We start from the raw sequence: 57,671 nt of genomic DNA on the forward strand, positions 1-57,671 counted from the left end.
GGGAGCCATTGCGCGCCCACTCCACCGAAATAGTCACTAATGTCCACAAAATCAAACCATTAAATACTAAAACCAGTGCCACGGCTGGGATAGATTTCTCTCCCAACATGAGGGTAGCAATAGGCAACCCCAGCATCACGTTATTGGAAAAAATTCCGCCAAGGGCAAACACCGAGCCGGACACTCCATCCAGATGAAAAACCCGGCTAGCAACAATGCGCCCAATAATAAACACCACCAAACAACTGCCAAAAAAGGCGATGAGCAGGCGAGCATCGACCGCGGGGCGCTCAGAGAAATCACACATCATACGAAACAGCATGGCGGGTAGCGCGAGGGAGAACACAAAGCGAGTTAGACCATCAGTGATAGTCGAGGGCCACTTGCCAAAGCGCACCAAACAGTACCCCAAAGCAAGTAAAACAAAGAGCGGTGAAGACAATACAATCTGGTGCCAAAGCGAAATAACAAAGGCGGGCATGGTAACTTCCTGTCAAACCGGGCCAGGTCAGCCCGTCAATGTAAGAATGGCTGACCTGTTCTGTTTTCCGTTTTATTTATACCAACGTCATTGGAGTTACAGGTAGGCAGCAAATGGACGAATCCCGATGAACCCACTCAAGTAGGTCATTCGGGTGAGTGAATGCGGCTAACACCCCTGTGACTTCAAATACGAAGGTCGAAGTCCGTCCTTATTAAATCTATACGGTCAGTACAGATACAGTCAACGCCCCAATTTAACAATTGCTGCGCCCGATCCGGTTGGTTAACGGTATAGACCAGAATGCGTAGCCCAGCGGCTTTAAGTAGAGCCACACGCTCTGCCGTCAGTTGTTTGTGATTTATATGCAACGAAACGCAATCCAACTGGCGAGTCATCGCCAGCCAGTTGTCATCCCACTTATCCAACAACAACCCGCGCGGCAGTTCTGGTGCAGCCTGTTGTGCTGCGACTAATGCTTCAAACGAAAAAGAAGACAACAACGGCGGCATCGTTTGGCCTTGCCACAAAATACGCGCAGCCAATGCAATGGCTCGCCCTGTCGGTATTTCAGTGCCGATGGTCGGTTTAATTTCAATATTCGCCGCCATACCATGCTGGGCGCAGCGAGCGGCTACATCAGAGAGCAGCGGTAAACGCTCACCACGAAAGGCCGTGCTATACCAATCCCCGGCATCAAGCCGGATCAACTTTTCCCAAGGCAAATCACCGGCCACGCCCCAGCCATTACTGGTACGCTCGAGTGTATCGTCATGGAGGAGGAATATCTGACCGTCTTGCGATAGCTTGGCATCAAACTCGATCATTTTGTGGCCATACCGTGCCCCCACATCAATGGCTGCCAAGGTATTTTCTGGTGCCAATGAACCGCCACCACGGTGAGCGACAATAGCAGGATAAGGCCAGTTTTTACTCATGATTCCATCCGTAATCCACTTTGCGAATCAAAAAAGTGCAACGCTGCTGAGGGCAGATAGAGATAGAGCATACTGCCCACTTTTGGCATCTCTTCATGAGATAAACGAGCAATAACACTTTGCCCCCCCCACTGCCCATGAGCCAAATTATCAGCCCCCAGTAATTCTAAGGTTGATAAGGCCATCGGTACACCCAGCGCTGAAGTTGTTTGCTGAATATGCTCCGGGCGGATGCCTAGGGTCAAGCACCGAGAAGCCCATTGTGGCTGCGGAACATCCAGCGGCAAAGTCATGCCATCAGATAAAATAAAGGCATGCCCATCCGAGCTGATGGTTCCAGCGAATAGATTCATTGCCGGTGAGCCCATAAAGCTGGCGACAAACAGTGAAGCTGGCCGCTGGTAAACCTCGCTCGGCGTACCAATTTGCTCCGCTATACCTTTGTTCATCACAATCACCCGTTGCGCTAACGTCATCGCTTCAACTTGATCGTGAGTGACATACAAACTGGTGGTTTTCAGCCGATGATGCAGTTGTTGCAACTCAAGACGCATTTGTACACGTAATTTGGCATCCAGATTGGAAAGCGGTTCATCAAATAGAAACACCGCCGGTTCGCGCACAATGGCACGCCCCATGGCAACCCGCTGACGCTGTCCACCAGAAAGCTCGCGCGGTTTGCGTTTGAGCAGCGGTTGCAGCTCTAAAATACGTGCTGCTTCCTCAACACGCTGGCGAATCTGTTCTTTGCCGAAACCACGAATTTTCAGGCCATAGGCCATGTTGTCAAACACACTCATATGGGGATACAGCGCGTAATTCTGAAAGACCATGGCAATACCACGATCTTTAGGCTCCATCTCAGTCACGCGCTGATGATTAATATAAATATCGCCACTCGTGGTGCGCTCTAATCCTGCCACCATACGCAGCAGTGTCGATTTGCCACACCCCGACGGACCAACCATGACGATAAACTCGCCGTCAGCAACATCTAAATCAATCTGTTTAATCACCGGCGTGACGCCGTCATAAGATTTGGTTACTGCCTGAAGCTTTAAACATGCCATATCTGATTACTTCTCACTGTCTACCAGGCCGCGTACAAACCACCGCTGCATCAAAAGAACCACCGCAACCGGTGGAATTAACGTCAAGATCATCGCCGCCATCACCTGATTCCACTGTGTTGGCGCACCTGAGCTGGAAATCATGCTTCTTATCCCGGCCACCGCTGTCCCCATCGAAGCATCGCTGGTAATCAGGATTGGCCAGAGATACTGGTTCCAACCATAGATAAAAGTGATAACAAACAGCGCCGCCAAATTGGTTTTTGACAGTGGTAAAACGATGTCCCAGAAAAAGCGCATCGCGCCCGCGCCATCAATACGTGCCGCCTCCAACAACTCATCTGGCAACGTCATAAAGAACTGGCGAAATAAGAATGTGGCTGTCGCAGAGGCCATCAATGGCAACGTCAATCCGGTATAGCTATCGAGCATGTTCAGGTTCGCAATCACCTGAATAGTCGGGAAAATTCGCACTTCCACCGGCAACATTAAGGTGAGAAAAATTAGCCAGAAAAACAGGTTACGCAGCGGAAAACGGAAATAAACGATGGCATAGGCCGACAGCATCGATACCGTGATTTTGCCGACGGTAATCGCAAATGCCATGACAAAACTGTTAAATAGCATCAACCCAAAAGGGGCGCTGTTACTGCCCACACCCGCGTGCCAGATCTGGCTGATGTTCTGCCATAAGTGCGGCCCTGGCACTAGCGTCATTGGCACCTGAAAAACCTGTGTATCATCCAAAGAGGCCGCCACAAAAGCCACATACAACGGGAATAAGATCAGTAGCACGCCGATAATCAGCATGACATGACAGAAAATATCCAACCCACGACGATTCTCAATCATTGGTAACGCACCTTACGCTCAACAAAGCGGAACTGGATAACCGTCAGACCAATCACCAGCAACATCAAAATCACTGACTGAGCCGCGGAACTGGATAAATCCAACCCAGCAAAACCTTCGCGGTAAATCTTATAAATCAAGGTGGTGGTTGCCTGCATTGGGCCACCGCCAGTTGCTGCATCAATAACCGGGAAAGTATCAAAGAAGGCGTACACCAAATTCACGACTAATAGAAAGAAGCTCACCGGCGAAATTAAGGGCAGCGCCAAATTGAAGAAACGGCGTACTGGCCCGGCGCCATCAATGGCGGCAGCCTCAACCAATGAGCGCGGGATAGATTGCAGTGCAGCGAGGAAAAATAAGAAGTTATAACTGATTTGCTTCCACACGGAAGCCAGCACCACCAAGAACATCGCCTGCCCGCTATTCTGGGCGTGATTCCAAGTGTACCCCAGCGTAGCCAGAAAATGAGTTATCAACCCTAACCCCGGATTGAACAGAAAAATCCACAATACCGCCGCCACCGCAGGAGCCACGGCATAAGGCAAAATCATTAATGTTTGATAGAGACGACTACCGCGCAGAACGTAATCCACCATCGCCGCCAAAAAGAGCGACACAACCAAGCCGATCCCCGCCACCAACGAACTGAAAATCAGCGTGGTGTAAAACGACGCTAAATAATATTCGTCCTGAAATAGCTGAATAAAGTTGCTTAGCCCGACAAATTCGCTAGAAAGGCCAAACGGATCCAATGTTTGCACTGAATACCACAGTGCTTCGCCGGCAGGCCATAGGAAGAAAACCGCGGTGATGGCCAGTTGGGGTAATACCAACAAATAAGGCAACCAACTGCAGGAGAAACCGGGACGGGAAGATGACATAAATTTAACCGTTTATCGAACTGGTGCTAATGACTGCACAAAACTATTTGGCGTTACAGGCGTAACCAGTTTGGGCGCGCAGACCGCAATCCCAAACTGGTAAATAGAGTAGCCAAATAACGTTATTTATTTGCTTGTTCGAAACGACGTAGCAACACATCGCCCCGCTTCACTGATGCATCCAACGCTTCCTGAGGCGTTTTCTTACCCGTCCATACCCCTTCCAACTCTTCATCTACCACGGTACGAATCTGCGGCATATTGCCCAGACGCAATCCTTTGGTATAAGGCAAAGGTGGCTTGTTCAGCATTTGACGTGTCGCGACATCTGCACCCGGATTCTTATCATAGAAACCTTGCTGCTTGGTTAGCTCATAAGCCGCTGTCGTGATTGGCAGATAACCGGTTTTTTGGTGCCATTCCGCTGCAATTTCTGGTTGGGCCAGATATTGCAGGAATTCTGCCACACCCTTGTAGGTGTCTTTATCTTTACCATCCATCACCCACAGGCTAGCACCACCAATAATGGCGTTTTGTGGGGCATTTTTAGCATCAGCGTCATAAGGCATCATGCCGACGCCATAATTGAACTTGGCGTAATGGCGGATATCGGCCAGTGAACCGGAAGAGGCGGTGGTAATAGCACAATCACCATTATAGAACTTGGCGGTTGATTCATCTTTGCGACCAAAATAGGTGAAGTCACCTTTCTTGTTCATATCTGACAACAACTGAATATGCTTAACTTGCAATGGCTTATTGAATTCCAGTACAGCATCGGTGCCATCAAACCCATTATTGCGGCTAGCAATGGGTTGGCCATGCCAAGCACTGAAATTCTCAATTTGGATCCAACCTTGCCAACCACTGGCATAACCACAAGTTGAACCCGCCGCACGTAATTTGGCGGTATCCGCCGCCAGTTCCTGCCAGGTTTTCGGCGGTTGCTCTGGGTTCAATCCTGCTTTTTTGAAAGCATCTTTGTTGTAATACAACACAGGAGTGGAGCTATTAAAGGGCTGAGATAATAAGTGGCCCGTTTTGGCATCGGTGTAATAACCCGCGACCGTTGGCACAAAAACGGACTCATCAAAATTGATATTAGTGTCTTTAAAAACCTGAAAGACTGGCTTGATGGCTTTACTGGCCATCATTGTCGCCGTACCAACTTCATAAACCTGCAAAATGGCCGGAGCCTTCCCTGAGCGGAAAGCCGCGATACCCGCTGCCAGACTTTGTTCGTAGTTACCTTTATAGACGGGAACAATTTTATAATCGGTATGTGACTGATTAAAACGATCTGCTAATGAATCGACCTCTTTACCTAACTCCCCCTCCATTGAATGCCAGAATGGGATTTCGGTGACAGCCATTGCATTAGCACTGAATGCCAAGGTAAGTGCGATACAAATCGACGTTTTACGAATAATATTGTTAAACATATCTAGCCCCTGAATAAATCTATACAGCCCACATCGATGAATGACTGCCGGTGAGCGAAATAAATCAGTTTTTGTTCGAAAGCAAACATGACACTATTTCATGACAGAAATATAACCTTCAGATGACATAAAAATGACAGAGAATCAAAATAAAATCAGTCGTTAATATCATTACTGATAACGAATTAAATTAGTATTTCGTCTAAATTGTTTGACAGACAAAATAAGCATTATTCAACGAAGCAATAAAAGCTTAAACATCAATTAGGAACTTATTCCGCCATTTAATTTAAATTAATTTTCTTTCCTTAAATTGGTTGTATCATTATTGAACCACCTCTATCAGGCATGTTACTGTTTTCTCGCCTTGTGGATGACACTATATTAATACGATTATATTAATGCCCTCGTTATCGTCGTCAAATATAAACCACAAGGACCACCCAGAAGAATCCCCCCTATTCATTACTGAATGGGACTTTATGCAAAGGACGATTAGGTATCTACAATGAAAAAGACTCTATTATCTACTATGGCTATAGCTGCATTAATTGGTAGCACGACTGTTTATGCACAACCTCTAGAAAAAAACATTCAAGTTGAAGCCGAGGTTCACTCTATAGTCAGCATGAATAAAGCAGATGGCTCCCCACTCGATAAGATTAAGCTTAACTATGATGCAGCTAAGAATGACGGTACCTATACCCACAGTGAGAATATCGAAATAAAAGCAACTAATACCGATAAAGTCAAAGTCCGTCTATCTGATGTATTTATATTGAAGAATGGGAAGAATAAATTCTTTGACCATGTAATAACTCTCGGTGAGGAAGAAATATATTCAGGTTCAGTAGACGGGACGCGACAGTATTTCCTAGGCAAAGGTACTTCTTTTGATTTAAGTAATGGCAATGCAACTGTTCTTCCATTGGTAATAAGTGCCAAGCAACCTAAAAACTCTGCGGTGGGCATATACTCTGGCGTAGCCAAGCTTGTTATTGAAGAAGACATTTAATTAAAAAATAAAATATCCTTTTAATTGTACTAAGCCAAAATCAGTTACAGTTGGTTTATTGGTGCTAACCACCTAAGTTAGCACCAATACAAGTTAATGCCAGTTATAAAATACATCAATAAAGATTTCGATCAGACAAGGAGTGTCAGTAATGAAGAAAATACTATTATCAGTAATGACCATAGCAATATTAAGTACAAGTACAGTCACACACTCGCTACCGCTAGATAAATATATTGACGTCTTCGCAGAAATACCTTCCAGAATCGAAATAATACAAGCTAATGGGAGGGATTTAGAGTCTCTTCACTTAGAAAGGGGGGATGATGGTGTTCATTCTCTTAGTGAGAGTGTTCTGATATCAGTTAGCGGTGGTACCGGCGTTAATATCAAGCTCGGTTCTCCGCTGAACCTAGTGAAGGAGCCCAGATATACTAACGAAAATAATATAGGGTCTCCTGTAATTCGGGATATAGGGTCTCCTGTAATTCGGGATATAGGGCCTTCAAAGAGATTTATTGAACATCATGTGACCATCGCAGAGAAGGAATTAGGTACTCTTGATTATATTCAGCTGAAAGCAGCCGATATTGACACCGCTATCCCTCTAGTTATTACGGCGAAAGAACCAGCTAATGTAAGAGGAGGCGAAGTCTATGTTGGAAAACTTCACCTTGTTTTAGAGGACGCAGTGTAACTTTATTCTATCAGTAAATATAGAGAATATCTTTTATATATTATACAGCCAAGAGCTTAGGACCTTGGCTGCAACGCCTTTGACACTAATATATAAAGCAATAGCTTAATAATATTACTCATGGAATGAAAATATATTTATCAGAGGCGTCTATTTTTTAATTATATAACCAATGATGGAATGGAATCCAATGACAAAGGTCAAAGCAGTCAATCAGGTAATTATGTTAAGTTTATTTTTTTCCACATCTGGTTCCATCTGTGCAGAAGAAAGCATTACCATTGAGCATCTAGTACCAACTGGATTTTCATCTATTGAAGAACATAAATCACTGCAACTACTGGGTATATTAGATGGCAAAACATTACCTGCCCCGATTTTTTTCTCCGAAGAAAAACAGCAACTAAGCTTCGATCATCAGCAATACCGAAATAACCATGTTGATGAACAGTCAATTTTTTTATTAGAAAAAATCTTATCGCAGATACCTTATTTACAATGCCAAAATGGCTGTGACTATATTCTATCAGACCATCGCGTCATGTTAGATAAAATAAATCAAGTAGTCACTATCACGAATAATAACAACCAATACCTAATGCCAGTAACGACTTGGGGACTGGTACATAACCAATCTTTTGATCTGCGCATGACCGCAAAAAACTACAGTGCGATGTCTGCTCGTGGGCAAGGCTATCTAGGGCTACCACTACAATCCTATGGTTTTGTACAATGGTTTTATAATACCACTCGCTCAAAAAATAATTATCAACTTGCAAATCAATCGCAATATCAAAATAATAATCAGGCCGGAATCGGTAGCTGGTATTTACAAAAAAACTTTCAGGCACTCTATTTACGAGCTGGCAAGCAAGATAATCTGGATAATAATGCTGGCAGCATTCATACCTTGATAAATCCAGCATTAGACCAATTTATTACCTTAGGGAGTCAGAGCTATTTGGCCCTTGATAAACCCTCAGCAGGCAGTCTTGTGTTATATGCCACTGCCGATGGTGATTATGAAATCTATCGTGATAATCAACTTATTCGTCGTATTCCAGCACAACTTGGCCGTAATGAAATTGATTATAACCAACTCCCCGGTGGCTATTACAACATTGATATTCGATTAGTCGATCACACCGGCCGTGTCATCAACCAGGAAAGTCAAACCATCAGCAATATTGGTACTCAAACCAATAATGGTTGGTTCTTGACGATGGGAAAAGGAGCATCACAAAACAAAAATCGCACTCATCATCTGGCGCAATTTGGCCGCAGTATGTCAATAAAAAGCGCACAGGCTAATTTCACATTGCTAACTGATGATTCCCGTCATTGGGCTGTTGAAGGGAATATAGCGCACCCATTAGATTTCCTCAGCCTTAATATCACTCCTGTATTGGGCATGATGTCTGGGGAAAAACGTAGCGGGGGTTATCTGCGCTTAAATGGCGGAAATTCTGCTGTGGGGTATTTCGCGGTGGCGCGTTATCAAGTACCGAATGTATCAATATATGCCCCTAATACCGGCAGCACATCAGCGTCTTATAGCCGTCGGTTAGGTTCAACTCAACTCAGTTATCAATTCAATCAATATAAAAATAATCAGCAACACCGTATTCAAAGCAGTTGGGACTGGCGACAACCACAATTTGGCCTGAACCTATCCCTTGGCGTGCAGAAAGGTGGGCAATGGCATAGCCAGAATAACTACGGGGTATTTATGAATACCACACTCTCTTTCCGCCAAAGTAGCGCCAGCATCAACAGTGCCTATGTTCGCCGGCAGTTAAGTACCAGCGCTAATTACCAAAAAGAGTTCACCGATAACCATGGTACTAGCTCTTTGGGTATTAGTGGCAGTACCAGTGGAAAAAACAATGGGATCGGCGCTTTTGCGCAACGTAGCGGCAGTCGTGGTGATATTTCTGCCCGTGCGGGTCTTGATAACAAGATAGCTAACGGGGGTGTCAGCTATAGCGGCATGTTAGCTGTCAGCCCTCAAGGTTTAGCATTAGGCCGCAGCAGTTATAGCGGTTCAGCATTACTAATCAAAACACCGGAATTAGCAGGTACACCTTATAGCTTCCATGCGGAAGGCAATCCGATCACGGGGGGAGGAGTCTACGCCATTCCTGTTCCGCGCTATCAAGACCGCTTCTTTGTTCGTACACATAATGATCGCAGTGATCTGGATATGAATATCCAGTTACCGGTCAATATTGTCCGTGCACATCCTGGCCAAGTCTTTATGAGTAAAGCGGATATCACGCTCGATATGCTTTATAGCGGTTTTCTTAAAGACCCACAGGGGAAACCGGTTAGTGGGGTGGTTGAGGAAACCGGCGATGCTATCCATCCGAATGGATTATTTGCCATTAACTCTAACGTCATACTGAAAAATATTACGGTCCAAAATGGTTCGGTCCGTTATCACTGCGATATGCGCCAACAGCGTGACCATATTTACCTTTGCCACTCTAATTAATACTGACGGAAACACGATGAAATATAAAAAATTACTACCAATTATTGCTTTATTCCTAGCCCCTATCACTACAGCTTATGGGCAATTAATGGCGATCCCTACTCGCACGACAGTAGAAGCTATGAATCAACACCGGACAATACAGGTCTACAATAGTGGTGATAAGCCGCTTTATTTAAATATCTCTTTGCAACGGGTAGAAAATCCGGGAATGAATCCGGAGAAGAAAACACCGATTAGTGATATTACTCAACCTGAGATGATCTTTAATCCAGGCCGAATTACGTTAGGGCCAAAGCAAAAGCGGGATATAAAATTACTCCCACTAAAGTCTCCGGAGCAGGAGACTTTATACCGTCTATATATTGACCCAGTCGTTGATATCAAGGCAGTAGGTGATGGGGATAAAAGTAAAATCCATGCGCCTATGACCATCAGTATTGGCTATGGTGTTCTTATCCACCATATCCCACCCGCACCTGCGCAGACCCGCCAGTGGCAACATCAATGCACACCTGACGGCCTGATGCTCAGTTCCACAGGCAGTGTTCACAGCAAATTTGTACAGCTCAAATCACCCGATAACGCCACATTGGCAGATAGCCTAAATTTATACCGAGGTGCGCCCGTCACTTTATCAGTCAAACAACTCAGCGGGCAGGCTGATAATGAAACCTTTACTCTTCGTTGTAGCTAGTTTGCTGCCGCTCAGTGCTATCGCGACAATAGACATTCAACCACATGTGCTGGAAATGCAACAAGCCAACGCAGTGGTCAACGTTATCAATCACAGTTCAATGACGGAGTACATCAGGGTTCAGCTATATCAGATTAATAACCCAGGTGTTCCACCGGATCAGGAATCATTAATTTCTGTTGGTGAGCAGTCACAACCATCCTTGTTTGCTATGCCATCTAAACTGACTCTCGGTCCAAATCAGAGCGGGAGAATATTACTTAAGGCACTGCAATCGCCTGATAAAGAACAGGTATATCGGTTATCAGTCGTACCCGAAAAGAACTTGCGAGTTAGTGGTGGTCAAGGTGCTGTCGTGGGCGTTCAACTAAGTTATATGGGATTGGTCAGGCATCTACCCGATTCTCCACACCACTTATGGACGCATCACTGTATCGACGGGAAGCTGAAATTACAAAATACCGGTAATACTCACCTGCATTGGCACCAGTTGAAGACCCCACAGGGAGAAAGAATCGATGATTTTAATCTCTACCCAGAACAGCAGCGACAACTAACCGTCAGCAATCTACAGGGAATGGTTGAAGATAAATTATTCAACTTGCAATGTTCTACTGATTAAAAATTAAGGAGCGTTATGAATATGATAAAAATAGCGGCCATATCATTATTCTTTCCATGGCTGGCCATTTCTGCTGGTATTCCAGTTCCCCTTGGGGATATTGACGTCCAGCTAGAGGTAACTGCACTGCCCAGAATTGAGGTCGAAAAACCGCAAGGTGGATGGTATGACAATATAAAGCTGAATAATAGTCCAGAAGATCATAAAGTTTATCAATCTGAGTTTCCAATAACAATCAAGCTACGCCAACAAACTGGGTTCCGAATTTCAGTTAAAAATCCGCTGATACTCACTCGCCAATCGAATAATGCTGCCGTGCAGGAATTAGCATTTTCCCCCGCACAAGTATATTGGGGCAAAGAACGTACCCTGTTGCAGCCATTATCGGCTACTCCGGAAATTTTTACTGTAGATGAAGGCACATCCAGTTTAACCAGTACTGACTATATATTGCGCATTTCAGCGCTGGCGCCCAATCACCCAAATAGTGCAGGGAAGTATCACGGGCAGCTAACATTAATCTTTGAAACAAATAGCTGACAGTCATGGAGAGACACTAAGTGAACGTTAAATATAAAACAGTATTAATGGGATTAATGCTATTAATATTGCAACCCACAGCTATAGCTAGCCCTTATTTTTACGATGGAATAGTCGAAAGATATTCCGACTGCTCATTGCAGCTATTAGACGATAACAGTGTAAAGGTTTCTTTTAATGTCAATATGGTGAGTAAACTGTTTGGCCTAGAATCTCGCCATCGGGTTGCGTTGGCAAAATTAATAAATATTCCTAATGAAGAGGTAAAAAATGTTTCATTGCATTCACGTAAGGCCCTTCTTTCTCTCTACTTCTACAATGCCGATGGTTCACCCAATTTAAATATCAATATTAATCACCTTCATAACATTGTACTCAACAGTGCTCGATTTGATAATTCCAGTGATAATATTAGAGAAATTAAATTTTATAATCCTTGGGAATTTAGTAATGAGCATAGTAGCTATAACGTGTCATTCACAGTTAAAGCTAATACTCTAAAATATATCCGAATCGGTGCAACTGTTGGAGGTGAACTGGTTACAGGTGGAGTGGATAAGCCCAAATACCCGCTACTTTCATCAAAAGGCGTTTCTTTTGGCCCTTTAGGTAATCAATGTCTACCGTTTGATCCTCAACAGAATGCCGCGCCACAGGCGCTAAAAGTCGATCCCAAATTCCGTTTAGCTTCGACTGTATGGCAACTACAATCTATCGATCTGGATCACTTACTTGATAACACGACTGATACTAGCGGTTTATATGTTCCATTGAAAAATGGAACTGCTAATCGTTTTTGTATCAGTTATCGAGCCATGGGTGTACAAAGCACTCGTTATATGATTAGCGCCAGCAATCTAAATGGATTATCAAATAGTAACCAGCACTTTCAATTAAAAGAAAAAAATGGGAAAAGTTTTATTAATTATGGAGTAAGGCTCAAAAATGATGACAATACCCAAACAAGTTTCACATTACCAAAACATAAAAAATTTATTCAGTTAAAAACGAATGAATATACCGGTGAAGAACAAATGTGTTGGTCACCTAAAATACGCCTATACCGTACGGACACTACCGATAAAGGCAGCTACAGGGACACACTGAGTTTTACTATCACCCCAGAAGCATAAAACTATTAAATATTAAAATAAGGCCCGCAAGCGGGCCTAAAAAAATATAATCACCGAATACTTAACCGCCTAAATAAGCCGAACGCACAGCCTCATTTGCAAGCAGGGCTGCCCCCGTGTCCTCAAGAACAATACGGCCATTCTCCAGTACATAACCACGATCAGCCAGTTTCAGCGCCTGATTAGCATTCTGTTCAACTAAGAAGATGGTCATGCCCTCTTCCCTTAGCTGTTGAATAGTATCAAATATTTGCAAAATAATAATGGGTGCCAGCCCCAATGACGGCTCATCTAGCAGCAATAATTTAGGCTGACTCATCAATGCGCGGCCTATCGCCAGCATTTGTTGCTCACCCCCAGACATGGTGCCAGCCCGTTGAGCGCGCCGTTCAAATAGTCTTGGGAACAAATCGTAAACCCGCTCAATACGCTGCTGATATTGTTGACGATCAGCAAAAAAACCGCCCATTGCCAGGTTTTCTTCAACAGTCATACGAGAGAACACACGGCGCCCTTCAGGCACAATCGCAATCGCCTCACGCATAATGCGCGCAGTCTGCCAGTTTGTAATATCTTGCTCACCGAAAACAATACTGCCCTCGGTCGCTCGAGGTTCGCCGCACAGTGTCCCCAACAGCGTGGTTTTACCCGCCCCATTGGCACCAATCAGGGTCACAATTTCGCCTTGTTGAATATGCAGACTAACCTGATGCAGTGCCTGAATCTTGCCGTAATGGGCGGAAACTTTATTAAATGACAACATGTTATGTTTATGCCTCGCCCACGTTTTATTCGCCCAAATAGGCGCGGATCACATCAGGATTATTACGAATTTCTGCTGGAGTACCATGCGCCAACGGCGTTCCCTGATTCACCACATAAATACGATCAGAAATCCCCATCACCAGTTTCATGTCATGCTCAATGAGCAATACCGACACTTGATGTTGATCGCGTAATTCCATAATCAACTGATTCAGCTCGTCAGTTTCTTTCGGGTTCAGGCCAGCGGCAGGTTCATCAAGCATCAATAACTCAGGGCGCGTCACCATGCAACGAGCGATTTCTAAACGTCGTTGTTGACCGTAGGCCAAATTCCCTGCCTGACGATTGGCCAAATCCAATAACCCTACACGCTCTAACCAAGTTGCAGCACGTTCTAAGGCATCCGCCTCCGCTCGCCGAAAAGCGGGGGTTTTCAGCAGCCCAGCAAAAACACCACTTTTAAGATGCTGATGCTGTGCCACCAGCAGATTCTCCACTACGGTCATTTCGCGAAATAAACGCACGTGCTGAAAAGTACGAATGACCCCCATACGGGCAATGATCTGGCCGGGTAACCCCTCAAGATGGCGATCTCGTAACTTAATGGTGCCACCTGTCGGACGATAGAAACCGGTGAGGCAGTTAAAAATCGTCGTTTTACCCGCTCCATTAGGGCCAATCAGGGAGACAATCTCGCCCTGATTGAGGGTCAAACCGACGTTATTCACCGCCAGCAATCCGCCAAAACGCATTGACAGCCCTTCAACCGCTAACAAAGGTTGCGTACTCATGCTTGCTCCCCCTGCTTAGCTTTGATATCTGCCACTTTCAGCTTCAATTGTGGCCGCTTCATTGGCAACAGCCCTTGTGGACGCCAAATCATCATCAATACCATCAATGCACCCAACAGCAACATACTGTAAGCATTGAGATCCCGCATTAATTCACGCGAAACCACCAGCAGTACAGCAGCCAAAATAACCGCAAACTGCGACCCCATTCCGCCTAATACCACAATCGCCAGCACGAAAGCCGATTCAACAAAGGTAAAAGACTCAGGGCTGACAAACCCTTGTCGAGCAGCAAACAACGTACCCGCAAAACCAGCAAAAGCGGCACTGATAGTAAACGCAGTCAGCTTGATTTTAGTAGGGCTAAGACCCAATGAACGACAGGCTATTTCATCTTCGCGCAATGCTTCCCATGCCCGTCCCAGCGGCATACGCAATAATCGGTTAATCACAAATAGAGTCAGGATCACCAATAACAGCGCCACCATATACAGGAAAATGATGCGATCGCTTGGGTCATAATCTAGGCCAAAGAAATTGTGGAAGGTATCCCAACCACCATCTTTCGCTGTGCGACTGAATTCCAAACCAAACAGTGTAGGTTTAGGAATTTGGCTGATACCATTCGGCCCACCGGTAATTTCGGTATTGTTGAGCAGTAAAATTCGCACAATCTCGCCAAAACCCAATGTCACGATCGCCAAATAATCTCCGCGCAGTCGTAAAACCGGAAAACCCAGAAGGAAACCCGACAGCGCTGCAACAATGCCCGCTAGCGGTAAACTCTCCCAAAAACCTAAGCCGTAATAGTGATTCAGCAGAGCATAGGTATAGGCGCCAATGGCATAAAACCCGCCATAACCCAGTACCAGCAGGCCCGATAACCCAACCACAACGTTCAAGCCCAAGCCCAACATGACGTAAATCAGTGTCAGTGTCGCGATATCTACTGAGCCACGAGAAACCAGAAATGGCCAGGCGATTGCAGCAATAATAATGGCTGCGGCCAGTAACTTCTGCCGTGGGGTCGTCCCATCAAAGCTGGGTAATACCCAAGCCGGACCAGAGACTCTTTTAATGCCTTGCTGTATAAATGGGCGTACCAACTGGAAGAAAAAGACCACGATGCACGCTGCGCCAATCCACAACCAGCGCACTTCTGAGGCCCCTTGCACGATGAGTTTGGTGCCGTCTAACTGCAACTGCAATCCCATCACAAACGAGGCGAGGACCAGCAGAACACAGCTGGAGATAATGGCATTAAGGAAGTTGAGTTGTTTCATACTTTTTCAACCTCCGGACGGCCTAAGATCCCAGTTGGCATCACCAGCAGCACAACAATCAACAGCGCGAATGAGACGGCGTCTTTATATTCAGTGCTTAGATAAGCTGACGTTAATGCTTCGGCTACGCCCAGAATCAAGCCACCGATCATCGCCCCCGGAATACTGCCAATACCGCCTAAGACTGCTGCGGTAAAGGCTTTCATACCGGCCATAAAACCGATGTATGGGTTAATCACTCCATAAAACTGCCCCAGCAAGACCCCTGCGACGGCAGCCATCAGAGCACCGATAACGAAAGTCAGTGAGATAACCCGGTCAGTATTAATGCCCAGTAAACTGGCCATTTTTAAATCTTCAGCACAGGCGCGGCATGCTCGCCCCATGCGGGAATAGCGGATAAATAGCGTTAGCGCCAACATGGCCAGGAAAGTCACTATCCAAATAGTCAACTGCATGGTGCTGATGGTTGCAGCAAAGCCATTGACCTCGGCCAACGTCCACTGCCCCGTCACTAAACTGGGCAGTGCCAGATCGCGTGAACCTTGGGTCAAACTGACATAGTTTTGCAGGAAGATTGACATCCCGATCGCGGAGATCAATGCGATCAAACGCTTGGAACTGCGAACAGGTTTATAGGCGACCCGCTCAATACTCCAACCATAAGCACTGGCGATCACAATCGAGATGAGAAAAGCGGAGCCGATCAATAACCAACTGGCATCGATCCCCATCATCATCAATGCGGCGATGACAATAAACGAGACGTAGCTGCTTATCATATAGACTTCGCCGTGAGCGAAGTTGATCATGCCGATAATGCCGTACACCATGGTATAGCCGATGGCGATCAGCGCATAAGTGCTGCCCAACGTAACGCCGTTGAACATCTGCTGCAGAAAATAAAGAAACTGCTCTGACATACCCTAACCCTTTGATTCACTTGCCTGGCTGCCCTAGCCAACCGCGCCAAATCTACTGTGTGCAGAGAGGAAAAATCCCCCCGGAACGTGGGGGGATGCAGTTGGTAAAAGGGGCCGGATTGCTGCAAGAGCAACCCTACAACTTGATGATTCTAATATTATTGTTATTTGACTGCGGTAGAGGAGCCATCCGCATGCCATTCAAAAATACCGAATTCAAACCCTTTCAAATCACCCTTTTCATCCCAGTTCAATGGCCCCATCACTGTTTCTACCGGTTTACCGGTTTTCAGATCTTTGACCAAATCAGCCGGTTCCTGGCTGCCACTACGTTCCATCGCGGTAGTCAACGATTGCAACGCGGCATAAGTCGTCCAAACGAATGGGCCAGTCGGATCGAGTTTCTTCGCTTTCAGTGCATCAACGATAGGTTGGTTAGCAGGAACCTGATCATAGCGTTTTGGTAATGTCACCAGCATGCCTTCAGAAGCATCACCAGCGATGTTAGACAGTGAAGAGTTACCAACACCCTCTGGGCCCATGAAGCGGGCAGTCAGACCTGCTTGTTTAGCCTGACGCAGAATTTGGCCCATCTCTGGGTAGTAACCGCCAAAATAAACAAAATCGACGTTCTCTTTCTTCAAACGAGCAACCAGAGTCGAGAAATCTTTATCACCCGCAGTCACACCTTCAAACAACACGGCTTCTGTGCCTTGTTTTTTCAGGCTGTCACGCACGGAACGCGCCAAACCTTCACCGTATTGCTGCTTATCATGTACCACGGCAATACGTTTAGGTTTGATGGTCTCAAGAATATATTTCGCAGCGGTTGGGCCTTGGTCAGAATCCAGACCGGTGGTGCGCATAATCATTTTATAGCCACGAGTAGTCAAATCAGCATTGGTCGCAGCCGGAGTGATCATAATCACGCCTTCATCTTCATAAATATCTGAAGCTGGCTGAGTTGAAGAAGAGCACAGGTGGCCGATAACATAACGAATGCCATCGTTAATGACTTTGTTAGCGACAGCAACGGCTTGTTTAGGGTCGCAGGCATCATCGTATTCCACGCCGACCAGCATATCGCCTTTAATTCCGCCTTTGGCATTGATATCAGCAATAGCCTGGCGTGCACCGGTAAATTCCATGTCACCATATTGAGCAACTGGACCAGACATCGCACCCACAATGGCAACTTTAATGTCTTTCGCCAGCACGGAATGGCTCATCGCCATTGCGATACACCCAGCCAGCAACACTTTACCTTTTGTTAATTTCATCCGCGAATTCCCCATCTGTCATTGTGAACATGCTTGTTGTGTTGTGTGTTGGTCTTAACGTTTTTTATTGTGCCGTAACGTTTTTTTCATAAGTAATAATGATTTAGTCTCAAAAGACATGCTTTTTTCTAATAAGACTTTATTTTTCATGTCATTAAACAGGAGTTTTATGCTGTAAATCAACTGAGACAAGCAGAAACAAGCGGTGTAAACAGCAGAAAATTAGGATTAAATTGAATGGGTTTTGCACAAATGCTAGTGAGTTGTGCTGGATATGTGATCATTTACTCTGTTAAAACTCGGAAAATGCAGTATCGAAAAAACATTTTCCCCCGTGAACGTACAGAAAAACTTACACAACTCTCTGACTTGTGATCTAGTACAATAAACCATAGCCCCATAACCCTTACTTCCTTGTGGTCTAACGACGATGAAACTGACTATTGAACGATTAACAACCCTTACTCATCAGGACCTTATCGATTTAGCTAAAATTTGGCCTGAGCAGCAACCCACCGTCTGGCAGCAATGGATTAATGACGATAAACCGCTCTTTGCCGCACGTTTTAATGAGCGTCTGTTAGGTGCAGTTAAAGTCATGATAAAAGATGAACAAGCCGAGCTTGAGGATTTATGTATCAGGGAGGTGACGCGTCGCCGTGGAGTGGGGTTATATCTGATTGAAGAAACAGTGCGCCAGCTATCTGGCGTTAGACATTGGCACCTGCGTGATGAGCAAGTCACTGCTGTAAATCGAATCGTAATGGATAGTTTTATGCATGCCTGTGGCTTTACTCGCACTACACAAGGTTGGCAGCGATAGTAATGGCGGTTTTACTGAGTTAGTGCTCTGTCACCGGCGCCAAAAAAGCAAAAGGGCGATATTAAAATCGCCCTTTTGTCGTATGACTGCATCGATGTTGCCGTATTAGGCTTCAATCGCCATACGTAATTTCTTCATTGCGTTCTTTTCAAGCTGACGAACACGTTCAGCAGAGACACCGTACTGATCAGCAAGCTCCTGCAACGTAGACTTGTTGTCATCGTCTAGCCAACGGGCACGGATAATGTGCTGGCTACGTTCGTCCAACCCTTCCAACGCATAAGACAGTTTATCTGCCGCGTGGTTGTCCCAATTATCCTCTTCGATGCCATCAGCAAAGTCAGAGGTTTTGTCCTGCAAATACAGAACTGGGGCCATAGATTGACCATCACGAGCTTCATCATCTGGAGAAGGATCAAAAGTCATATCCTGAGCGGACATGCGTGATTCCATCTCGCGTACATCTTTGCTGGTCACACCCAGTTCTTTGGCAACCAACTCAACTTCATCCTGATTAAACCAGCCCAAACGCTGCTTGGTTTTACGCAGATTGAAGAACAATTTACGCTGAGCTTTTGTGGTCGCGACTTTCACAATCCGCCAGTTGCGCAGAACATACTCATGAATTTCTGCTTTGATCCAGTGTACTGCGAAAGACACCAGACGCACCCCAACCTCAGGGTTAAAACGACGAACTGCTTTCATCAAGCCAATATTACCTTCCTGAATAAGGTCAGCCTGTGGCAAACCATACCCAGAATAGTTGCGGGCAACATGAGCGACAAAGCGCAGGTGAGACAGGATAAGCTGTTTAGCCGCTCCCAGATCGCCCTGGTAATGCAGCCGTTCAGCCAGCTCCCGCTCTTCCTCTGCAGTCAGCATCGGATAGGCATTGGCAGCCCGAATATAGGCTTCCAAACTACCTTGGGGTACTAAGGCTAAAGTTTGCATTTCTTTGGTCATTCAAAACCCTCTCATTGCATGTTTAGTGCAGATTCATCTCAGCGCAAATATTTTAGCATCTGTTTAAACAGATTCAAGCGCTGGGCACCTTATCATTTCACTGTGTTCTTCGACTGGTTATTGCCAAAAAAGTTCAAACTGGATCACAGTTTCTAGCTGTTGATCGGGGTAGATAACCGACTGTGGCTATCAGGGAGAGCCAATAGAATAGACAGGTAAATAACCGCTCTTTCCCTGTCTTAAACTGAACACTACAGGGAAAGAGTATAACAAACATTTTTTATTGCGGTGTAAATCGGCGTAAATGTTGCACCGTCGCCAGCCAAGCGGCAATCCAGCCAATCATAGCCGAGATCAATACCAACAATAGGGACTCATCCCAACTTAAACCATGGAGTGTAAAGCTGGTGCCGAACACCGTCGCTACCTGCGTAACAACTGAACCTAGCTTCCATACCAGTGCTTCAGATAGGATTAGCGATAGCACCGCCCCGCCAAAACCCAGCATTGCCCCTCCATTCAAGAACGGCCGTAGGATAAAACCATCGGTTGCACCAATCAGTTTCATCACATTGATAGTGTCGCGGCGGCTAAAGATACTCAAACGTACGCTGTTACCAATCACCAGGAACACCGCGACCACCATCAAAACACCAATCATCGCCGCAACTTGCCCGACTAGCCCAGTGAGTGCTGCCAAACGAGCAAACCAGCTGTCATCCATACGAACTTCAGCCACTCCTTCAACTTTACTGACTCGGTCACGTAGAGTATCGAGCGAACCTGAGCTTTGAAAATCCAACTTAGGCGTGATGATAGCGACAGCTGGTAGTGGATTTTCTTCCAGCATATCCAGCGCACCACCAAAACCAGACCAATTACGGAACTCACCCATCGCCTCTTCCCGCGACAGATAGTTAACCTTCTCTACACCGGCTTGCGCTTTCAGCGTGGTCACGACATTTTCTGCCGCATTATCATCCAGAGCTTTATCCAAATAAACAGTCAGTTGCGGAGTTGGATACCATTGATCCGCCGCCTGACTGACGTTTTTCCAGACGATATAACACACACTTGGTAGTGTTAGGGAGATGGCGATAACCATCACCGTTAACAGCGTTGCCAGTGGTTGGCGCATCATATCGGCAATAGCATTAACCCATGAATAACGCCACTGCTCACGCCAGCCACCTTTCAGCGCCTTGGTTTTTGCTTTCTGTGCGTTATTCACCATGATGCGCTCCTAACATCCGCCCCTGACTCAGGGTCAGGATTGGGTAGCGCCGCCGGGCAATCAACGACGTATCGTGGGTTGCCATGAGGACGGTAACCCCCACACGATTAAACTCTTCAAACAGGCGCAAAATACCTTCGGATAAGGCATCGTCCAAGTTACCCGTTGGTTCATCAGCCAATAACACCGCAGGCTTGTTCACTACTGCTCGGGCAATACCAACACGCTGTTGTTCACCGCCGGAGAGTTGAATAGGGAAACTTTTCGCCTTATCCAATAGCCCCACTTTATCCAGTGCGGCAGAAACTCTGCGACGAATATCTTCGGTACTGGCACCAGCGATAATCAATGGCATAGCAACATTGTCATACACCGTTCTGTCCAGCAGCAGATGGTGATCTTGGAAGATCATCCCGATCTGACGGCGCAAGAATGGCACTTCGCGGTTTTTCAAGCGGCTGATATCGTGACCACCAAACCAGATATGGCCAGCGCTTGGTCGCTCGATACCACAAATCAGCTTCAGCAAGGTACTTTTCCCTGCACCAGAATGGCCGGTCAGAAACGCCATTTCCGCCGGGCGCAGATGAAAATCTACACCTTGCAGCGCCTGTCGTCCGCCCAGATAAGCTTTACTGACCTGTTCAAAGCGAATCATCCGTATTAATCCTCTCGGGCAAAAAGAGCCTCAATAAAATCGTCAGCCTTAAATGGCCGTAAATCTTCTATACCTTCCCCAACACCGATATAACGGATTGGGATACCAAATTGATCTGCAATGGCAAAAATAACTCCGCCCTTGGCAGTTCCATCAAGTTTAGTCAGAGTAATCCCCGTTAGCCCTACGGCCTCATTAAACAGTTTTGCCTGACTAACCGCATTTTGTCCGGTACTGGCATCCAACGTCAGCATAACCTCATGTGGGGCATCACCGTCCAGCTTTTTCATTACTCGGACAATCTTCTTCAGCTCTTCCATCAAGTGGGCTTTATTCTGCAAACGCCCCGCGGTATCTGCCAATAGCACATCAATACCCCGAGCTTTAGCTGCCTGAATCGCATCGAAAATGACTGAAGCGGAATCTGCACCAGTATGCTGTGCCACAACGGCAATCTTGTTGCGGTCGCCCCAAACTTGCAGTTGTTCTACTGCAGCCGCACGGAAAGTATCTCCTGCAGCCAGCATGACGGATTTACCTTCAGCCTGAAATTGACGTGCCAACTTACCGATGGTGGTGGTTTTCCCAACACCATTAACGCCAACCATTAAGATGACATAAGGATTTTTACCACTGACATCCAATGGTTTGTCTACTTTAGACAGAATTTCAGACATTTCCTCCTTGAGTTTGCCATACAACGCTTCCGCATCTTTTAGTTGTTTACGGCTGGCATGTTCTGTCAGAGAGGTAATAATCTTGCGAGTTGTTTCGACGCCAACGTCGGCGATCAGGAGTTGTTCTTCCAGCTCATCAAACAGATCGTCGTCGATTTTTTTACCACGGAATAGCCCCATAAAACCGGAGCCAAGATTCTGCTTGGTTTTGATTAAGCTGCGTTTTAACCGTGCAAAAAAACCTTCTTTGGTTGGTCGTTCTTGTTCTTGAGCCGCTATTGGTTCAATTTCTTCGTCAGTTTTATCGTCATCAACATCGACAATATCAAGATCTTCAATAACCTCAGTTAGAGGTTCTTCCACAACCGGCTGCGGTGCTGGGGTATCAATAGCCGTATTGTCTGGTGTCAACGGTAATTCTGGTGCACTAACCGTACCGTCATCCCATGCAGCAATACTCTTATCATCGCGCTGTTGCGGCGAAGGAGGCTGCGAGAAATGATGCTGTAAATACTGAGGATCTTCCGCGGAGTCTGCCGGTTTTTCACTGACGACTGGCTCTTCGATTGTGACAGGCTCTTCAACTGATTGTGCCGCAATTTCTGCCGCCACTTCGGGTAGAATTTCAGCGGCAGCTTCATTAATCGCGGCACCGTCCCATTCACCAGGGGTGAGTGTGGCGTGCTCTGCTACAGATTCGGTTTCCGCACTTTCGGGGGTTACCTCAGCAGGTTTCTCGCTGATCGCATGCTCTACGGCAACGTGCTCTGCGGTATCTTCTTTCTCAGTAGCCAATGGCTCTGCTGTATTTTCTTCGTTCTGCCGGCCAAGACCCAGCCAGGAAAAAAATCCACGTTTTTTATCTTTTGCCATTTTTGGACTCTAAATTACTTTGGGTTTGCATAAATAAGATAATAGTTCGCAAGTCTATCACTTTCCCCTGAACAGCAACACGCGCACGATGCTGCTTTCTATTGTGAATTCAATCAACAAAGGTTTAACGTTTCCCCCACACTGCACACACAGGTAGAATAGGAACCTACTTTTTTATTCAGTGCTGCAATATTGGCCAACTTTCAAACAAAGCGATTTATGGCAAAGCGACCTACAGCAAAAGCAAAACAAGCCTCATCACAGTCAGCAGGGCAAATTCGGATCATTGGCGGTAAATGGCGAGGGCGTAAATTACCTGTGCCTGATAGCCCTGGCCTGCGCCCGACCACTGACCGAGTTCGAGAAACACTGTTCAACTGGCTTGCTCCTATGATTCAAGGTGCCCGATGCCTAGACTGTTTTGCGGGTAGCGGTGCATTAGGGCTGGAAGCGCTGTCGCGCTACGCAGGTGAAGCCATATTGCTGGAAGCTGATCGGCATGTCGCTAAACAACTGAGCAGTAACCTGACACTATTAAGTGCCGAAAACGGGCAAGTCGTGAATACTAATTCGTTGCAATGGTTGGCCCAACCAGGGCAGCCTTTCGATTTGGTTTTCCTTGACCCCCCTTTTCGTCAAGGTTTATTGGCCGAAACCATCAATTTATTGGAGCAGTTTAACTGGCTGACAGCTGACGCCTGGATTTATGTTGAAGCTGAGGCTGAAAGTGCCGCCGCAGATGTTCCCGCCAGTTGGCAGTTACACCGCGAGAAAATTGCCGGCCAAGTTGCTTATCGTCTCTATATTCGTCATAAGCAAACTCATCAAGACATAGAACCCGTTGAAGGGCAGGAGTAACACCATGTGGATAAATCTCGGCCGATTACTGATGCTAGGAGTCTGGTTTTTCCTGCTCTTAAACCTATTTCAGCCGTTCCCAACACCGTTAAAATATTTTATTAATGTTGCGTTGATATTCATGGTGTTAATGCATGGATTGCAATTGGTGTTGCTCAAATCTACCCAACCGAAAGACCAGCCAATCAGTAGCTTACAACAAGTGAAAATTTTTGTGTTCGGGGTTTTTGAGTTACTGGCCTGGCAAAAGAAGCAGCCACCGGTTCCTAAAAAATAATGTTCTCTATCCGTCATCTTTCAAGCCATAGGTATGTTGACTACTTTCCCCCAGTTACTGATTCGTAGTGGCTGGGTTTGGCGTGAAGTCGATATAGCGGGTCCCCTGTAAACGTAACGTTCCTTGAGCACCTTGCTCAATACGATTATATTCCTGCCGTGAAACTATCATCTTGATTTCACTATTATTTTTTACAACCACATTACTGAAAAGTGGTCGAAAATACACTTCATAACGCTTGTCTTCAGCAACAATTTCTTCACGTTGACGTGAACGACGATTGGGTGCCAGAACTTCGCGTTTATCAATAACTTCAACTTGCAAACTGCGCACGGGCGAGCGGTCGTTTTCCGCATCCTGTCGTTTCTTTTGCCAATACTGACGTGTTGCCAGCACGACAATCAGTACGATCACAGCAATAAATAACAACGGGGGTTTATTCATAAAATATTACAAATCTCACTCAGGAGACGTCTCTAAGGTTTATTACCCGGCAGGTAAGGGAAACTCATCACGTTGCTGCCCAGTTCGGAGATTCGTGCACTGCCTTTTTCCGTTACCGCATCAATTCGAATCACAGAATGAAGTGGAATATAGCTACGATTAACACCGGAAAATTCTGTCTTCAATTTTTCTGTTGAAGGGTCAACCAGCAACGTTGATTGGCTATCGAAGACAAAATCAGCAATTTCAATAAACCCAAACAGGGTGCTTGGGATGACCTCACGGACATAGAGCTGATAATTCTTACCGTTATTTATGAATTGAATACGATAAAGCAATTGTTCATTGGCCATGGCGCTCTTGCCTCTATTATCCCTTGATTTAGCAAACGGAAATCGGCGTTAACATAACATGTGGTCCAAACAAGACCAAGACCTCAGCAGGTCGATTCTGCCGCTAACTCTGATTATGCGTACTGTTACGCATTAAGTGCCACAAATCATACAAATCACGTTAGCCCGTCTATCACTCTTTGCTTCCATCCCTTACACTTGATGGAGACATACCCAGAGCAACTGGCATTGCGGATTATCATTACAACACAGGTACTTTCATTGAAACCTGTACAGAAAAAAGGATAAATAATGAGCTGGCCATTCCTTGCCGTATTCTTTTCTGGTTGGTTGTTTGTTGATGCAACTTACCGAGGCCCACGTTGGCAACGTTGGGTATTCAAACCCGTCACTTTATTGCTGTTGCTGTTACTTGCATGGCAAGCACCTATTCTCGGCCCAGCAGGCTATCTGATTGTATTAGGTTTACTGGCAACGTTGGTTGCCGACGCGTTATTACTACTACCCAGTGAGCGCTTACTTTATGCTCTTGGCGCGTTCTTCCTATCGCATTTACTGTATACCATCAGCTTTGCCAGTCAGATGACATTCACCCTGTTCTGGCCACTGCCTTTGGTGTTGATTGTCATTGGCGCACTCTTGTTGGCAACAATCTGGACCAAATTAGAAGAGATGCGTTGGCCTGTTGTGGCTTTCGTCGGAATGACATTACTTATGGTATGGATGGCGGGTGAGCAGTACTTTGCCCGTAGCACGGATCTGAGCTTCTCATTACTGGCAGGCACAGTGCTGTTGTTGATATCACACAGTATTTGGTTGCTGAACCGCTATCGTTTTTCTTTCCGAGCGTCGGCGGCCATCGTCGCGGGGTGCTATTTTGTTGGGCACTTCCTGATTGTTAGGTCACTGTATTTGTAATTAACTCACTGTAATACAATGTGATTTAGCAAAAACGATAAGATAAAACAGAATGACACACAGTTCCATGGAGGGAGCTGAAATCTTTGACGGCCAATACATTGCCGAGCGTTATGTCCCTCCTTCCTGTCAAATCCCACTGTTTAGCAATTATTCTCATTTACCCTCTTGACTCTGGAGTTGACTCTAAGGTGTAGAGTGCAACTATACCGCTTAGAACCCGTATCTCTTTTACATTATGTCCAGGAGGCACCATGCATTCACATTCCGAACATCGACATTCAACCGATACCCACAGCCACTGTGGTTGTGGCCATACGCACGCTAAAAAACAGACAGGTTGCAGTAGCCAACAAGCAACCAATAACAATAATGACAGTACAAACCAAGTTAGTGAGCATTCACATCACGAAGGGGGTTGCTGTAGTCAGAATCATGCCGATGAGGGCGACGATGAAAGCGACATACTTGCGGCAATACCACCTGCTGGAAGCCAGCGTTTTAGCTGGCAGATCAAAGGGATGGATTGCCCTAGTTGCGCCCGTAAAGTTGAAAACGCCGTCAGTAGTCTGATCGGAATTGAAAATGTAAAAGTGTTCTTTGCAACAGAAAAACTGGTCGTCGATGCCAGTACAGATATTCGTCCCCAAGTTCATAATGCCGTAGTGAAAGCCGGATTCAATCTGGTGGATACCCAGTCAGCAGCAACGAATCAAACCACCTCACCAGAATCACCCTTTAGTGAATATTTGCCAATCGCATTATTAACCACGCTGATGCTTATCAGCTGGGGCATTTCGTTATTTAGCACTGAGCTGAGTGAATTTGCTTTTGCCGCAACAACCATTGTTGGGCTAATTCCGATAGTGACTAAAGCTTGGAAGCTCACCCGCTCCGGTACCCCTTTTGCCATCGAAACCTTGATGAGCGTTGCCGCTATCGGGGCAATGTTTATTGGCGCAACAGCCGAAGCCGCCATGGTATTGCTGCTATTTATGATTGGCGAGTTACTTGAATCCTATGCTGCAAACCGCGCTCGCCGTGGCGTCACTGCGTTGATGGCACTGGTTCCAGAAGATGCGCTGTTACTCAAGAATGGTGAGCGCAGGCAGGTTCCTGTCGCCAGTTTACGCCCCGGCGATGTCATTGAAGTTTCACCCGGTGGCCGCCTACCCGCAGATGCTGAATTAATCACCCCTTTTGCCAGCTTCGATGAAAGTGCCCTCACCGGAGAATCTATTCCCGTTGAGCGCCAGCAAGGTGAGAAAGTCGCGGCAGGGAGCTTATCGATTGACCGTGCTACCGAAATGCGCGTTATCTCAGAGCCGGGTAATAATGCTATCGACCGCATATTACAACTGATTGAATTAGCTGAAGAACGTCGCGCACCGATTGAACGCTTTATTGATAGATTCAGTCGAGTTTATACCCCCGCGATTATGCTTCTTTCCGCGTTGGTGATGTTGGTTCCACCTTTGGTTTTCGCCGAACCTTGGGAAACCTGGATTTACCGTGGCCTGACACTGCTGCTTATTGGTTGCCCGTGCGCATTGGTTATTTCCACACCAGCAGCGATTACCTCGGCATTGGCTGCGGCTACACGGCGTGGCGCGCTGATTAAAGGAGGCGCGGCACTTGAGCAGCTTGGCCGTATTCAGGCCGTCGCTTTTGACAAAACAGGGACTCTGACGGAGGGTAAGCCGAAAGTGACCGATATTCTCCCCGCGCCCAACGTGAGTGAATCTCGCCTGTTAGCACTGGCGGCAGCAGTCGAAGCTGGATCACACCATCCATTAGCTGTCGCAATTATACAATCAGCGCAAAAGAACATGTCCATACTGCCACTGGCTGAAGAGCGCCGTGCGTTAGCGGGGGTGGGAGTTGAAGGGGTAGTTAACGGTCTTGCAGTTCGTGTCAGCGCGCCTGGAAAAATATCACCGACGTTATTGACACCCGAGTGGCAGAACCTACTCGATCAGTTAGAAAGCAGCGGTAAAACCGCCGTCGCAGTGCTGGAAAATGAGAAACTTATTGGTTTATTGGCCCTGCGTGACACGTTACGCCCTGATGCCAAACAAGCCATTGATTCACTCAAAAAGTTAGGTATTCAAGGTGTGATGTTGACCGGTGATAATCCACGAGCAGCAGCTGCAATTGCTGGTGAGCTAGGAATTGATTACCGTGCTGGATTGCTCCCTGCCGATAAAGTACAGGCCGTTATGGCGCTCAATGAGAGCCAACCTACCGTGATGGTCGGCGACGGTATTAATGATGCCCCTGCGATGAAAGCCGCAAGTATTGGTATTGCCATGGGCAGTGGTACGGACGTTGCTTTGGAAACAGCCGATGCCGCATTGACCCATAATCGGCTTACCGGGTTGGCAGAAATTATTCTGCTATCACGGGCAGCTAACGCCAATATTCGCCAAAATATTACTATCGCATTGGGGCTAAAAGGGATTTTTCTGGTCACCACCTTGCTCGGTTTAACCGGTTTGTGGCTGGCGGTGTTAGCTGATTCTGGCGCAACCGCCTTAGTGACCGCCAATGCCCTAAGATTGTTGCGCAGAAGAGAGGTTTGAGAACTCGGGCAAAGCGGCAGACTACCCTGCTTTTGCCCCTTTTTTGACCAGATACCGGTAAGGTGTCTGTACGGTATCTTGCGCTAATAGCTGGTGATCCATAAAGCGGCAAAAACCGGGGATATCGCGGGTCGTGGCGGGATCATCAGCAATAATTAATAGCGTTTGACCGTCTTCCATATTCCGGACGGTTTTACGCACCATCATAACTGGCTCTGGGCAACGTAGCCCCAGTGCATCAAGTGTTTTATCCGGATTGGCAAAAATATCGGTCATTGCAATTCTCTTGTGGGTTAGCAGCAATATAAAAGAGGTTCGATAGTTTACTCTGCTGTTTTCCAGGTGCAAGTTGCGCTAACGTTTGCGTTAAAATTAACCATTGCATTCGTTGCGCAAACGCGTATTATGCCGCCGCGTCGCAGAAATTGCGGCATATTTTGTTTGGGTTCCCTCACCCCAATAACCAAAAAGGTCACATTTATGTTTTCGTTTACTGCCCAACAGCGGATGACCGCTTTGGTATGGCTGTCGCTATTCCATATTGTCATCATTACCTCCAGCAACTATCTGGTGCAATTACCGATCTCTATCTTCGGTTTTCACACCACGTGGGGGGCTTTTACCTTTCCGTTTATCTTCTTAGCCACTGACCTGACTGTGCGGATTTTTGGTGCCCCATTGGCGCGCCGAATTATTTTGTCTGTCATGGTGCCTGCACTGCTTATTTCGTACCTTATTTCAGCCCTGTTTTATCAGGGAAGCTGGCAAGGGTTCCCGGCATTAACCAGTTTTAATTGGGTGGTAGCGCGCATCGCCGTGGCTAGCTTTATGGCCTATGTGCTTGGACAAATTCTTGATGTTCAAGTGTTTAATCGCCTACGCCAGCGCAGTGCTTGGTGGGTTGCCCCTACTGCGGCCATGTTCTTTGGCAATATCAGTGACACGATGGCGTTCTTCTTTATTGCGTTCTATCGCAGTACTGACCCGTTTATGGCTGCAAACTGGGTCGAAATCGCCTTGGTAGATTATAGTTTCAAGCTACTGATCTGCATGCTTTTCTTCCTGCCAGCCTATGGCGTGATGCTCAATGTGTTATTGAAATACTTTGCTAAAAAAACCAGTCAGCAAGCACTAACTCAGATGAGTCCCGCTGAACAATAGATTGCTTTTGGCGTCTGAATAAGGTGCGATAAGACGATTAATCATCAATAAGGGATTCTCATGCATAAAATAACCAAATTTCTCGCCGTCGGCCTGTTGGTTGCAGGATTAAGTGCTTGTGATGGTAGCAGCGATAATAATGTTGGCCAGCCAATCAGCCTGTTAGAGGGTAAAGTCGCGTTTAGCTTACCAGCAGACTTATCAGACCAAAGCGGGAAAATGGGCAATCAAGCCAACAACATGCACGTTTATGCCAATAAAACGGGCGATAAAGCGGTTATCGTGATTTTAGGTGATAACACCAATGAGAGTTTGAATGTCCTGACTGACCGCTTGGCAGAACAGCAGCGCGCCCGTGATGCCAATCTACAAGTCGTGACGAATAAAGAAATCAAAGTTGATGGGCAGCCTTTCCAGCAACTGGACAGCATTATTACCAGTGGCGGCGACAAAGCTTATTCATCTGTCTTGATGGGGAAAGTGGATAATCACTTGATAACAATGCAGATTACGCTGCCTGCGGAGAACCAGCAACAAGCGCAAACTGAAGCAGAGTCCATCATCAGTACCTTAAAACTGAAATAATCTACCTTAATAGCGCGCGGCAAACCGCGCGCTGTCTACATCATCCTTTGAGAGATTGTGCCAGCAACGTCATCGGATGCTCACACTTCTTACTCGTCGACATCTCAATCTGCCACTTACAGGTTTCGCAGTCGGTTATCACCAAATCAACACCACTGTCCTCTATTTGCTGGAATAGCGATGATCCAATCCCTTGAGCTGTTGCGTAGTTCTCTGATTTAAAGCCATAAGTCCCTGCAATCCCGCAGCACTGAGAATCCAAGACCACCAGCTCAATACCGGGGATTCGCTGTAACAATGCCAAGGTATAAGCCGTCCAACCCATTTTTTCCATGTGGCAAGGTGTATGATAGGCAATGCGTAGTGGCTTGTTTTCTTTAGAAAATAAGGGTTTCAGCGGGAGATTCCGCCCTTGGTCTAATAAGCGGTAGATATAGCGAGTTGCCAGTTCTACTCTGTCACGCACCGGAGCAGTATCCACATCCAATAAATGTGGATACTCATCTCTCAAGGTAAAAGTGCAACTTGAGGAGGTGGCAACAACGGGGATATCTCGGTCCACCACTGCATCCGTCAGTGATTCCAGATTCACTCGCGCCTGTTTTTTCGCCTGCTCGATAAACCCATTTGCAATGAGCGGTACACCGCAGCATTTTTCCCGTTTAAGCAATTGAACGCCGATATTCATCGCGTTGAATACACTGACTAAATCCTTGCCTAATTGGGGATGGTTGTAGTTCACAAAGCAGCCATGGAAGAATGCTACCTGCTCGGCATATTGCTGCTGTTTTTCTGCTTGTTTGCGATACCAGCGGCGGAAGGTGCCAAACGAATATTTGGGCAATTCACGCCGATGATCAATTTTCAGTGCTTTATCCAGCAAGGCCCGTACCGGTTTTAAGCCCGTGACCGCATTGACGACCGGGGCAAACGGTGTCGAAAGCGTGCCCATGATGTCAGTGTGGCTAAGGATTGCATCGCGCAGTTTGGGTTTATGACTGCTGTAACTGGCTTTCGCACGCTGAATGATGTCACCGATTTTGACATCTGACGGGCAGGCCACTTCACAACGTTTGCAGTTGGTGCAATATTTCAATGCATCGTCATACAGTGCCGGATCTTTCAGGCGCAGGCGCTCACCGTCAGGGCCAGCCTGTTTTGGTCCCGGATACAGTGGGTTGACCTTCGCCACCGGGCAATACGTAGTGCAGACTGTGCATTTAATGCAACTTTCAAAACTGTTATCCCGCGCCACGTGTTTATCCTGAATGTCTTCGTACTGTGGTAACCCGGTCATAATGTCACCTCCATTGCGCTGACAATTTGCTCTGCAACGAACAAGGCGCTGGTCAAAGAAACCCCGGCGCCACAACCTTGTTGCAGCGGATCATAGCCACCGAGGACTGCGCCAATAACATACAAATTATCCAGCGCGATGCCGCCACGCAGTGCCCGTAGTTGGTTATCCGTGTTCACACCAAACTGTAAATAAGGTTGTGGCGCAAACATATTGCTGTGGGTCCAATCGGCACGGTTTGGTAGCGATAAAATATCCAGATCCAATATGGGCTCATAGACATGCTCGAACGTGGCCACCAGCCCATTACTGAAGAAACTGCCACTGGCCAGCACCATCTGAGCGGCACGCAGTGGAATATCCCCGTGGTTACGGCTATAAAGGCCAGTAATCCGATTGCCCACCATTTCGGCTCGCAACACGGCATCTCCCGGCATGACTATTCCGCCAAGCTGTTGGAAACGATGGCGCAGTGCTTGATGCAGACGCATACCGAGCAATGACGGTGGCAATGTCGGTAGCAGTTGAATGGGTTTGCCCACGGCAGCTCGTAGCGCTTCCAGTGGTGCTGAATCATCCAGACCAATACAGGCAGGCAGCAAAATCATTTCTGCGGCAGATGATAAACGTGCTAATTCATCCGCCAACGGTTGCAGGTTTTCTGACTGATCCAGAACACGAGCAATATTAACTGCACGAAATTCGCTAGGGTTATCCCGCAAGCGGTCCAGCGCAGGTAAATGTAAATAGTCAGGTGTGGCTTCAACACCCTGCTCTTGCAAAGCACTGGCGACCATTTGGGGCTGAAAATCGAGGAAACCCTCAATACCAATCACCGCGACTTTTTGCCACGGCAGTGGGCCTTCCAATGGTGCAACTGGGATATCCGTTGGACTGAGCCAAGTTGGCCGGCAACCACCCAGCGGTGTCAGCCGCAAGTGATTTTTAGCCGCACTACCAACCAGTTTTAAACCACAGCGCTGTAACAGGGATTCTGCTTGTTGCGCTAACTCTCCCACTTGCCCGGTTTGCCCCATCTTGCTGTAGGGATGTTCAGGGGCTATTTCAGCCAACGCCTCCAGTGCAGAGAGAGGTTGGCTCACCGGCCGCCCATCCGGTAATTTTGCTAACAAATCCAAAGAACCGGAGGAGAAATGCAGTGCATTTTGGCCTGCACTGACAATCGCACAATATTTACCTTGCTCAGCCAGACGAATGCCGCAGGCCAGTCCAGCTAATCCACCACCGATGATGATCACATCAAATTTCATCGTGTTTCTCCTGAACATTGGCCGCACACGGGGTATCATCCAGACCACAAAGCCCTTGATAAACCCAATGAGTAAACTCACTTTCCCGTAAAGCATCACCCCACGCTATTGGGCGCACACCTTTCCAGCGCTCGTTAAGGAATTGCACGAGCTGTTCACGGGATTGTTGGGGAGTGGTCACCTTAAAGCGGCTGAGTAAACCTGCCGCCCGGCAAGCACAAAGCTCTCCCTGACAAGTTCCCATGCCAACACGAGTGCGGCGGCGTAAATCCAGTAAGTTGTTGACTGACAGAGATTCAATGGCATAACGCACTTCACCCGCAGTCACAGCTTCACATTCACATACCAGACTGTTATCCAGACGATTTCCGGCCAACAACTGTGTCGCACGGTCACCGTGGCGATACACTGCCGAACCACGGATGCTGGCAGGTAAAGAAATGACTTTGGTCAGTGTCTGTTCTGCGGATTGTTGTGAACCGGGCAATGGCTCTTGGGCCGTGGTACAGGCTGTAGTCACCCCCAGTTTTTCACATACTTTATCGGTGGCCCATTCAGCCATCAGCCGGTAAGTCATCAATTTACCGCCAGTAATGGTAATGAACCCCTCTAGCCCATCACGACTGGCGTGATCCAGTAATACGATGCCGCGGCTAACATTACGGCCTGAAGGGTCATCATCGCTGGCAACTAAAGGTCTAACTCCGGCATACGCGCGCAAAATGCGCGTTTGCGCTAATTGTGGTGAAAGTTTTGACCCTTCACGGATTAAGGTGTCCACCTCTTGCGGGGTGACAATCATGTTATCTATCTGATCATATTCAATATGTGTGGAGGTCGTACCGATCAGTGAAATGGTATCGCCCGGCACCAAAATGTCCGCATCTGCGGGTTTACGGCAACGGTTGATCACCATGTTGTTGATCCGATGACCGAGGATCAACAGTGCGCCTTTGGCAGGAAACATGCGGATCCGTAGATCGGCATATTCTGCAATGTGTTGTCCCCAGATCCCGGCGGCATTCACTACGATCTGTGCATGGATATCATATTGGCATTGGTTTTTATGATCGAAAACGCGCACACCAGTGACTCGATCACCTTGACGCAGTAAACCAATCACTTCGTGATAAGTCAGTACATTGGCACCATGCTCACGGGCATCCAGCATATTGGCAGCGGTTAAGCGGAAAGGATCAACCGTGCCATCTGGCACCCGAACAGCGGCAATCAATGATGGATTGGCGGCAGGTTCCAGACGTAATGCCAACTTTGGATCAATGGCTTGCGCTTCGATTCCCGCATCCTGACAACGAGCAATAAATTGCGTCTGATACTCAAGGGAGTCTTCCGGTAGCGTGATAAACAAGCCATCCGTTTGTTCAATACAATGGCGAGCGATACGTTTAAGAATTCGGTTTTCTTCAATACATTCACGGGCAGATTCGCCATCCGTCACCGCATAGCGCGCCCCACTGTGCAGCAAACCATGATTTCGCCCCGTCGCACCCGTAGCAATGTCATGCCTTTCGAGCAGAGTACAAGCCAAACCACGCCGAGCGCAGTCCCGCGCAATCCCGGCCCCGGTCGCGCCACCACCAATGATGATGACATCCGTTTCTGTGTAAGGAGAACTGTTCGTCATGAAAGACCCCACATTATCAGACAGCCGCCTGGCGGCTAATTATGAGTCTATTGAGCCACAATCTTTATGGTTATTGTTTGATAAGGAACAAAAACGAACGAAAAACGAAAGTGAAGTGGTGTTTAAAAACCATGATTGTGATCAAAGTCACAGGTAATTTATGATTACAGGTTTCAAAATGTTAACCAATCGCTCAAAATTGCCGCCGCTTTCATATAACTGTAACAAATGCGCCATCACTCACAGATAAATACCAAGAATTTATCTAGCATGGCGTTCGTTATGGAACATAAACGACAGTCGCGTTGCTGTTTAGCTACCGACTGCCGTTTAACTACCGGATAGATACCAGGCTATACCGGAGTCAAAAAACAACAAATAGCCATCGGAGGCACTCATGTTGAGTATTTTTAAGCCCGCGCCACATGTGGCACGGCTTCCCGCAGACCAGGTCGACCCCACCTACCGCCGCTTACGCTGGCAAATCTTCATGGGTATCTTCTTCGGTTACGCCGCCTATTATCTGGTGCGTAAAAACTTTACTCTGGCCATGCCGTATTTAATCGAACAAGGGTTCTCTCGTGGGGATCTGGGTTTCGCCCTATCCGGTATTTCTATCGCTTACGGTTTCTCAAAATTCATCATGGGGTCGGTTTCTGACCGCTCCAACCCGCGGGTATTCCTTTCCGCCGGTTTGATTCTCTCCGCAGCAGTGATGCTGTTTATGGGCTTTGTACCTTGGGCAACATCCAGTATCGCTGTGATGTTTGTGCTGCTGTTCTTATGCGGCTGGTTCCAGGGGATGGGGTGGCCGCCATGTGGCCGTACCATGGTGCACTGGTGGTCGAAGAAAGAACGTGGTGGGATTGTTTCTATCTGGAACTGCGCCCATAACGTGGGTGGCGGCTTACCACCACTACTGTTCTTGCTCGGGATGGCTTGGTTTAACGACTGGAAAGCGGCGTTATATATGCCTGCTTTCGCGGCTATTTTGGTCGCACTGATCGTCTTTGGCTTGATGCGTGATACCCCTCAATCCGTAGGTTTACCGCCGATTGAAGAGTACAAAAACGACTATCCAGATGACTACACCAAAGAAGCTGAAGAAGAGCTGACCGCAAAGCAAATCTTCATGCAATATGTTTTCCCTAACAAACTGCTGTGGTATATCGCCATTGCTAACGTTTTCGTTTATTTACTGCGTTACGGCATCCTTGACTGGTCACCGACCTATCTGAAAGAAGTGAAACACTTCGCACTGGATAAATCGTCGTGGGCTTATTTCCTGTATGAATACGCCGGTATTCCAGGGACGCTGCTGTGCGGCTGGATGTCTGACAAAGTGTTTAAAGGCAACCGTGGTGCTACCGGTGTGTTCTTTATGACATTAGTGACTATCGCGACCATTATTTACTGGCTGAACCCTGTCGGTAACCCTGGTATCGATATGGCTTGTATGATCACTATCGGCTTCCTGATTTATGGCCCGGTCATGTTGATTGGTCTACATGCTCTTGAATTAGCGCCGAAAAAAGCGGCAGGTACAGCAGCAGGCTTCACGGGTCTGTTCGGTTATCTGGGCGGTTCGGTCGCGGCCAGTGCCATCGTTGGTTATACCGTTGACTACTTCGGTTGGGACGGTGGCTTTATGGTGATGATTGGCGGCAGCATCTTGGCTGTATTGCTGCTGCTCGTCGTGATGTTTAGCGAGAAAAAACATCACGAAGAGATGGCGAGAAAGCAAAACCAGTAAATTTTCACCCTAAGCTTTAAGTCTCTAACAGGCTGTGTCGTTATCTATGGATGTATAGCGCCACAGCCTTTTTCATACCTTGAAATTGATAAATGGAGCATAATCAATGCAAATTCATATAAAAACCTTGGCGGCAAGCATCATTTTGGCATCTTCAGTAGCGGGTATGGCACACGCGGCAGAGTCATCTTCCTCGGACAAATCCACACTCACCAAACCTTCCGCAGACAAAATCGTTATCGCGCATCGTGGTGCCAGTGGCTATTTACCTGAGCACTCTCTGCCAGCCAAAGCTATGGCCTACGCACAAGGTTCCGATTATCTTGAACAAGACTTGGTGATGACCAAAGATAATGAGTTAGTGGTTCTGCATGACCATTATCTGGATCGAGTGACAGATGTTGCCGACCGCTTCCCTGACCGCGCACGTAAGGATGGTCGTTATTACGCCATTGATTTTACACTGCCAGAGATCAAGTCACTGAAATTTACCGAAGGCTTTGATATTGGTAAAGATGGCAAAAAAGTACAGAGCTTCCCAGGCCGCTTCCCTATGGGCAAATCAGACTTCCGTGTGCACACCTTCCAGGAAGAGATTGAATTTGTTCAGGGGCTAAATCATTCAACCGGTAAAAACATTGGTATTTATCCTGAAATCAAAGCACCTTGGTTCCATCAGCAAGAAGGGAAAGATATTTCCACCAAGGTGTTGGAAGTGCTCAAACAATACGGTTACACCACCAAAGCAGATAAAGTTTATCTGCAATGTTTTGATGCAAATGAATTAAAACGTATCAAGAACGAACTGGAACCGAAGATGGGCATGAACCTGAAACTGGTTCAACTGGTGGCCTATACCGACTGGAATGAGACCTACGAACAGAAAGCTGACGGCAAGTGGGTTAATTACAGCTACGACTGGATGTTCAAGCCGGGCGCGATGAAACAAGTCGCGCAATACGCTGACGGCATCGGTCCTGACTACCATATGTTGGTTGTGGAAAGCTCTACACCAGATAACATCAAGTTGACCAATATGGTGAAAGAAGCCCATGCCAGCAATATGATGGTTCATCCGTATACCATCCGGGCTGATAAACTGCCGAAATACGCCACCGACGTTAATCAGTTGTTCGATATTATCTACAATCAAGCACAGGTTGACGGTGTCTTTACTGACTTCCCTGATAAAGGGGTGCAGTTCCTGCAAAAACAGGGGCAACATCAGTAAGCTGATGGTCTGACATTCCCTAGAATATGAAAATGGCGCACTTATAATGAGTGCGCCATTTTTTTGTTTATCGCTCTATTTTACTCTACCCAAGAGATTCCGAGTTGCGGGTAGGCGGCAACATCCCTACGGATTGAAAGATGAAATAATGAATTACTTATCTGTCCCTAAAAACATCTTGCGCAGATAGTGTGGCACCGCGTCATCAACATTTGAGCCAATCACTTCCAAGTTCGGCAACATATCTTTCAGGCGCTGATGCGCATCACGCATAATGCAGCCTTTGCCAGACATAGACAGCATTTCCAAATCATTCATACCATCACCAAACGCGATACACTCCTTCAGTGAATAACCAATGATTTTGGCAACTTGCTCAAGCGCGTGGCCCTTAGAGACCCCGCCGCCCATCACTTCCAAACATGTCGGGAAGGAGAAACTGACATTCACGCGATCGCCCCAACGTGCATTGATGGCTTCTTCCAAAATCAATAATTTGTCATGATCTTCACAAGTGAAGTAAACCTTACATACCCCTTCAGTGGGCAATAAAGCCGGCTCGAACACTTGATAGTTAAACACCGATTCGCGGAAAAACTCTTTCTGCGCCGGGCTTTCCCGGTTCATATACCACTCATCATTCAAATAAACGTTGGTCAGAATATCCGGATTATGGTGCTCAATGTTGTACAAATCATGGGCAATATCGGCATCAAGGTTATGACTGAAAATCAGCTCCCCTGCCGTGTTATGTACGCGCGCGCCGTTGGAAGTGATCATAAAGGCGCTGATCTCTAGGCTATCGCGAATTTGCGCCACATCAATGTGATGGCGGCCGGTCGCAAACACAAAGTGCACATCACGCTGTGTCAGCAGCTTCAGTGTCTCTTTGGCATAGGGCGTCAGGATGTGGTCAGGTGACAGCAAAGTGCCATCTAAATCGGAAGCAACAACATGATACATAGCGGTATGTTCTAACCTCTGGTGACGTCGGGGTCTACTGGCCGACTGATTGTTTTGTGTTGCGCAAAAAAGCGCAATATGGCGCCTAGCGCCTCGGCACGCAGTGTGTCCCGCTCGAACAGGATCTCATGGCGTGCGCCGTGAATGACCATAGGCTGCCCCCCTTCGCAAGGGTGCCCCGCCAGAGTCATTGCCTGAGAAAAAGCGTCGTGGGCCGGGTTATGAACCACCCGATCCTCGCTGGCCTGCAATAACAGGACCGGCGTCGTAATTTTGTCTGCCTCGGCAATAATTTGCTCACCCACCAACAGGCTTTCGCGGATCCAATGATACGTTGGCCCGCCCACACGGATTTCGGGGGTATCAGCATATTGGCGCAAATAGCGGCGATAGCGCTCGCGGCTGTGAGTCAACATATTGACCAGATACGGCAGTGGTCGCCACTGGCCCGTGCCAATGGCGTAATAATCTCGCAGCTTTTGGTGCCCTTCGGCCCAGTCGACAATACGGTGGGCCAGCCAGCCCGGCATCGGCAAATGGATACCAAACATCGGCGCGCAGAGTGCAACAGCATCAAACGCCTGCGGCTCTCTTGCCAAAAAACGTGTCAGAATTGCGCCACCCATGGAATGAGCTAAAGCAAAGCGCTGCTGATAATGGCTATCCGTTAATTCACGCTGCACTAACTGCGAAAAATCTTCAATATAATCATCGAACTTGATCACATGACCACGATTATGATCTTCCAGTAGCCGCCCGGATTTACCCTGCCCGCGATGATCCAGCACAATGACATCAAAACCCTGCTGAAAAAGATCATAGGCTACTTCAGGATATTTAACGTAACTTTCAATGCGGCCGGGCACGACCACCACCACGCGGGTATGTTGCGGTGCGCAAAAGCGGACGTAGCGAATAGGGATATTATCGACCCCAATAAATTCATCTTCATCACGCTGCTGCCAAAAATCTAACAATGGCCCGTTAACAAAAGCAGCAAACTGCTCTTCGCGGGTCAGCCAGTTATTCATATGATTATCTAACGGCATAGCATCGCTCGCTGTTCAGTGAACAAATCATCATTCTGTGAGCCGTAGCACAACTATTAGCAATGGAGTATTGTGGCATAAAATTGCACATTCAGGGAGTTTTGCCGATGACCTTAGACTGGTGGCTAACCTATTTGCTGACAACACTGATCCTCAGTTTGTCCCCCGGCTCAGGTGCTATTAACACCATGAGCACCGCTATCAGCCATGGTACTCGCGGAGTTGTTGCCTCAATCTGCGGATTACAGCTTGGGCTAGCGGTACATATTGTGCTGGTTGGCGTGGGCCTTGGCGCATTGATTTCACAATCTTTATTGGCATTTGAAATCTTAAAATGGCTCGGGGCGGCGTATTTAATCTGGCTCGGCATTCAGCAATGGCGTGCAGCGGGCGCACTGGATCTGCATGCACTGGCCAACAGCATGCCACGGCGTAAGCTCTTTAAACGCGCAGTGTTTGTTAACCTGACCAACCCGAAAAGCATTGTTTTTCTGGCCGCGTTATTCCCACAATTTGTGCTGCCGCATCAACCGCAGGTGGCGCAATATCTGATTCTTGGCTGCACCAGTGTGATTGTCGATATCATTGTGATGATTGGCTATGCCACTCTGGCAACACGAATTGCTGGCTGGATTAAATCACCACACCAAATGAAATTACTGAATCGAGTATTTGGCGGCCTATTTATGCTGGTCGGTGCATTACTGGCCACCGCCAGAAAAGTATAAGATGAGTGGCCCAACTGACGCTGAACGGTTGGGCTTGTCCATTAGCGGGATAAAATCAGATGAATACCAAAGCCCGCGAATAACACCCCAGCCAAACCATCAATCCATCGGGATAACCGCTGATAGCCACGGCGCATAACCGGCAAGGCAAACACACAAGCCACCACGCTAAACCAGACGAACGTTTCCCCAACAATCAGGACAAATAAACCCCAGCGAGCGCCAGCACTGACATCATCCCCCACAAATAGAGAGAAAACGCTGCCAAAATAAATAACCGCTTTAGGGTTTGAAAGATTGGTCAAAAAACCGCGAATAAAAGTCCGGCCACGGGCAGGCAACACAACGTGCACCTCAGCCTCTGAAGGCTCCCGTTTTGCACGGGCAGATTTTAGCAACTGCCAACCCATCCAGCATAAATACAAGCCACCGCCGACCATAATAATCTGATGCAACCAAGCCATTTTCTGCAAAATCAGATTCAGCCCCATGAGCGCCACACCCGCCCAGATAACAATGCCCAGCGAAATCCCAACCACCCCCATCATCGCCTCACCCCGCGAGCGGCTGGCGGCGGTTTGCGAGACAAAAAAGAAATCTGGCCCTGGGCTCATTAGCGCCACCAAATGCACCAATGCAACTGTCAAAAATAGCATTAACATGGATAGGTTCTCATCGCAGGAAAAGTGATGTGTTAGTCATCGTTATTATCAACATGGTCACGGATCATCGCCATAAACGGCGCGCCAAAACGCTCCAGTTTACGTTGCCCAACACCATTGACACTCAATAGCTCGCTGGCGGTAATGGGCATCTGTTCAGCCATCTCTAGCAAGGTCGCGTCATTAAACACCACATAAGGCGGAATATTGCCCTCATCGGCGATAGATTTACGCAGTTTGCGTAACTTCGCGAACAATTTGCGATCATAATTGCCGCCATAAGATTTCTGGTTGGCACTACTGCGCACTTTTAAGCTCTGAATACGCGGTACAGCCAGTTGTAAGGGTAATTCAGCACGCAGTATCGGACGTGCCGCTTCCGTCAACTGTAAGGCGGAGAACATCGCAATATTTTGGCTCAATAAACCGAGGTGAATAAGCTGACGTAATACACTGACCCAGTGTTCATGGCTTTGTTCGCGGCCAATACCGTACACCGAGAGTTTGTCATGGCCAAATTCACGAATACGCTGATTATTGGCCCCGCGCAATACTTCAACGATATACCCCAAACCAAAACGCTGCCCCACCCGATATACGCATGACAACGCTTTTTGCGCGTCAGCTAGCCCATCGTAGCGCTTTGGTGGGTCAAGGCAGATATCACAGTTACCACAAGATTGCTGTTTGCCCTCACCAAAATAGTTGAGCAAAACCAATCGACGGCAGGTTTGCGCTTCAGCAAAAGCCCCCATCGCATTAAGTTTATGCCGCTCAATATCTTGTTGTGCACCAGCGGGCTTCTCTTCTAGACAGCGGCGCAGCCACGCCATATCTGCCGGGTCATACAGCAGCATGGCTTCTGCGGGTAAACCATCACGCCCCGCACGGCCCGTTTCCTGATAGTAAGACTCAATCGTGCGAGGAATGTCAAAATGCACCACAAAGCGAACGTTAGGTTTGTTTATCCCCATACCGAAAGCCACCGTGGCAACCACGACTTGCAAGTCATCACGCTGAAATGCTTCTTGCACTTGTGCGCGACGTTCATTATCCAGCCCGGCGTGATAAGCGGCTACGCTCAGGCCACGGCTTTGTAAACGAGCGGTGGTGTCTTCCACTTTTGCCCGGCTGTTGCAGTAAATAATGCCACTTTTACCACGCTGGTCTTGGACAAAACGCCACAGTTGATCAAGCGGTTTAAACTTCTCGACCAGCGTGTAGCGGATATTGGGGCGGTCAAAGCTGCTGACCTGAATCAGCGGCTGATCCAAATTGAGCAAACGCACAATATCGCCACGCGTCGCTTCGTCGGCTGTGGCGGTCAGTGCAATAACGGGCAAATCAGGGAAGCGTTGCTTTAACTGGCCCAGAGCACGGTATTCTGGGCGGAAATCATGCCCCCATTGGGAGATACAGTGCGCTTCATCCACCGCCAATAACGCAGGACGCCACTGATGCAGTTGATCAAGAAAACTGTCCATCACCAGACGTTCTGGCGCGATATATAGCAGCTTAATCTGACCGCTGCGACACCCATCCATCACCGCTAATTGCTGTTCACGTGTTTGCGATGAGTTTAAGCACCCCGCCCCCACGCCATAAGCCAGCAGTTGGTCAACCTGATCTTTCATCAGGGAGATTAAAGGAGAAACCACCAGTGTCAGCCCATCTGTCACCAGCGCCGGAATCTGATAACACAAGGATTTACCCCCGCCGGTTGGCATCACTACCAGACAATCTTGTCCTGATAGAGTGGCGTTGATAATTTCCTGTTGTCCGGGCCGGAATTGCTGGTAGCCGAAAGTCTCTCGCAATACTTGCTCTGCCAGTAATTCCCGATTTATCACTGCTGCGGTTGACACACTCTTCCCCAACTATTAGATCTGCACAGGCCGGCTAACCGGCCTGTGTCTAAAACTTTTCTAACGCCGGATGACGTTAAAGGACATCATTCAACATGATACCCATACCCACCCGAGTTTGCCTAAAGTTATAGTCAATCATTGATTCGCCATAACCGCTGAACACTTGGGTATAGAAACGAACATGCTTAGTGATAGGGTAGCTCCAACCCATTTCAGCGCCGCCGTAACCGGTATTCCAGTTATAGTGGCCATCAACACTGAACACACTATTACCCAATGCATAACCGACTTTCAGGCGGTAATAACCCATGTACTTATTGATATCCGGGTTATCATCTTTTTCATCGCTTTCAGGCAGACGATACCAAGGTTTCAGGTCAATTTCCAAGTCACCGCGCTGGGCCATGACACGGGTATAAATACGATCCCAGCTACGTGACGTTGGGTCTGCCTTACCATTTGACTGGTGGTTATAACCAAACTCGACTTCACGGAATGTCCAGCCGGCAAACTCATAATCGGTTGCCCATGCTAGGAATAATTGCGGTTCATAGTTGGTTTCACGGAAAGGCGAAGATTCATCTTTATTGGATGCCTGCCACCAAGAACGCTGGGTGTAGGACGCGCCCAGTAATGAATTATCACCCGCGATACCACGCCAGATCGGAAAGCCTAAACTCAGTTGGAATTTAACTTCGTCCTTTTTGGCATTTTCAGCCCAGTCATAAGAGCTGATGGCGTTTTTATTGATATCACTAGTATAGGTATACAGTAGATAGTTAGTTTCATACGGATAAAGCAGGAATGGATTATCGTGATCCTGCAACATTGCCGCGATAATACTGCCACGCACCGTAGGCGCGTCGTGAATCTTCTCAACCGTTGCGACTTCTGCTTGCGCCAATGCTGGCACCAGTAACAAAGCCATTAATATCTGCCAAAATCTTCCCATTATTCCCCCATCACCTTACGAATTATTTCTATTTGTAATGAAAACAGCTCATTCTACACACAAATGTTATCTGGGATTAGTGTTGTTTATATTTATGATTTAACGACTGGAAAACAACAAAACAGGAGCATAAAATAAACAACTCATTAACTTACAATATTATTGCCTGCCAATAATAACGAAGAGAACAGAGTACAATGCCAGTAACACCCTTAACGCTAGAAGAAGCTCGCCGTGTCATCGGGGAGATTTTTGTCTATCACATGCCATTCAACCGTGAATTAGGTCTGAAACTAACCCGCTTTGAGCAAGATTACGCTGAAATTACTTTCGACAATAATGACAAGCTGGTGGGTAATATTGCGCAAAGAATTCTACATGGTGGCGTTATCGCCGCTGTGCTGGATGTTGCCGCCGGATTAGTTTGCGTTGGTAACAGTCTGGTTCGCCACGAGCCATTGATTCAAGAACAACTGCAAATGAAACTCGCTAAAATGGGGACTATCGATCTGCGTGTCGATTATTTACGCCCCGGTCGTGGTGAGCATTTTATTGCCAGCAGCAGTATTTTACGCAGTGGGAATAAGGTATCAGTGGCTCGAGTTGAGTTACATAATGAACAGCAAATTCATATCGCCAGCGCAACAGCGACCTATCTGGTGGGGTAATTAGACCCAATAGATTTCGAGTTGCAGGTCGGTGGTAACTGAATAAACCCGAGGAGTTGATATCACTCAATGACTTGGGTGAATGATGCTAGCCAGCCCCCTGCATCTTGAAAGATGACAGATATAGACCTTCATCGGTGATGATTAGTCGCTCGAAGTTCAGTACACTCACCGCATCTCCTTTCTTGTTCCGAGCCACACCATGGATAAACAACGAACCCGTCAGGGCATTTTCTTTGCTCTGGCTGCCTATTTTATTTGGGGTATTGCCCCTGCTTATTTCAAGCTAATCCAACAGGTGCCGGCTGACGAAATTTTGACTCATCGGATTATCTGGTCATTTTTCTTTATGCTGATACTGCTTACCGTCAGCCGCAATTGGCCGCAAGTTCGTAGTGCCTGTAGAAATCATAAGCGGCTGTTATTGCTGGCCGTTACCGCCGTATTGATTGCCAGTAACTGGCTATTGTTTATCTGGGCGGTCAACCACAACCATATGCTGGAAGCCAGTTTGGGTTACTTTATTAATCCGTTGGTCAATGTGCTATTTGGCATGCTATTTCTTGGCGAACGTTTTCGTCGGATGCAATGGGTGGCTGTGGCATTGGCTTTTGGCGGTGTGTTAATTCAGCTATGGCAATTTGGCTCATTGCCCGTCATTGGGCTGGGTTTGGCAATCACCTTTGCCTTATATGGCCTGATACGCAAAAAAATTGGGATTGATGCCCAGACGGGCATGCTGGTTGAAACTATGTGGTTATTGCCTATCGCGGCAGTCTATCTGTTCTTTATTGCCGATAGCCCAACCAGCCACCTGAGCGCCAATACCTGGTCTCTGAATATCTTATTAGCCGCCGCCGGGGTGATAACCACTATTCCGCTGCTGTTCTTCACCGCTGCGGCTACCCGTTTGCGCCTGTCTACGCTGGGCTTCTTCCAGTATTTGGGGCCAACACTGATGTTTATTCTGGCAGTAACCTTCTACGGAGAGACTATCGGTAACGATAAAATGGTGACTTTCGCCTTTATCTGGGCGGCATTGTTACTGTTTACGCTAGATGCGCTCTACACCCAACGCAAGCTACGTACCTAACCATCACGCTCCCCCAAGAACTGGAGTTGCAGCTAACGCCTGCAACTCCAAGCGTCAGACTAAAGCCAGTTTTTACGTTTGAAATACAGGTATGGCGCTAAACCGGCAATAATCATCAAGCTAATTGCCCCTGGGTAACCGAACGACCAGCGCAGCTCAGGCATAAACTCAAAGTTCATCCCGTAGCTGGATGCCACCAGTGTTGGAGGCAGGAAGACCACCGAGACCACTGAGAAGATCTTGATAATGCGGTTCTGCTCGATATTGATAAAGCCCATCGCCGCCTGCATCAGGAAGTTAACTTTCTGGAACAGGGATTCATTATGTGGCAACAGAGATTCGATATCGCGCAGGACCTCGCGTGCCTGTTCCAATTGGCTGCTTGGCAAACGCGCTTTGCGTACCAGAAAATTCAGCGCCCGCTGAGTATCCATCAGACACAATCGAACTTTCCAGCCGATATCTTCCTGCTCTGCTAAGGTAGATAGCGCCGCATCATACTCATCACCTTGCTGGCCTTCCATAATGACGCGGCTCAGTGCTTCCAAATCGCTGTAAATATTTTCGATTTCATCAGCTAGCTGTTCAATTTTGGTTTCGAACAGATCCAACAACAGTTCATAAGCATTGCCATCAACCAGCGTCTGGTTACGTGCACGCATACGGTACAACCGAAATGCCGGTAATTCGCGCTCACGCAGGGTATAGAGACGGCCATCACGGATAGTAAATGCTACAGTCGAGTTACCGGCGTGGTCTTCTGCATCTTCGTAGTAGAAGAAGGAGTGGATATGCAGACCATCCTCATCTTCAAAGAATCGTGCGGAGGCTTCGATATCATCCAGCTCTGGCCGAGTGGCCAGGCTTTGCCCCAATTCAGACTGGACGCGTTCCCGCTCCCCCTCTTCCGGCTCGACTAAATCGACCCAAAGTGAGGTAGTCAGGTCATCTGATTCATCCAGCTCCAAACGGGATAAGCGATTGTTACTTAATTTAAATGCGCTCAGCATGTGCCAAAACTCCCTTGCGGTGTGGATAGGGGAAACGCATTGAAGCACAGAAACAGGTGAGTATTGAAATACCGTTTGTTTCAGACCATAAGGAGATCTGACTCAAAGCGACGGTTTAGCGGGGTCGCTGACAACCACGAAGGCTATCAGCAAAGATGAGGATAGCCTTAGAAGTTGCACCATATGAACAGGTTTTTGAGCCAGTATCTACTGGGTGTGTCCAAGGCGAATGTCCTCATCAAGAATAGTGCGCGCATGTTACGCCGAGAAGAAAAAGACTGTCAACCGGTTAAAAGTAGGTACTCCCTAACGAATATCAGAAAGTGCGACGTAGAGTGATGTGAGTAAAAAAAACCGAGGCCTACAGCAGCCTCGGTTTTGTGTACCCTGCATCTTCATTCAACCAATAATCAGGCAAAATTCACAAACAGGCTTTCCCTTTGGTATTGGCAAATATCAACGTTTTATATTTTTAAACTGCTTAGTGGTGTCTGTCAGTGCAATTTCGGTCGGTAACCGCTCCATAGAACTGGCACCGTAGAATCCATCACATTGTGGGCAATTATCCATGATGTACTGAGCGTCTTCCGGGGTCGAAATTGGCCCGCCGTGGCACAAGACAATAATATCCTCACGCACAGCTTTTGCTGCGGCCGCCCACTCATTAATCAATGGCACGCAATCGGCCAATTTCAGCGCCGTATCAGCACCAATATTACCGCCGGTCGTCAGCCCCATATGAGGAACAATAATATCGGCCCCCGCTTGCGTCATGGCGACAGCATCCGCCGCACTGAAGACATAAGGCGTCGTCAGCAAATCTTTTTCATGAGCCAAGCGGATCATTTCTACTTCAAGGCCATAACCCATGCCCGTTTCTTCAAGATTTGCGCGGAAGTTACCATCAATTAAACCAACGGTTGGGAAGTTCTGCACGCCAGAAAAACCCAAGTCTTTCAACTGGTCCAAAAAGTGATCGAACTGGCAGAATGGGTCTGTGCCATTCACACCAGCCAGTACCGGTGTATTTTTGACGACTGGCAGTACCTCTTTGGCCATGTCGACCACGATTTCATTGGCATTGCCATACGCAAGCAACCCCGCCAGCGAACCACGCCCCGCCATACGGTAACGGCCTGAGTTATAGATAACGATTAAATCAATACCACCCGCTTCTTCACATTTGGCTGACAACCCCGTTCCCGCACCGCCGCCGATAATGGGTTCGCGACGGGCAATCATGTCCCGGAACTTGGCTAATATGGCCTGACGCTGAAATTTTGGCATATGTTTCTCCCCTAATTAAATGGCCCTAATGGGTTGGGCTTTTTGCTATTTCTTTAAAGTTTTCTACCGCAGCCTGTGCAAATTCAGGATCATTAATATTGAACGGATAATGCACTAAGCGGCGTTTGTCGGTTTGAATAACGGTCTCTTCCAGTGTTTGAATAAAGGCTTTCAGGGCTTTTTCATCCCAGAACGGCTGACCGGGAGCATCCAATGCCGAGAAGCCGCCCTCTGGAATTAAGAAGCGCACCTCCCCCTGACAACGATTGAGTTTCTCGCCAATCCAACGCGCCATTTGGATATTTTCTTGCTCAGTGGTGCGCATTAACGTGACTTGCGCATTATGTTTATAGAATAAACGGTCTGAATATTTTGCAGGAATGGTTGCTGGGCTACCAAAATTGACCATATCCAAGGCACCACAGGAGCCGACGTAAGGGATATTAGTGTGGGCAATAGCATCGAATCGTTCTGGCCCACAGGCTAATACGCCATCAAATAACAAGTCACACACTTCGGTGGTGGTCAGGTCCAGCGCTCCGGCTAATAAGCCACTTTCAGCTAATTTTTCCATCGCCTTACCGCCACTGCCCGTGGCGTGGAAAACCAGACAATCATATTCTGACGACAATGCCGCACTGACCGCCTGGATACAGGGAGTGGTTACGCCAAACATGGTCAACCCCAGCGCCGGCTTGTCATCGGTTGCCACCTCAGCTTTGGCAAAGTAAACCGCTCCGGCAATTTGATGGGCGGCATTACTCAATACTCGGCGAGAAATACGATTAAGTCCGGCAATATCGGTGACTGAATACATCATGGCGATATCACTCGCGCCGATATAACCGGAAACATCACCCGAAGCCATAGTAGAAACCATCAGTTTAGGAATACCGATGGGCAAACTTTGCATTGCAGGAGTGATTAATGCCGTGCCGCCAGATCCCCCCAGACCTAACAGTGCAGCAACATCCTCACGGCTATTAATAAACCCCTCGAAAGCCAGCGCCATTGCACTTATCGCCCGCCCTCGATCACCACAAAAGACCGCTTGTCGTCCATCCGGGTGATAGCTCGCGACCATCTCAGCCGAGATATCCGCACCACTGGCCCGTGGACCTTCTTTCGTCGATAAATCAACCGTGACTGTCGTCAAGCCGGTGGCTTTAATCAATTCACTGACATATGTCAGCTCTTCACCTTTGGTATCTGTCGTGGTCGCAATATAAATTTGACGAGGCATCTGAACATCCTTCTATGAATGCGCTAACAGCTCACTTTTTATTGGATATTTATGTTCTTTCACTGCTGGACAATGAAGAGAGTTGGTTAAGATGAAACCATATTGAGACTGTAGTATCATTTGCGCAAAGTGCATTGTTCAATTATGAGACTCTAGTCTCATAATTAGTTTGAATACAGGGTTCTTTCGTGGCGATGTGTGCAAACGGTTTGTTATAGTGAGAACAAAGACGACCAGTCCCTCAGGAGGGACCGTGAATAATCAGGGTAAACAAGAGCGCGCTTCTCCCTCGTTAACCACCATCAGGGCCAGAACCCGGCGGTTACTCATCGACACCGAAATGTCGATGTACGAGCAAGGCGCGTTTCCATCCATAACCGAAGTGGCCAATGCCGCTCAACTTTCCCGTGCTACGGCTTATCGCTATTTCCCAACACAAAGTGCGCTGGTTTCTGCCATGGTTGACGAAAGCCTTGGCCCGATATTGTCGTGGAAACCGACCCAACCCGATGCTCGTCAACGCATTGCTGAGTTACTCTCCTTTGCTTATCCGCGCATGTTGCAACACGAAGGCGTGCTGCGAGCCGCGTTGCATCTCTCATTACAGCAATGGGCTGATAACCGTAATCATCCAAACGATGAAGAAAAGTTAGTTCGTGGTAACCGTAAGCGGCTACTAAAGTTGGCCGTCGAGCCATTGGAAGGCAAGCTGGCACCAGAAGCACTGCAACGGGTAATCCATGCCTTTTCATTAATTTACGGGTCAGAAGTTTTTATGGTGCTCAAAGATATTTGGCACTTAGATGAAGCAGGAATTCAGGATGTCACTCAATGGATGGGCAAAGCTATTTTGTTGCAGGCGGAAACCGATGCACGTCTAGCCGCTCAGGATGAAAGCGAAAAACGCTAACACCGCTGCGGCGCCAAGGCCACAGGGTTGACCCAAAGTCATTGGTGTTGCAGCAAGGCAGCAAATGAACGCAGCCCGATGAGCTTACTCAGGTAAGTGATTCGGGTAAGTGAATGCCGCTAACACCGCTGCGGCGCCAAGGCCGCAGGGTAAACTTAAACCGCTTCTAATCTGGCATAGGCCGCTACAAGCCACTTAATCCCCTCTCCGGGGAAAGCAACCTGCAACCGGCTGTGCTCGCCACTGCCTTCCAAATTAACCACGGTGCCCTCGCCAAATTTAGGGTGGCGTACGCGCTGCCCTAATGAGAAACCACTGTCATTTTCATTCATCGGTGTCCCCATGCGACGGTGATTGACCGGGCGAGAGACGGTGGCACGCAGCCGCACTTCTTCAACACATTCTTGTGGCAGTTCACCGATAAAACGTGATGGGCGGTGATTGACTTCTTTGCCATACAGACGGCGGCTCTCTGCATAGCAGAGCGTCAGTTTTTGCATAGCACGGGTAACACCAACATAGGCTAGCCGGCGCTCTTCTTCCAAACGGCCACCTTCATCCAGTGACATTTGGCTCGGGAACATCCCTTCTTCCATTCCGACGATGAATACCTGCGGGAATTCCAAACCTTTCGCTGAATGAAGAGTCATCAATTGCACTGCATCCTGATAAGCATCGGCCTGCCCCTCTCCGGCTTCCAGCGCGGCATGGGAGAGAAACGCCTGTAGCGGCATCAGATCCTGATCTTCATCCTGATAACTGTATTGGCGCGTAGCATTAACCAACTCTTCAAGGTTCTCAATACGTGCCTGACCTTTTTCGCCTTTTTCCTGCTCGTACATTGACCACAGGCCAGAGTCACGAATAACGCGATCAGTTTGCACATGCAGTGGCATATCGGCGGTTTCATGGGACAGCGAGTCCACCAGCTCAACAAAACGTTGCAACGCGGAAGCTGCACGGCCCGCCAGCACTTTTTCCTGTAACATAGCTCGAGTTGATTGCCACAAGGTTAACTGGCGGTCACGGGCGGTTTGACGTACCACATCTAAGGTACGATCCCCAATGCCGCGGGTCGGTGTATTGACCACTCGCTCAAAAGCGGCATCATCATTACGATTGGAAATTAAGCGTAAATAAGCCAATGCATCTTTAATTTCCTGACGCTCGAAGAAGCGCTGACCGCCATAAATACGGTATGGCATCGCTGCCTGCAATAAAGCCTCTTCCAGCACACGTGACTGGGCGTTGCTTCGATACAAGATGGCGCAATCATTCAACGCACCGCCGTTGTCTTGCCAAACTTTAATGCGGTTAACCACAAAACGGGCTTCATCCAACTCATTAAAGGCACAATAGAGCGAGATAGGCTCGCCTTCGGCTCCTTCTGTCCACAGGTTTTTGCCCATGCGACCATCGTTGTTGGCAATCAAGGCGTTAGCAGCCGTCAGGATATTGCTGGTCGAGCGATAATTCTGCTCCAGACGGATAGTTTCAGCGCCAGGGAAATCTTTCAGGAAGCGTTGGATATTCTCAACCTGTGCCCCACGCCAGCCATAGATTGACTGGTCGTCATCGCCGACGATCATTACATTGGAGCGCTCGCCAGCCAGTAGCCGAATCCAAGCGTATTGAATATTGTTGGTGTCTTGGAACTCATCCACCAGAATATTGGTAAAACGTTCACGATAATGATTAAGAATATGCGGTTTGTTCAACCACAGTTCGTGGGCGCGCAGCAGCAACTCGGCAAAATCGACCAGCCCCGCGCGATCACAAGCTTCCTGATAAGCTTGGTAGATGCGCAACCAAGTGGCTTCAACCGGATTACCGTAGCTTTCAATGTGCTGCGGGCGTAACCCTTCGTCTTTTTTGCCGTTGATGTACCACATTGCCTGACGTGGAGGCCATTGTTTTTCATCTAAATTCAATGCCTTAACTAAACGTTTCAATAAACGTAGTTGGTCATCGCTATCAAGAATTTGGAAATCCTGCGGCAAATTGGCATCCATATGGTGGGCGCGCAGCAGACGGTGCGCTAGCCCATGGAAAGTCCCAATCCACATCCCCCCCTGACTGGTGCCAATCAAATGCTCAATGCGATGGCGCATTTCAGCGGCTGCTTTATTGGTGAAAGTCACCGCGATAATGGAATAGGGAGAAGCGTTTTCGACCGACAATAGCCAAGCAATTCGATGAACCAGTACTCGAGTTTTGCCACTGCCCGCACCGGCCAGTACCAACAGGTTGCAGCGTGGCGCAGCCACGGCTTCGCGTTGTTTTTCATTTAGGCTGTCGAGCAGATCAGAAACGTCCATAGGCACCGTTCATCGGGTAAGGGAAAATAGCTAAATCGCCGGTTATCCGACGATTTTACCAGCATTTCACTGTGAATTTATACAGAGTTATTGCAGAGGATTATAGCAATGCTGTCAGGGAAGCCAACTGCGAAATCTCAATATGTGGCAATAACCGGCTATCTTGGGCGGTCATCAGACTTTGTTGACGATCGTTAATCCAGCATGCTTGCATGCCACAACGTAGCGAACCGGCGACATCAGTGGTCAAATCATCGCCGACATGCAAAATATGTTTCAACGGAATATCCAGATGATTAGCCGCTTTATGGTACATATCACGGAAAGGCTTGGCGCGGCCATGAGGGCCTGAGCGCAACACAAACTGGAAATAACCGTCCAGACCACACGCTTTGGGATCGGCATTGCCATTGGTGATCGCCACCAATGGGTAATGTTGAGCCAGCGCACTGAGTGTGTCATGCGTGGCCGGCGGCACATAGATGCGGCTACGCCATACGGCAAAATTTTCCATGGCGGCATCAGCACCACATTGCGCTTCTGATTTGCTCAGGCCATGGCGAATTAGCCCCAGCTCAATAGCATGCCAGCGCCACTGAGTGACATCGTGGTAAATATCGGGATCTTGCGCCAGTAATTCACTGCGAAAACGTTGAAAATCTGCAGCTTGCAACTGTGCCAAGTTGGGATGGTACTGCTGTAAAAATGCCACAGATTCTTGTTCTGTACGGGTAATGACTGGCCGATTGTCGTACAGGGTGTCATCCAAATCGAAAGTAATGGCAGAAATCTGCTCAAGTGGACGATAAAAATGCATCAAGATTTGCCTCGTTTGGCCCGTGGATGAGCAGCATCATACACTGTTGCCAGATGTTGAAAGTCAAGATGGGTATAAATTTGTGTGGTCGTCAGATTGGCATGGCCGAGCAACTCTTGTACCGCGCGTAGGTCACCGCTGGATTCCAACATGTGAGTGGCAAAAGAATGGCGCAGTTTATGAGGATGAATATGGCTGCTGACTCCTTGCTTTACACCCCACTCTGCAAAGCGTTTCTGCACATTCCTTGCTGAAATTCGTTTACCGGTATTTGCTAAAAAAATGGCGTCATCTTGCGGTTCAAACAGTTCACGCAGCGCTAACCAATGCTCTAACCAAGTAACGGCTGTCTTGCCTATTGGGACTTTACGCTCTTTACTGCCCTTACCCATCACCCAGACTTCGCCACTGGCTAAGTCCACATGCTTACAGTTCATGCCAACCAGTTCAGATAAACGCAAGCCCGCGCCATACATCACCTCCAACATGGCCCTATCACGCACGGCCAGCGGATCATTAAGATCGATATCCAGCAGTTTATCGACTTCATCAACATCAATATTTTTTGGCAGATGGCGGCCAGAGCGCGGGGTACTGACGCCTTTCGCCGGGTTGGCTTGCAATACCCCCTGACTGACTAACCAATCAAGGAAACTGCGTAACGCCGAGAGCCGTAAAGCGAGGCTGGATGAGTGCAAACCCGCACGTTTACTGCGAGAAACCAGTGAACGAACTTGAGCGGCATCCAGCGTTTGCCAATGCGCCAGACCCATTTGCTCGCCTATGTCCATCAGTGCCTGTAGCTGACGCCGATAGCTGATGATGGTGAGAGGGCTGAGTTGTCGCTCTACTTTTAGATAACGCAGAAAAGCCTCTACCTGCGGAGCAAGCGAGGCACTGAATTCGGTCATACCGGTTCTATCCAACGCTCCAGCAGGCTTGGCAATAGCGTCGATAACTGATTTAGCATCACGGTGCCCATGCCTTGCTGATAATGCTGTGTATCGCGGCTGCTGAAGATAATAACCCCCAGATCGCCATCTTTACCTAACAATGACAACGCCGCTGACCCGACTAGCTTGGCTTGAGGCAATAACAGCAACAGTTCTGGCCCGTTTAGGCTCCCCAAATAGTGGCGCTCGTTACCTAACCGCTGGATGCGCATTGGCTCAAAAGCGTGGCGTGACAGACCTAAATGCGTGAAATCAGATGGCGCACCGATTTGCCAGCGGTCAGTGAACAACCGGACATTGGCACCGGCCAGCCCGAAATCTCTCGCCCAGCGCTGCAAGCGGTTGAGCATATCTTGCAAGCTACTGGCGGCGGCAAGGTTGCCTTGCAGTTGCAGTAAGCGGTTGAATAACACTTCATTCAGCCCCGCCTGCTCCATCAATAAAGTGATCTCTTCTTCCAACTGGCTTATCTGGTTACGCTGACGCCCCAGTTGCCACTCCACCAGCGAGACCGTGCCTCTCACCGGATGAGGGATATGCATCTGTTCGACCAAACGCGCGTTGCGAATAAAGAAGTCGGGATTTTGCAATAAATACTGCATAACAGCATCGTCATCTAGCTCGATGCCTGCTAGCGCCTGCTCCTCATAACTTTTCATGTAACACCCGTCATACATCACCACTCGTTATAAATGGATAAACCCGTCGTAAACATGGGTGGCAGGCCCGGTCATATACAGTGGATGGCCCGGCCCTTTCCAACTGATTTGTAAACTGCCACCAGGTAATTCGACATGAACATCTTCACCTAATAATTCTTGTTGGATCCCAACAGCAACCGCTGCACAGGCCCCACTGCCACAGGCCTGAGTTTCACCAGCACCGCGTTCATACACACGCAAACGGATATGTTCCCGGCTCACGACCTGCATAAAACCGATATTCGCCCGCTCAGGGAAACGCTCATGGCTTTCTAATACTGGGCCTAGCAACGCAACATTGGCAACCGAAACGTCATCGACCTGCATCACACAATGGGGATTGCCCATCGATACGACACCACAGAGCACCGTGTGTTCCGCTGCACGTAAAATGTACGTTTTCTCCGCTTTTGCCGCACGGAAAGGGACTGTCTGCGGGTCAAAATTAGGTTCACCCATATTGACACAGACTAGCTCGTCTTCAGTGACACTCAATATCATACGGCCCGTTTGGGTACTCACACTGATATCGCGCTTATTGGTCAATCCTTTCAATCTGACAAAACGGGCAAAGCAACGTGCGCCATTGCCGCACTGAGCAACTTCGCTGCCATCGGCATTAAAAATACGGTAGTGAAAGTCCAGTTCAGGATCGTAAGGTGGCTCAACCACCAACATCTGATCAAAGCCCACGCCAGTGTGCCGGTCTGCTAATCGGCGGATCAACTCCGGCGAAAAGTAAACATTTTGGGTAACTGCATCGACAACCATAAAGTCGTTGCCAAGACCGTGCATTTTGGAGAACTGCATTTCATACTCCGCTGACTTTCATTTACCTGCTAAATTTTCGGTACTGGCTAAATTCGGTACTGACTTCATCTGGCTGCGATAAGGATAATCACTGAGGCCCGGCGATGCTCTGGGTCTGAGAATTTTGCTGATTACGCTCAATGTTGCCACTATCTTGCTGGGTCGTTTCTACTTTTGGCTTATCTGATGGTGGGAAGTATAACGGACCTTTCAAACCACAGCCGGAGAGCGCAAACACCATCATTGCCGTTAACAGCCAACGTAATTTATTTTTCATTTTTAACGCCTGTAACCTGTTTTGATATCAATAAACCGTTTTGACGCGGATATTCGTATTAATGCCTGTAATTTTTGCGTCTAAGGTCTCTATAATCGCAGGTGGATCATGAAAAGCAATAGGAATTGAATATGAACGACAGCGAGTTTCATCAGTTAGCCGATCAATTGATGCTTTGCATTGAAGAGACACTAGATGGTTTTACCGGCGATAGTGATATCGATTATGAAACCAATGGTGGGGTGATGACTCTGACTTTCGACAATGGCAGCAAGATTGTTATCAATCGCCAAGAGCCATTACATCAGGTATGGCTGGCAACAAAAGCAGGCGGTTATCATTTTGATTTCCGCGATGGGCATTGGTATTGCTCACGCAGTGGCGAAGAGTTTTTCAGCAAGTTATCTGAAGCAGCCACCGCCCAAGCGGGTGAAGAGATTCGTTTCGACGAATAACACCAAAGACACAGCTCAATCCCCCACGACCTCAAGGACGCAGGGGATTTAATGTAGCTGGAACTGCTGCGGTTGTGCAGGCGCATTCATTTCTTTATCAACAATATGCAGATGTGACAGCGTATTGCTGCGGAAAGGAATCACCTGAGTCCGGCCATCTAACTGCACAATTTGGTAGAATTGCGGCAGATTGAAGTTGATAAAACTGGAGCCGTAGGTAAAGCGATCATGGGAAGATGAATAGAAACGGCTAACATCCCGCACCAACTCCTCTTTACTGCCTTCGCAATGGTGATAAACCTCAACGCGGTTCGTCTCATCAAGAATATAAATATTAAAACCTTTTTCATCTGCAGTGCCTTCGAAGAAGAACTGAATAATCCCTTCACTGGCAAAGCCGTCCACCACTGGCGGCAGATGAATTTGATCCGTTTCAACCTGAATAGATAACCCATGCAGCTTGTTATTGGAAATCGCGCCATAGAATTCGACGGCATTCTCCAGTTTCTGAACCGAGACACTCAGGCGCTCAAAGAACAGCCCCCATGTCTGACCCGAAACACGCACGGCTTTAAAGCGGCCCGGTTCCTGACGAGTACTCGACAGCCGCAATTCAATACATTCAGAGACCAACTGCTGGATACGGGTGCGAATCAAGCCACGTAAATGTTGGCTGTAACAGAACACATCCACCGATTCTGGTGGAGCCGCATCCTGATGCATTTTGCCTAAAATCGTTTTCAGTGCTTCCAATACCGCTTGCTCACCACTGAAATGCAGCGTACGCACTTCATTCCATGAGTTGCGGTATAGCAAATCTATACTGCCAACCAGACACTGTTGCTGCTCGCCAAAGCTGAAGACATCCAGTTTGCGGAAATCAAAATGGACCACCTGATTGCGGAAGGCTGCAGTTGGATCGTTTTCCAGATTGACAATAATGGCCAAATGGCGAATTTCGCACGGACTGTATAAGGCTTTTGGTGTCGGTGCAGGTAAGCGTAACGGGAAGTGATGAGAAATATCAGTCACCAGTTCCTGTAGCTTTACGGTATCGCACAGATTGGCACTTTTAATATGCAGCCGAGTCTTGCTGGTCAACAAACCGTTGAAATAGGCCCATGACACCAGTTTGTTCAGATAACGGTTATATTCCAGCGGCTGGTGGCTGACGATAGCCTCCATAGAAGGGGCCTGATTATACAAATACCAGCCTGGACGGTTGGCTCGGCCCGCTGGCACATGAATAAAAGTCAGGTGCTCTTCGGAAAGATCCGGTGAAATCTGCGGGTTAACCAGTGTCACTTTACCCGGTAACGCTTCAAATGCCGCATACAGTTTACGGGTCAATACCCCAATATCCTGCGGACTGGCGCTAACACTCAAGTTATTACGGC

The 57,671-nt window shown here is 47.7% G+C and carries 58 protein-coding genes (2 of these 58 only partly in view); 22 read left to right on the forward strand and 36 right to left on the reverse strand.

Annotated elements, in window-relative coordinates; translation table 11 throughout:
• From ACIOG0_RS20515 to ugpB, 6 genes are all read right to left on the reverse strand, one after another.
• Positions 1-481, reverse strand: partial view of an AEC family transporter gene (locus ACIOG0_RS20515; protein ID WP_050101007.1) — the 5' portion only. 476 nt of this gene lie to the left of the window's left edge; the window shows 481 of its 957 coding nt (coding positions 1-481); its start codon is at positions 479-481; the stop codon falls past the left edge of the window.
• Between the two features lie 185 nt (positions 482-666).
• Positions 667-1,419 carry a glycerophosphodiester phosphodiesterase gene (gene ugpQ / locus ACIOG0_RS20520; RefSeq protein ID WP_128451646.1) on the reverse strand — a complete coding sequence of 251 codons (753 nt, stop codon included), beginning with the start codon at positions 1,417-1,419 and terminating at the stop codon, positions 667-669.
• Positions 1,416-2,489: a sn-glycerol-3-phosphate import ATP-binding protein UgpC gene (locus ACIOG0_RS20525; protein WP_050101005.1), complete on the reverse strand. Its 1,074-nt coding sequence runs from the start codon at positions 2,487-2,489 to the stop codon at positions 1,416-1,418. Before ACIOG0_RS20525 ends, ugpQ begins: the two co-directional genes overlap by 4 nt.
• 6 nt (positions 2,490-2,495) lie before the next feature.
• Positions 2,496-3,341 carry a sn-glycerol-3-phosphate ABC transporter permease UgpE gene (gene ugpE / locus ACIOG0_RS20530; protein WP_050101004.1) on the reverse strand — a complete coding sequence of 282 codons (846 nt, stop codon included), beginning with the start codon at positions 3,339-3,341 and terminating at the stop codon, positions 2,496-2,498.
• Positions 3,338-4,225 carry a sn-glycerol-3-phosphate ABC transporter permease UgpA gene (gene ugpA, locus ACIOG0_RS20535; RefSeq protein WP_050101003.1) on the reverse strand — a complete coding sequence of 296 codons (888 nt, stop codon included), beginning with the start codon at positions 4,223-4,225 and terminating at the stop codon, positions 3,338-3,340. The genes ugpE and ugpA overlap by 4 nt, the downstream gene beginning before the upstream one ends.
• Positions 4,226-4,347: 122 nt before the next feature.
• Positions 4,348-5,667: a sn-glycerol-3-phosphate ABC transporter substrate-binding protein UgpB gene (gene ugpB, locus ACIOG0_RS20540; RefSeq protein ID WP_050101002.1), complete on the reverse strand. Its 1,320-nt coding sequence runs from the start codon at positions 5,665-5,667 to the stop codon at positions 4,348-4,350.
• Positions 5,668-6,175: 508 nt separating this feature from the next.
• On the opposite strand from ugpB, the gene ACIOG0_RS20545 reads away from it, so the two are divergent.
• The 7 genes from ACIOG0_RS20545 (at position 6,176) to ACIOG0_RS20575 (ending at position 12,865) form a co-directional block, all read left to right on the forward strand.
• Complete coding sequence (locus tag ACIOG0_RS20545; RefSeq protein WP_050101001.1) at positions 6,176-6,682, forward strand: CS1 type fimbrial major subunit; 507 nt, start codon at positions 6,176-6,178, stop codon at positions 6,680-6,682.
• Positions 6,683-6,833: 151 nt separating this feature from the next.
• Positions 6,834-7,379: a hypothetical protein gene (locus ACIOG0_RS20550; protein WP_128451647.1), complete on the forward strand. Its 546-nt coding sequence runs from the start codon at positions 6,834-6,836 to the stop codon at positions 7,377-7,379.
• A gap of 190 nt (positions 7,380-7,569) precedes the next feature.
• A complete protein-coding gene (locus ACIOG0_RS20555) occupies positions 7,570-9,873 on the forward strand; it encodes a TcfC E-set like domain-containing protein (RefSeq protein ID WP_404704906.1) in 2,304 nt (767 codons plus the stop codon).
• A 16-nt stretch (positions 9,874-9,889) separates the two neighbouring features.
• Positions 9,890-10,570 (forward strand): fimbria/pilus periplasmic chaperone, encoded by a 681-nt coding sequence (locus ACIOG0_RS20560; RefSeq protein WP_128451649.1) that lies wholly within the window; start codon positions 9,890-9,892, stop codon positions 10,568-10,570.
• Positions 10,542-11,192, forward strand: coding sequence for a hypothetical protein (locus ACIOG0_RS20565; protein ID WP_128451650.1), 651 nt, complete (start codon positions 10,542-10,544; stop codon positions 11,190-11,192). Before ACIOG0_RS20560 ends, ACIOG0_RS20565 begins: the two co-directional genes overlap by 29 nt.
• Before the next feature lie 15 nt (positions 11,193-11,207).
• Positions 11,208-11,732, forward strand: coding sequence for a fimbrial protein (locus ACIOG0_RS20570; protein WP_128451651.1), 525 nt, complete (start codon positions 11,208-11,210; stop codon positions 11,730-11,732).
• Between the two features lie 20 nt (positions 11,733-11,752).
• Positions 11,753-12,865, forward strand: coding sequence for a hypothetical protein (locus tag ACIOG0_RS20575; RefSeq protein ID WP_404704907.1), 1,113 nt, complete (start codon positions 11,753-11,755; stop codon positions 12,863-12,865).
• Between the two features lie 61 nt (positions 12,866-12,926).
• Here ACIOG0_RS20575 and livF read toward each other — a convergent pair whose 3' ends face one another.
• The 5 genes from livF to ACIOG0_RS20600 all read right to left on the reverse strand — a co-directional run bounded on the left by livF (position 12,927) and on the right by ACIOG0_RS20600 (position 17,907).
• Positions 12,927-13,628 (reverse strand): high-affinity branched-chain amino acid ABC transporter ATP-binding protein LivF, encoded by a 702-nt coding sequence (gene livF / locus ACIOG0_RS20580; RefSeq protein ID WP_050100995.1) that lies wholly within the window; start codon positions 13,626-13,628, stop codon positions 12,927-12,929.
• A gap of 25 nt (positions 13,629-13,653) precedes the next feature.
• A complete protein-coding gene (livG, locus tag ACIOG0_RS20585) occupies positions 13,654-14,421 on the reverse strand; it encodes a high-affinity branched-chain amino acid ABC transporter ATP-binding protein LivG (RefSeq protein ID WP_050100994.1) in 768 nt (255 codons plus the stop codon).
• Positions 14,418-15,704 (reverse strand): high-affinity branched-chain amino acid ABC transporter permease LivM, encoded by a 1,287-nt coding sequence (locus ACIOG0_RS20590; protein WP_050100993.1) that lies wholly within the window; start codon positions 15,702-15,704, stop codon positions 14,418-14,420. The genes livG and ACIOG0_RS20590 overlap by 4 nt, the downstream gene beginning before the upstream one ends.
• Positions 15,701-16,627, reverse strand: coding sequence for a high-affinity branched-chain amino acid ABC transporter permease LivH (livH, locus tag ACIOG0_RS20595; protein WP_050100992.1), 927 nt, complete (start codon positions 16,625-16,627; stop codon positions 15,701-15,703). Before livH ends, ACIOG0_RS20590 begins: the two co-directional genes overlap by 4 nt.
• A 164-nt stretch (positions 16,628-16,791) precedes the next feature.
• On the reverse strand, positions 16,792-17,907 hold the full coding sequence (locus ACIOG0_RS20600) for a branched-chain amino acid ABC transporter substrate-binding protein (RefSeq protein ID WP_050100991.1): 1,116 nt from the start codon (positions 17,905-17,907) through the stop codon (positions 16,792-16,794).
• A gap of 430 nt (positions 17,908-18,337) precedes the next feature.
• Here ACIOG0_RS20600 and panM point away from each other — a divergent pair, with 430 nt between their 5' ends.
• Positions 18,338-18,730, forward strand: coding sequence for an aspartate 1-decarboxylase autocleavage activator PanM (gene panM / locus ACIOG0_RS20605; RefSeq protein ID WP_050296228.1), 393 nt, complete (start codon positions 18,338-18,340; stop codon positions 18,728-18,730).
• 105 nt (positions 18,731-18,835) lie between these two features.
• On the opposite strand, the gene rpoH is transcribed toward panM, so the two are convergent.
• From rpoH to ftsY, 4 genes are all read right to left on the reverse strand, one after another.
• Entirely contained in the window at positions 18,836-19,693 is an 858-nt protein-coding gene (gene rpoH / locus ACIOG0_RS20610; protein WP_004391342.1) for an RNA polymerase sigma factor RpoH, read from the reverse strand.
• 280 nt (positions 19,694-19,973) lie between these two features.
• Positions 19,974-20,927 carry a permease-like cell division protein FtsX gene (gene ftsX / locus ACIOG0_RS20615; RefSeq protein ID WP_050296229.1) on the reverse strand — a complete coding sequence of 318 codons (954 nt, stop codon included), beginning with the start codon at positions 20,925-20,927 and terminating at the stop codon, positions 19,974-19,976.
• A complete protein-coding gene (ftsE, locus tag ACIOG0_RS20620; protein WP_050100988.1) occupies positions 20,917-21,585 on the reverse strand; it encodes a cell division ATP-binding protein FtsE in 669 nt (222 codons plus the stop codon). The genes ftsX and ftsE overlap by 11 nt, the downstream gene beginning before the upstream one ends.
• A gap of 5 nt (positions 21,586-21,590) precedes the next feature.
• On the reverse strand, positions 21,591-23,135 hold the full coding sequence (gene ftsY / locus ACIOG0_RS20625; protein ID WP_128451653.1) for a signal recognition particle-docking protein FtsY: 1,545 nt from the start codon (positions 23,133-23,135) through the stop codon (positions 21,591-21,593).
• A 219-nt stretch (positions 23,136-23,354) separates the two neighbouring features.
• Here ftsY and rsmD point away from each other — a divergent pair, with 219 nt between their 5' ends.
• Positions 23,355-23,993, forward strand: a complete 639-nt coding sequence (rsmD, locus tag ACIOG0_RS20630; protein WP_050100986.1) for a 16S rRNA (guanine(966)-N(2))-methyltransferase — start codon at positions 23,355-23,357, stop codon at positions 23,991-23,993.
• 4 nt (positions 23,994-23,997) lie between these two features.
• Positions 23,998-24,270, forward strand: a complete 273-nt coding sequence (locus ACIOG0_RS20635) for a DUF1145 family protein (protein ID WP_050100985.1) — start codon at positions 23,998-24,000, stop codon at positions 24,268-24,270.
• Positions 24,271-24,324: 54 nt separating this feature from the next.
• Here the strand turns inward: ACIOG0_RS20635 and ACIOG0_RS20640 are convergent, their stop codons facing one another.
• Both ACIOG0_RS20640 and ACIOG0_RS20645 read right to left on the reverse strand, forming a co-directional pair.
• The gene (locus ACIOG0_RS20640; protein ID WP_128451654.1) at positions 24,325-24,714 is read right to left on the reverse strand and encodes a DUF2500 domain-containing protein; all 390 of its coding nucleotides are present in this window, start codon (positions 24,712-24,714) and stop codon (positions 24,325-24,327) included.
• Positions 24,715-24,746: 32 nt separating this feature from the next.
• On the reverse strand, positions 24,747-25,067 hold the full coding sequence (locus tag ACIOG0_RS20645; RefSeq protein ID WP_050100983.1) for a DUF1820 family protein: 321 nt from the start codon (positions 25,065-25,067) through the stop codon (positions 24,747-24,749).
• Between the two features lie 291 nt (positions 25,068-25,358).
• On the opposite strand from ACIOG0_RS20645, the gene ACIOG0_RS20650 reads away from it, so the two are divergent.
• Both ACIOG0_RS20650 and ACIOG0_RS20655 read left to right on the forward strand, forming a co-directional pair.
• Positions 25,359-25,985, forward strand: coding sequence for a lysoplasmalogenase (locus tag ACIOG0_RS20650; RefSeq protein WP_050100982.1), 627 nt, complete (start codon positions 25,359-25,361; stop codon positions 25,983-25,985).
• 254 nt (positions 25,986-26,239) lie between these two features.
• Complete coding sequence (locus tag ACIOG0_RS20655; RefSeq protein WP_128451655.1) at positions 26,240-28,567, forward strand: zinc/cadmium/mercury/lead-transporting ATPase; 2,328 nt, start codon at positions 26,240-26,242, stop codon at positions 28,565-28,567.
• A gap of 21 nt (positions 28,568-28,588) precedes the next feature.
• On the opposite strand, the gene tusA is transcribed toward ACIOG0_RS20655, so the two are convergent.
• Positions 28,589-28,843: a sulfurtransferase TusA gene (gene tusA / locus ACIOG0_RS20660; RefSeq protein ID WP_050141124.1), complete on the reverse strand. Its 255-nt coding sequence runs from the start codon at positions 28,841-28,843 to the stop codon at positions 28,589-28,591.
• A gap of 204 nt (positions 28,844-29,047) precedes the next feature.
• Between tusA and ACIOG0_RS20665 the strand changes: the two genes are divergently transcribed.
• Entirely contained in the window at positions 29,048-29,728 is a 681-nt protein-coding gene (locus ACIOG0_RS20665) for a 7-cyano-7-deazaguanine/7-aminomethyl-7-deazaguanine transporter (RefSeq protein ID WP_050101036.1), read from the forward strand.
• A gap of 60 nt (positions 29,729-29,788) precedes the next feature.
• Positions 29,789-30,313, forward strand: coding sequence for a DcrB family lipoprotein (locus ACIOG0_RS20670; RefSeq protein WP_050100979.1), 525 nt, complete (start codon positions 29,789-29,791; stop codon positions 30,311-30,313).
• Between the two features lie 40 nt (positions 30,314-30,353).
• On the opposite strand, the gene glpC is transcribed toward ACIOG0_RS20670, so the two are convergent.
• The 3 genes from glpC to glpA are packed head-to-tail and all read right to left on the reverse strand — an operon-like array spanning position 30,354 to position 34,526.
• Entirely contained in the window at positions 30,354-31,610 is a 1,257-nt protein-coding gene (glpC, locus tag ACIOG0_RS20675) for an anaerobic glycerol-3-phosphate dehydrogenase subunit GlpC (protein WP_164908390.1), read from the reverse strand.
• A complete protein-coding gene (glpB, locus tag ACIOG0_RS20680) occupies positions 31,607-32,881 on the reverse strand; it encodes a glycerol-3-phosphate dehydrogenase subunit GlpB (RefSeq protein ID WP_050100977.1) in 1,275 nt (424 codons plus the stop codon). The genes glpC and glpB overlap by 4 nt, the downstream gene beginning before the upstream one ends.
• On the reverse strand, positions 32,871-34,526 hold the full coding sequence (glpA, locus tag ACIOG0_RS20685; RefSeq protein WP_050100976.1) for an anaerobic glycerol-3-phosphate dehydrogenase subunit A: 1,656 nt from the start codon (positions 34,524-34,526) through the stop codon (positions 32,871-32,873). Before glpA ends, glpB begins: the two co-directional genes overlap by 11 nt.
• Between glpA and ACIOG0_RS20690 the strand changes: the two genes are divergently transcribed.
• From ACIOG0_RS20690 to glpQ, 3 genes are all read left to right on the forward strand, one after another.
• Positions 34,525-34,683: a hypothetical protein gene (locus ACIOG0_RS20690; RefSeq protein WP_164908391.1), complete on the forward strand. Its 159-nt coding sequence runs from the start codon at positions 34,525-34,527 to the stop codon at positions 34,681-34,683. The genes glpA and ACIOG0_RS20690 overlap by 2 nt on opposite strands.
• Positions 34,684-34,923: 240 nt before the next feature.
• Positions 34,924-36,279, forward strand: a complete 1,356-nt coding sequence (gene glpT, locus ACIOG0_RS20695; protein ID WP_050100975.1) for a glycerol-3-phosphate transporter — start codon at positions 34,924-34,926, stop codon at positions 36,277-36,279.
• Between the two features lie 106 nt (positions 36,280-36,385).
• The gene (glpQ, locus tag ACIOG0_RS20700) at positions 36,386-37,510 is read left to right on the forward strand and encodes a glycerophosphodiester phosphodiesterase (protein WP_050100974.1); all 1,125 of its coding nucleotides are present in this window, start codon (positions 36,386-36,388) and stop codon (positions 37,508-37,510) included.
• 153 nt (positions 37,511-37,663) lie between these two features.
• Here glpQ and yigL read toward each other — a convergent pair whose 3' ends face one another.
• Together yigL and pldB are read right to left on the reverse strand one after the other, a co-directional pair.
• Positions 37,664-38,473: a sugar/pyridoxal phosphate phosphatase YigL gene (gene yigL, locus ACIOG0_RS20705; RefSeq protein ID WP_050100973.1), complete on the reverse strand. Its 810-nt coding sequence runs from the start codon at positions 38,471-38,473 to the stop codon at positions 37,664-37,666.
• 11 nt (positions 38,474-38,484) lie between these two features.
• Positions 38,485-39,522, reverse strand: coding sequence for a lysophospholipase L2 (pldB, locus tag ACIOG0_RS20710; RefSeq protein ID WP_050100972.1), 1,038 nt, complete (start codon positions 39,520-39,522; stop codon positions 38,485-38,487).
• Positions 39,523-39,629: 107 nt separating this feature from the next.
• On the opposite strand from pldB, the gene rhtB reads away from it, so the two are divergent.
• Positions 39,630-40,250 carry a homoserine/homoserine lactone efflux protein gene (gene rhtB, locus ACIOG0_RS20715; RefSeq protein WP_050100971.1) on the forward strand — a complete coding sequence of 207 codons (621 nt, stop codon included), beginning with the start codon at positions 39,630-39,632 and terminating at the stop codon, positions 40,248-40,250.
• A gap of 41 nt (positions 40,251-40,291) precedes the next feature.
• Here rhtB and rhtC read toward each other — a convergent pair whose 3' ends face one another.
• From rhtC to pldA, 3 genes are all read right to left on the reverse strand, one after another.
• A complete protein-coding gene (gene rhtC, locus ACIOG0_RS20720) occupies positions 40,292-40,912 on the reverse strand; it encodes a threonine export protein RhtC (protein ID WP_050141120.1) in 621 nt (206 codons plus the stop codon).
• Between the two features lie 32 nt (positions 40,913-40,944).
• Positions 40,945-42,777, reverse strand: a complete 1,833-nt coding sequence (recQ, locus tag ACIOG0_RS20725) for an ATP-dependent DNA helicase RecQ (protein WP_050100969.1) — start codon at positions 42,775-42,777, stop codon at positions 40,945-40,947.
• A gap of 76 nt (positions 42,778-42,853) precedes the next feature.
• Positions 42,854-43,732 carry a phospholipase A gene (pldA, locus tag ACIOG0_RS20730; RefSeq protein ID WP_050100968.1) on the reverse strand — a complete coding sequence of 293 codons (879 nt, stop codon included), beginning with the start codon at positions 43,730-43,732 and terminating at the stop codon, positions 42,854-42,856.
• Positions 43,733-43,929: 197 nt separating this feature from the next.
• Between pldA and ACIOG0_RS20735 the strand changes: the two genes are divergently transcribed.
• The gene (locus tag ACIOG0_RS20735; protein WP_050100967.1) at positions 43,930-44,400 is read left to right on the forward strand and encodes a thioesterase family protein; all 471 of its coding nucleotides are present in this window, start codon (positions 43,930-43,932) and stop codon (positions 44,398-44,400) included.
• Positions 44,401-44,602: 202 nt separating this feature from the next.
• Entirely contained in the window at positions 44,603-45,493 is an 891-nt protein-coding gene (rarD, locus tag ACIOG0_RS20740) for an EamA family transporter RarD (protein ID WP_050100966.1), read from the forward strand.
• Between the two features lie 59 nt (positions 45,494-45,552).
• On the opposite strand, the gene corA is transcribed toward rarD, so the two are convergent.
• The 3 genes from corA to ACIOG0_RS20755 all read right to left on the reverse strand — a co-directional run bounded on the left by corA (position 45,553) and on the right by ACIOG0_RS20755 (position 49,033).
• A complete protein-coding gene (gene corA / locus ACIOG0_RS20745; protein WP_050100965.1) occupies positions 45,553-46,503 on the reverse strand; it encodes a magnesium/cobalt transporter CorA in 951 nt (316 codons plus the stop codon).
• Positions 46,504-46,959: 456 nt separating this feature from the next.
• Entirely contained in the window at positions 46,960-47,790 is an 831-nt protein-coding gene (locus ACIOG0_RS20750) for a phosphoenolpyruvate hydrolase family protein (RefSeq protein WP_050100964.1), read from the reverse strand.
• 25 nt (positions 47,791-47,815) lie between these two features.
• The gene (locus ACIOG0_RS20755; protein ID WP_050141119.1) at positions 47,816-49,033 is read right to left on the reverse strand and encodes a Tm-1-like ATP-binding domain-containing protein; all 1,218 of its coding nucleotides are present in this window, start codon (positions 49,031-49,033) and stop codon (positions 47,816-47,818) included.
• Between the two features lie 253 nt (positions 49,034-49,286).
• Here ACIOG0_RS20755 and ACIOG0_RS20760 point away from each other — a divergent pair, with 253 nt between their 5' ends.
• Entirely contained in the window at positions 49,287-49,943 is a 657-nt protein-coding gene (locus ACIOG0_RS20760) for a TetR/AcrR family transcriptional regulator (protein ID WP_404704908.1), read from the forward strand.
• Between the two features lie 155 nt (positions 49,944-50,098).
• On the opposite strand, the gene uvrD is transcribed toward ACIOG0_RS20760, so the two are convergent.
• The 6 genes from uvrD to ACIOG0_RS20790 form a co-directional block, all read right to left on the reverse strand.
• The gene (uvrD, locus tag ACIOG0_RS20765; RefSeq protein WP_050100961.1) at positions 50,099-52,261 is read right to left on the reverse strand and encodes a DNA helicase II; all 2,163 of its coding nucleotides are present in this window, start codon (positions 52,259-52,261) and stop codon (positions 50,099-50,101) included.
• A 100-nt stretch (positions 52,262-52,361) separates the two neighbouring features.
• Positions 52,362-53,078, reverse strand: coding sequence for a 5-amino-6-(5-phospho-D-ribitylamino)uracil phosphatase YigB (gene yigB, locus ACIOG0_RS20770; protein ID WP_050100960.1), 717 nt, complete (start codon positions 53,076-53,078; stop codon positions 52,362-52,364).
• Positions 53,078-53,989, reverse strand: a complete 912-nt coding sequence (gene xerC / locus ACIOG0_RS20775; protein WP_050100959.1) for a tyrosine recombinase XerC — start codon at positions 53,987-53,989, stop codon at positions 53,078-53,080. Before xerC ends, yigB begins: the two co-directional genes overlap by 1 nt.
• Positions 53,986-54,690, reverse strand: a complete 705-nt coding sequence (locus ACIOG0_RS20780) for a DUF484 domain-containing protein (protein ID WP_050100958.1) — start codon at positions 54,688-54,690, stop codon at positions 53,986-53,988. The genes xerC and ACIOG0_RS20780 overlap by 4 nt, the downstream gene beginning before the upstream one ends.
• A gap of 27 nt (positions 54,691-54,717) precedes the next feature.
• Positions 54,718-55,542: a diaminopimelate epimerase gene (gene dapF, locus ACIOG0_RS20785; RefSeq protein ID WP_050100957.1), complete on the reverse strand. Its 825-nt coding sequence runs from the start codon at positions 55,540-55,542 to the stop codon at positions 54,718-54,720.
• Between the two features lie 88 nt (positions 55,543-55,630).
• Positions 55,631-55,819: an LPS translocon maturation chaperone LptM gene (locus ACIOG0_RS20790; RefSeq protein WP_050140307.1), complete on the reverse strand. Its 189-nt coding sequence runs from the start codon at positions 55,817-55,819 to the stop codon at positions 55,631-55,633.
• Between the two features lie 131 nt (positions 55,820-55,950).
• Here ACIOG0_RS20790 and cyaY point away from each other — a divergent pair, with 131 nt between their 5' ends.
• Positions 55,951-56,274, forward strand: coding sequence for an iron donor protein CyaY (gene cyaY / locus ACIOG0_RS20795; RefSeq protein WP_050100955.1), 324 nt, complete (start codon positions 55,951-55,953; stop codon positions 56,272-56,274).
• A 48-nt stretch (positions 56,275-56,322) separates the two neighbouring features.
• On the opposite strand, the gene ACIOG0_RS20800 is transcribed toward cyaY, so the two are convergent.
• On the reverse strand, positions 56,323-57,671 hold the 3' portion of the coding sequence (locus ACIOG0_RS20800; RefSeq protein ID WP_050100954.1) for a class I adenylate cyclase. It continues 1,204 nt past the right edge of the window; 1,349 of the gene's 2,553 nt are visible here — the last part of the coding sequence; its start codon lies beyond the right edge, outside the window; its stop codon occupies positions 56,323-56,325.

Origin of the sequence: Yersinia vastinensis (assembly GCF_044905075.1) — a bacterium.
Classification (GTDB): Bacteria; Pseudomonadota; Gammaproteobacteria; order Enterobacterales; family Enterobacteriaceae; genus Yersinia; species Yersinia vastinensis.

Bases quoted from the DNA above. Each gene is read 5' to 3' on its own strand.
- ugpQ (WP_128451646.1), bottom strand. From the start codon at position 1,419: ATGAGTAAAAACTGGCCTTATCCTGCTATTGTCGCTCACCGTGGTGGC.
- ACIOG0_RS20525 (WP_050101005.1), bottom strand. From the start codon at position 2,489: ATGGCATGTTTAAAGCTTCAGGCAGTAACCAAATCTTATGACGGCGTC.
- ugpE (WP_050101004.1), bottom strand. From the start codon at position 3,341: ATGATTGAGAATCGTCGTGGGTTGGATATTTTCTGTCATGTCATGCTG.
- ugpA (WP_050101003.1), bottom strand. From the start codon at position 4,225: ATGTCATCTTCCCGTCCCGGTTTCTCCTGCAGTTGGTTGCCTTATTTG.
- ugpB (WP_050101002.1), bottom strand. From the start codon at position 5,667: ATGTTTAACAATATTATTCGTAAAACGTCGATTTGTATCGCACTTACC.
- ACIOG0_RS20545 (WP_050101001.1), top strand. From the start codon at position 6,176: ATGAAAAAGACTCTATTATCTACTATGGCTATAGCTGCATTAATTGGT.
- ACIOG0_RS20550 (WP_128451647.1), top strand. From the start codon at position 6,834: ATGAAGAAAATACTATTATCAGTAATGACCATAGCAATATTAAGTACA.
- ACIOG0_RS20555 (WP_404704906.1), top strand. From the start codon at position 7,570: ATGACAAAGGTCAAAGCAGTCAATCAGGTAATTATGTTAAGTTTATTT.
- ACIOG0_RS20560 (WP_128451649.1), top strand. From the start codon at position 9,890: ATGAAATATAAAAAATTACTACCAATTATTGCTTTATTCCTAGCCCCT.
- ACIOG0_RS20565 (WP_128451650.1), top strand. From the start codon at position 10,542: ATGAAACCTTTACTCTTCGTTGTAGCTAGTTTGCTGCCGCTCAGTGCT.
- ACIOG0_RS20570 (WP_128451651.1), top strand. From the start codon at position 11,208: ATGAATATGATAAAAATAGCGGCCATATCATTATTCTTTCCATGGCTG.
- livF (WP_050100995.1), bottom strand. From the start codon at position 13,628: ATGTTGTCATTTAATAAAGTTTCCGCCCATTACGGCAAGATTCAGGCA.
- livG (WP_050100994.1), bottom strand. From the start codon at position 14,421: ATGAGTACGCAACCTTTGTTAGCGGTTGAAGGGCTGTCAATGCGTTTT.
- ACIOG0_RS20590 (WP_050100993.1), bottom strand. From the start codon at position 15,704: ATGAAACAACTCAACTTCCTTAATGCCATTATCTCCAGCTGTGTTCTG.
- livH (WP_050100992.1), bottom strand. From the start codon at position 16,627: ATGTCAGAGCAGTTTCTTTATTTTCTGCAGCAGATGTTCAACGGCGTT.
- ACIOG0_RS20600 (WP_050100991.1), bottom strand. From the start codon at position 17,907: ATGAAATTAACAAAAGGTAAAGTGTTGCTGGCTGGGTGTATCGCAATG.
- panM (WP_050296228.1), top strand. From the start codon at position 18,338: ATGAAACTGACTATTGAACGATTAACAACCCTTACTCATCAGGACCTT.
- rpoH (WP_004391342.1), bottom strand. From the start codon at position 19,693: ATGACCAAAGAAATGCAAACTTTAGCCTTAGTACCCCAAGGTAGTTTG.
- ftsX (WP_050296229.1), bottom strand. From the start codon at position 20,927: ATGGTGAATAACGCACAGAAAGCAAAAACCAAGGCGCTGAAAGGTGGC.
- ftsE (WP_050100988.1), bottom strand. From the start codon at position 21,585: ATGATTCGCTTTGAACAGGTCAGTAAAGCTTATCTGGGCGGACGACAG.
- ftsY (WP_128451653.1), bottom strand. From the start codon at position 23,135: ATGGCAAAAGATAAAAAACGTGGATTTTTTTCCTGGCTGGGTCTTGGC.
- rsmD (WP_050100986.1), top strand. From the start codon at position 23,355: ATGGCAAAGCGACCTACAGCAAAAGCAAAACAAGCCTCATCACAGTCA.
- ACIOG0_RS20635 (WP_050100985.1), top strand. From the start codon at position 23,998: ATGTGGATAAATCTCGGCCGATTACTGATGCTAGGAGTCTGGTTTTTC.
- ACIOG0_RS20640 (WP_128451654.1), bottom strand. From the start codon at position 24,714: ATGAATAAACCCCCGTTGTTATTTATTGCTGTGATCGTACTGATTGTC.
- ACIOG0_RS20645 (WP_050100983.1), bottom strand. From the start codon at position 25,067: ATGGCCAATGAACAATTGCTTTATCGTATTCAATTCATAAATAACGGT.
- ACIOG0_RS20650 (WP_050100982.1), top strand. From the start codon at position 25,359: ATGAGCTGGCCATTCCTTGCCGTATTCTTTTCTGGTTGGTTGTTTGTT.
- ACIOG0_RS20655 (WP_128451655.1), top strand. From the start codon at position 26,240: ATGCATTCACATTCCGAACATCGACATTCAACCGATACCCACAGCCAC.
- tusA (WP_050141124.1), bottom strand. From the start codon at position 28,843: ATGACCGATATTTTTGCCAATCCGGATAAAACACTTGATGCACTGGGG.
- ACIOG0_RS20665 (WP_050101036.1), top strand. From the start codon at position 29,048: ATGTTTTCGTTTACTGCCCAACAGCGGATGACCGCTTTGGTATGGCTG.
- ACIOG0_RS20670 (WP_050100979.1), top strand. From the start codon at position 29,789: ATGCATAAAATAACCAAATTTCTCGCCGTCGGCCTGTTGGTTGCAGGA.
- glpC (WP_164908390.1), bottom strand. From the start codon at position 31,610: ATGACCGGGTTACCACAGTACGAAGACATTCAGGATAAACACGTGGCG.
- glpB (WP_050100977.1), bottom strand. From the start codon at position 32,881: ATGAAATTTGATGTGATCATCATCGGTGGTGGATTAGCTGGACTGGCC.
- ACIOG0_RS20690 (WP_164908391.1), top strand. From the start codon at position 34,525: ATGAAAGACCCCACATTATCAGACAGCCGCCTGGCGGCTAATTATGAG.
- glpA (WP_050100976.1), bottom strand. From the start codon at position 34,526: ATGACGAACAGTTCTCCTTACACAGAAACGGATGTCATCATCATTGGT.
- glpT (WP_050100975.1), top strand. From the start codon at position 34,924: ATGTTGAGTATTTTTAAGCCCGCGCCACATGTGGCACGGCTTCCCGCA.
- glpQ (WP_050100974.1), top strand. From the start codon at position 36,386: ATGCAAATTCATATAAAAACCTTGGCGGCAAGCATCATTTTGGCATCT.
- yigL (WP_050100973.1), bottom strand. From the start codon at position 38,473: ATGTATCATGTTGTTGCTTCCGATTTAGATGGCACTTTGCTGTCACCT.
- pldB (WP_050100972.1), bottom strand. From the start codon at position 39,522: ATGCCGTTAGATAATCATATGAATAACTGGCTGACCCGCGAAGAGCAG.
- rhtB (WP_050100971.1), top strand. From the start codon at position 39,630: ATGACCTTAGACTGGTGGCTAACCTATTTGCTGACAACACTGATCCTC.
- rhtC (WP_050141120.1), bottom strand. From the start codon at position 40,912: ATGTTAATGCTATTTTTGACAGTTGCATTGGTGCATTTGGTGGCGCTA.
- pldA (WP_050100968.1), bottom strand. From the start codon at position 43,732: ATGGGAAGATTTTGGCAGATATTAATGGCTTTGTTACTGGTGCCAGCA.
- ACIOG0_RS20735 (WP_050100967.1), top strand. From the start codon at position 43,930: ATGCCAGTAACACCCTTAACGCTAGAAGAAGCTCGCCGTGTCATCGGG.
- rarD (WP_050100966.1), top strand. From the start codon at position 44,603: ATGGATAAACAACGAACCCGTCAGGGCATTTTCTTTGCTCTGGCTGCC.
- corA (WP_050100965.1), bottom strand. From the start codon at position 46,503: ATGCTGAGCGCATTTAAATTAAGTAACAATCGCTTATCCCGTTTGGAG.
- ACIOG0_RS20750 (WP_050100964.1), bottom strand. From the start codon at position 47,790: ATGCCAAAATTTCAGCGTCAGGCCATATTAGCCAAGTTCCGGGACATG.
- ACIOG0_RS20755 (WP_050141119.1), bottom strand. From the start codon at position 49,033: ATGCCTCGTCAAATTTATATTGCGACCACGACAGATACCAAAGGTGAA.
- uvrD (WP_050100961.1), bottom strand. From the start codon at position 52,261: ATGGACGTTTCTGATCTGCTCGACAGCCTAAATGAAAAACAACGCGAA.
- yigB (WP_050100960.1), bottom strand. From the start codon at position 53,078: ATGCATTTTTATCGTCCACTTGAGCAGATTTCTGCCATTACTTTCGAT.
- xerC (WP_050100959.1), bottom strand. From the start codon at position 53,989: ATGACCGAATTCAGTGCCTCGCTTGCTCCGCAGGTAGAGGCTTTTCTG.
- ACIOG0_RS20780 (WP_050100958.1), bottom strand. From the start codon at position 54,690: ATGAAAAGTTATGAGGAGCAGGCGCTAGCAGGCATCGAGCTAGATGAC.
- dapF (WP_050100957.1), bottom strand. From the start codon at position 55,542: ATGCAGTTCTCCAAAATGCACGGTCTTGGCAACGACTTTATGGTTGTC.
- ACIOG0_RS20790 (WP_050140307.1), bottom strand. From the start codon at position 55,819: ATGAAAAATAAATTACGTTGGCTGTTAACGGCAATGATGGTGTTTGCG.
- cyaY (WP_050100955.1), top strand. From the start codon at position 55,951: ATGAACGACAGCGAGTTTCATCAGTTAGCCGATCAATTGATGCTTTGC.